The organism is Mesorhizobium sp. B2-6-2 (assembly GCF_006440615.1).
Lineage (GTDB): Bacteria > Pseudomonadota > Alphaproteobacteria > Rhizobiales > Rhizobiaceae > Mesorhizobium.
Genome location: NZ_VFUG01000022.1, coordinates 1 through 54,209 on the forward strand (window position 1 = coordinate 1; position 54,209 = coordinate 54,209).

A 54,209-nucleotide genomic window follows, 5' to 3' on the forward strand; every position below is an offset into this window, starting at 1 on the left:
GTGGTCGGCAGCGTCGGGTTCACATTGGTGCCGCCGCGCAACATGATCGAGCGTCCCCAGGCGATGATCGCAACCGCCAGTACTGCCAGCACTATGCCGAGCACGATGGTCAGCGGGCGGCCGCCGATCGCCAGCGGCCAGACATAGCGCAGCGCCAGCATCGCGATCAGCGCCACGAGAAAGAGCAGCGGCGGGAACACCGCCACGCCCGGATTGTCCGCTTTGTCATCCATAGCCATCTTCATCGACCAGGCGCCATTGCCGCCACTATGCACGGACACGCGTCGTCAGCAATTCGTGACTTGATCCTGCCTAGGCGATGTGCAACCCGGCATATCGGGAACACAACCGTAGCGCGCGCGTTCACTATCGCCGATCAATAGGATTTCGCGGATGAGCAAGACAGCTGTTTGGGTGGCGCTGATCGCCATCGTTCTCGTGGGCCTCTATTTGTTGCAGGCCAACGGCATGATCCGGTTCTGATCAGGGGCGGCGCGTCACCATTCGCGGGCTCAACAGCAGCGGCTCGCTCCGCAGCATGGCTGGCTAGCGGCCGCCTGTTCCTTCAGCCAGCGGTCGCGCGGCTTGCAGCTTGACGGCCGTGGCGTCAGCTCGACCTCGACGGTCCCGCCAACAAGGCTTGACCGAGCCGCCCGGTGCAATTCCATCGGGCGAACCCCGTCGCTGACCTCGAAGGTCAACTTCGCCGCCTGATCGAGCGCCACATGATCCGCCACCTTGCGGATGATCGCGGCGAATTTGCCGGCCGGCATATGGACCGGCCCGCCCTCGTCCACGTCCCACAGCTGGACGAAGATTTCAGACCATGATTCTGGATTCGCTTCGCAATCTAGCGCCGCGAACTGCCCCGCTTTCACCTCGGTGACATGATAGCCCGGCTTTACCGGCCGGCCGCCATAGCGGAACACCAGCGGCTTGTCCTTATGATCGGCCAGCGCAACCAACAGATCGCCGATGGTCAGGTCGGAGGGATCGATTGGGGCCACATTTTTCCGGTTGTCGGAAGAGAGCATGTCGGCTATTCCTCATTTCAATATTTCAAGGATTGTTGAAACGTGGATGAACGTCAAGCCCTGACCGCCTTTGGCGCGCTGTCGCAGGAAACAAGGCTGCGCTTGCTGCGGCTGCTGGTCGTTGCAGGCCCGGAAGGCATCGCCGCCGGCTCGCTCGCCGAGCAGGTCGAGGTCTCGCCGTCCAATGTCAGCTTCCACCTCAAGGAATTGGAACGGTCTGGCCTCGTGACAGCGCGGCGCGATGCCCGCTCGATCGTCTACAGCGCCGAGTTCGACGCGCTGTCCGGATTGATCCGCTTCCTGATGGAGGACTGCTGCTCCGGCCGGCCGGAAATCTGCGCGCCGGCGGCTGCGGCATCTTGCTGCCAGCCGGGCGAGGAGGCCCGGCAATGACCGTCACGCCCGTCGCAAAACCCAAGGCTAGCTAATGAACACCTTCGATCTGCCGCGCCGGTTCACGGCTGAAGCCCTCGGCACCGGTCTGCTGGTGGCGACCGTCGTTGGCTCCGGCATCATGGCCGAGACGCTGACGCATGACACCGCGCTGGCGCTGCTTGGCAACACGCTTGCAACCGGCGCCATGCTGGTGGTGTTGATCACCATCCTCGGGCCGATCTCCGGCGCGCATTTCAATCCCGCCGTTTCGCTGGTGTTCTGCCTCAACCGGTCGCTGCCTGCTCGCGATCTCCCTGCCTATCTAATCGCGCAGGTCGTCGGCGGAATCGCTGGCACGATCGCCGCGCATCTCATGTTCGCCCTGCCGGTGCTGGAGGTCGCGACGAAACTGCGTGCCGGGCCGTCGCAATGGTTCTCGGAAATGGTCGCGACATTCGGCCTTATCGCCGTCATTCTCGCTGGCCTCCGCTTCGAGCGGCGGGCCGTGCCGTGGCTGGTCGGGCTCTATATCACAGCGGCCTATTGGTTCACGGCGTCCACTTCCTTCGCCAATCCCGCCGTCGCCGTCGCGCGCTCGCTCACTAACACCTTCTCCGGCATCAGGCCGCTCGATCTGCCGGGCTTCGTCGTGGCCGAGCTGCTCGGCGCCCTGATCGCGCTCGCGTTGATGGCCTGGCTGCTCAAGCCCGAAACCGTTCAGCAATACCAGCCACTGAAAGCAGAGCCATGACGGTCACGATCTATCACAACCCCGACTGCGGCACCTCCCGCAACACGCTCGCCATGATCCGCGCCAGCGGCGAAGACCCTGTCGTGATCGAATACCTCAAGACGCCGCCGGGCCGCGAAAGGCTGCTCGAACTGATCGCCGCGATGGGGATTTCTGCGCGCGAGTTGTTGCGGGAGAAGGGCACGCCTTACGCCGAATTCGGCCTCGCCGACCCGAAATGGAGCGACGATGAGCTGGTCGATTTCATGCTCGCCCATCCGATCCTCATCAACCGGCCCATCGTCGAGACGCCGAAAGGGACAAAACTGTGCCGGCCGTCGGAAGCGGTGCTGCCGCTGCTCGACAATCCGGTGCGGGAGTTCGTCAAGGAGGATGGCGAGAAGGTCGCCTATCCGCCAGGGCAAGCCTGATTGGAAGCCACCGCGCCCATCGCACACAACCGCCGCGTCCTCGTTACGGCTCTTGGCATCACGCAGATTCTCGCCTGGGGATCGTCCTACTACCTGCCCGCGGTGCTTGCCGCGCCGATTGCTAGGGATACCGGTTGGTCGCTGGCCTCGGTCGTTGCCGGGCTATCCTGCGGGCTCCTGCTTGCCGGGCTGGTGTCCCCCGTCACCGGGTGGCTGATCCAGCGCCACGGTGGCCGGCCTGTGCTTGCCGCCAGCTCGCTGCTACTGGCGGCCGCGCATTCGCTGCTGGCGACAGCGACCGACTATCCTTTCTATCTGGTTGCATGGCTGCTCATGGGACTGGGCATGTCGAGCGGCCTCTACGATGCCGGCTTCGCCACACTCGGCCGCCTTTATGGACAGGGCGCGCGCGGCGCCATCACCAACCTGACGCTTTTCGGCGGCTTTGCCAGTACCGTCTGCTGGCCGATTAGCGCCTTCCTTGTCGAGCATGGCGGTTGGCGCATCGCCTGCCTTGCCTATGCCGCGATCCATTTGGCAATCTGCTTGCCGCTCCATCTGTGGATAATACCGTCGCCTCCGGCCGCCGCGGCTGCGCCGGTCAAAGACAGGTCGAAAGAGGCATCGGCCACGGGCAGGATGCGGGCGCGCTTCACTCTGCTGGCCTCCATTCAGACCTTGGCGGCACTGGTCGCGTCCATGCTCTCCGTCCATCTGCTGACGCTGCTGCAATTGCGCGGCGCGAGCCTGGCAGCCGCCGTCGGACTTGGCGCGCTGGTCGGCCCTTCACAAGTCGGCGCTAGGGTGGCGGAGCTGCTGATCGGCCGCAACCGGCAGCATCCGATCTGGACGATGCTGACATCCGTAACGCTGCTCGCCGCCGGAATCTGGCTGCTGCTGACGAGCCAGACTTTCGTTGCTCTCGCCTTGATCCTTTATGGCGCGGGTAACGGCATCCATACGATCGCGCGCGGCGCGCTGCCGCTGGTGCTGTTCGACCCGCAGCAATATGCGGTGCTGATGGGCAAGCTCGCGACGCCCAGCCTCATCGTCCAGGCGGCGGCTCCGTCCGTTGGAGCGCTGCTTCTTGGCACGGGCGGCGCTAATTTTGTCCTGGTCACGCTGGCGCTCGCGGCAACGGTCAACGCGGGGCTGTGTATTTGCCTGCTTGCGACCGTGCGCCGCTGATCCTCGGAACGGTTCCTCGCCCCACGAAATCGCCGGCCTGTCCCGGGCTTTCTCACGGCTCCGGCGGGAACCCGCCACACATCTGTGACGCGAGGGCAATCCGCATTGACGCTCGCCAGGCGACAAACGAATTTACCGCGCCGCGCAAAAAAACCGACCCGGCAATTGCCGGGTCGGATTCTCTTGATTGATTGCCAGTCGCGAAGCGTTCCTGTCAGTCGCGATGCTCCGGCATTGCTTTCAGCTGGTCCTTCGTCCAGCTGGTGACGGCATGCACGTCACCGTCCTCGTCGCGCATGAAATCGAGCTGGCTGGCGGTGACAGCCACCGGCTTGGCGCCGATGCCAAGAAAGCCGCCGACATCGATGACGACCTGGCTGCCGTGCAGGTGGTCGACCGAGCCGATCTTCTCGTCATCCGGGCCGTAGATGGTGGCGCCTTCGAGGATGTCGGGCGTGAGCTCGGCGTTTGTCAGTCTTACGTGGCTGGTGTGGTCCATGGCGCATCTCCTGTGGTTGTACAGGGATGAACCTCTGATCGGGGCGAGGGTTCCGCCGACGGAGCGAAAAGCGAGCGCTGCTCAGCGAAGCGCTGCCCAGCCCGTCACGAGGACGAGGACAAGCGTGACCAGCGCTCCGGAGACATAGAGGATCGTCCTGACGCTGCCGCCCTTGGCGGCGTTGCCGCCGCGCAGGTAGACGATCATGTGGACGAGACGTAGCGCCAAGTGAACCCAGACGAGCAAGGCGAGCGTCACCGGCTCGACGCCGACCATCATCGCCAGCAACACTGGCACGACGAAGGGCGCGAGCGCCTCGACCGAGTTCATGTGGACGCGATCGATCCGGTAAAGGGAGTTGTCGTCGTCCGCCGGGATCACCGGCCCTGAAAGCTTGCCGGCAAAACCCTTGGACGAGCCTGAGTAGATCGCCAGCGCGACCGACAGGAGGCAGAGCGCAAGCACGCCGAGGCTGCTCAACCAATAGGCTTCCATTATTTCCAGTGCTCCTCCGATCGCCACCATGCGGGCCATGCCCCAGGGAGCGCCGCTGTCAGGCCGCCGGGGCAAAAAGCGCCTGGAACCGCTGCAGGTAGAGCGGCCAGCCCTGATCGCCGTCGACCCCGCTGCGCACGCCTTCCCAGCCTTGGCCATGCCGTTCGATGTGGCGGTGCTCGATTTCGACCCGGGTCCGGTTTTCCGCCTCGGCCGTGAAGCGGACTTCCCACTCGCTCGTCCTGGCGAGGTCGGTTTCGATCTGCCAACGCGGGCTGATGTCCCAGCTCAGAAGCAGCCGGTCGGGCGGATCGTAGGCCAGCACGCGGGCGAAGCGGCACTTTGAGCCGTCGACGCCGCGGTCGTAGACGTGGCCGCCGACGTGCGGCTCGAAGATCGTTTCCGCGATCGGCACGGCAAGCAGATTGTGCTCGCGCGGCTTGAAGCTGCCGAAATCCTCGGTGAACACTTTGAAGGCGCGCGCGATCGGCGCCTCGACGACGACGGAATGCCTTACGGGCGCAGGTGCCGGTTGCTTGATCATGTCTCGTCCTTTGTCGGTTGCTCGACGGCCAGCTTGTAGGCCGCAAGCGTCTTCACCCAGAACTGGTCGATCTCCGCGCGAAACGCCGCGAGCCCGTCCGGATCGATCCGGTAAATGCGCTCCTTGCCGGAGCGCGTATCAGCCACCAGCCCGGCATCCTTGAGCACCTTCAGATGCTGCGAGACGGCCGGCCTCGTGACCGGCAACAGATTGGCGAGCCCGCTCACCGAACTGGGTCGGTCGACCAGCAGTTCGAAGATCGTGCGTCGTGTCTGATCGCCGAGCGCAGTCCAATATTTCGCGTTAGTGGCCACTAACGCGAAATTAGGGCGAGATGATTGTGCTGTCAACCCGGTGGAGAGTGCCACCTGTGGCCGGTCCGATTGGCTGGCCAACCGCCTCTTGGGGCAAGATTTCCGTTCATTCCGGGAAATCAGCGCAAACGCCGGGGATTGGTTGAAGCCGCCCCAACCTCGTCATTCTATGGCGGAGCAAGGAGCGAAGCGACGCGCGCAGACCCTAGAATCCTGTGTGTTGGTTCTGGTGTATGGTTGAAGTGGGAAGGAGGCCGAGTGGATCTTGGTCGTCCTTTCGGACAGGCCGTGGAATTCCGTGACTAGGAAGCGACGCCACGGTGCAGAATTTTGCTCTGTTGTATTCCTGGGTGAAGGCAACGGCCTGGATTCCGGGGTCTTGGCGACGGAGCTTCGCTCCTGCTCCGCCCTGGAATGACGATCGCGATGGGCGTTTTCGGCCAATCTCCAACGCGTGCCACCCTGCCAACGCAAACAGGCCGACCGGTCAAAATCTCAGTGCAGTGCCACTAATCGACACCGCGCTTGCGTGCCTGCAGATCACGCGCCGCTTGCTCGATCGCAGCGCGGTCGTTGCCCAGCCTGTCGAGCAGCTCTTGCGCCTCGTCGCCCGAAATGCCGGTGCGCATGGCAAGCGCCTCCACCGTCAGCACATCCGCGCTGTCGATCTCGCGCGTTTCTGGCAGCGCATCGCCTGCCGTCAGTGGCAGGGCGGCCTCGCGGTCGATCTCCAACTCCGCCTGATGCCAGTGCCGTTCATGATTGCCGAGGATGCCGCCCTCGCGCTGAAAGATCTCATAGGCACGCTGCCTGATCTTCTCGGTCCGATCGTCGTCCATCGCCGTTCCTCCTTGCGTCTCACAAGAACGCAGGACAGGGCGGAACGATCCGCGTCTTCCACGAAGTGATCGCCGGTACAATTTCGGCCTCCACCGCGCAGATTTGCGCTAGTATTACCGTCCGTATATCGCCACCGCTTTGCCGAACATGTCGGGCTCCGGCTTCACGCCGAGCCCCGGCCGCTGCGGCACGGCGATGTGCCCTTGCTTGATGACGACCGGCTGCTTCTGGTCGAAATGGCCCTTGATGTATTCCTGGGCGATCCAGGCGCCCTCCATGCGGCGCGGCTCGACGGTCGCGGCCAGATGCACGCAGGCCGCCGCGATAATGTCGCCGCCCCACGCGTCGTCGCAACTGTGCGGCAGCGAGCGGATGGCGCAGAGGTCGCGCACGGCCGTCATCTTGGTGAGGCCACCCAGACGTGTCACCTTGAAGCCGAAGCCATCGGCGATGCCCAGCGAGATCGCCCGCAGCACGGCGTTCTGATCCTCGGTGCTCTCGTCCAGATAGACCGGATGTGTCATGCGGCCTTTCAGCGTCGCGATCTCGTCCATCGTGTTGCAGGGCTGCTCGAAGACGAGGGGAATTTGCTGGCAGAGCCGGTCGAGATGGATCGCTGCGGCCACCGTCAGGCCCCGGTTGCCGTCGACCGCTAGCCGAGCCTTGTAGCCGACCGCTTCCCAGACCTTGTGGACGACGGCGACGTCTTCTTCGAGATTGCACCCGCCGATCTTCACCTGCAGGCGCGGATAGCCGGCCTTCACCTTATCGGCCGCGATCCTCGCCGTCTCGTCCGGGGCGCCGACGATCAGCGAATAATAGGCCGGCACGCGGTCGGTCAGCGCGCCGCCCAGCAGCGTCGAGACCGGCACGCCGAGTTTTTGGCCGAGCAGGTCGAGGAACGCCATGTCGAAGACGGCCTTGGCATAACCGTGGCCGTTGAGCCGCTCGTCCATCTGCTTGGCCAGAAGCCTGATCGAGGCGATCTCCGAACCGATCAGCCCCGGGGCGATTTCGGCAATCGCGGCGCGGGCGCCCAGCGCATGATGCGGCTGGTAGACCGGGCCGATCGGGCAGGTCTCGCCCCATCCGGCAAAACCGTCATCGGTAACGATCTCGACCAGCGTCGAGTCCAGCGCCTCCACATCGGCGCTGGCCATCCGGTAGACGCCGCCTTTGACCGGCAATTGCGCCGAATAGACGTTGATCCGATCGATGCGCATACGGGCTTCCCTCCGAAGGACACGTCGGCAACGGGGCCTTTGCAGGCCCCGCCTACTACATCTGCGCCCTGGCCGAGGTCGGATCGTGAGGCGAATCCGCGATCACCTCGGCGACCTTCCAGTCGCCCAGGATCGCGACGTCGAGCTTGGTGCCGGGCTTCGAAAACGGGTCAGGCAGCAGCGCCAGCGCCACGTCATGCCCGAGCGCGTAGCCGTAGCCGCCCGACGTGATGCGCCCGACCAGCGCGCCGTCGCTGTAGAGCCCTTCATTGGCAAGCGTGCTGGCGCCGTCGGTGTCGATCCTGAGCGTCACGGATCGCCGCTGGTCGTTTCGCTCCCTATATTTCAGAACCGCGTCGCGCCCGACGAAGTCGCCCTTGTCGAGGCGGATGAAGCGCTCCAGCCCGCTCTCCAGCGCATTGAGCTCCGGGTTCATGTCGCGATACATGGCGCGATAGGATTTCTCGAGCCTGAGCGACTCCAGCGCGTGCAGCCCGACCAGCCGCATGCCGTGCTTCTCGCCTTCCTTGAGGATCGCGTCGAGCAATCGCCGCTGGTAGGGCAGGGAGTGATAGAGTTCCCAACCGAGCTCGCCTTCATAATTCACCCGCAGCAGCCGCACGTCGCTTGCCAAGGCGACGCTGCCGGTCTTGACGCCGAACCACGGAAAATTTTCGTTGGAAAGGTTGATCTCGGTCAGCGGCTGCAGCACCTCGCGCGCCTTGGGTCCGACGACGGTAAAGCAGCCGCGATCGTTGGTGACGTTCTTCAAGAATACGCTGCCGTCGGCGGGAAGCAGTCTGGAAAGATCGTCGAAGTTCCAGCGTTCGGCGCGCGGCGTCGAGATCAGGTAGAACAGGTCCTCGCCAAGCCGCGCCACCATATATTCCGCCTGCACGCCGCCGTTGGCCGTCAGGTGATGCGCCAGCGTCACCTTGCCGGCGGCCGGCAGGCGGTTGGCGATGATCCGGTCCAGCCAGGCGGCCGCGCTCGGACCTGACACCTCGAACTTGGTCATCGGCGTCATCTCGACCAACCCGACGGCGTTGCGTACCGCCAGCACTTCCTCGCCGACGAGGTTTCCCTTGGGCGTCCAGCGCCAGCTATATTGGTCCTTGGCCTCGACGCCGTTGCGCGCGAACCAGTTGGGCATCTCCCAGGCATTGAGCACGCCCCAGACCGCTCCCAGTTCCGTCAGCCGGTCATAGGAAGGCGCGGTCTTCTGCGGCCGGGCGGCGGGCATGTCCTGTCCCGGGTATTTCTGCTCGGCATGCGTGCCCCAGGCTTCGCGCACCTTCTCGCGCGTCCATTCCTTGTTGGCGTAGTCGCCGAAGCGGCGCGGGTCGAGGTCGGATGTATCGATACTGTTGCCGCCTTCGACGATCCGCTCCGACAAATAGTAGCCGATCGCTCCGCCCCACAGGATGCCGCCCGGCACGCCTTCGGCCAGCCAGACATGGGGCAGGCCCCAAGCCTGCCCCATCAAGGGCAGCTCGTCCGCCGTCATCTGGAACGGACCACGCACATTGGCCTTGATGCCCACGCGCCCGAGCGCCGGCACCAGTTGCAGCGCCTGCTCCCAGTTCCACGACACCGCCTCGAAATCCTCTTCCAGCAGGTCGGCGCCGAACCAGGACGGCACGCCATCCTCCGCGAAGAGTTTCAGGTGTTCGGTGCGCTCATAGGGCCCGAACATCAGCCCGTCGCCTTCCTCGCGCAGATAGCCCTCGAAACCTTCGTCGCGCAGGATCGGCATTTCGGGGCGGCCCGCGCGCTTGCGCTCCACCACTTCCGGCACCGCTTCGGTGATCCAGTACTGGTGCAGGATGGGGATCGCCGGGATCTCCAAGCCAAGCAGCGCGCCGGTCTGGCGCGCGTAATTGCCGGTGGCGCAAATCACATGCTCGCAGGTGATGTCGCCCTGGTTGGTCTCGACCAGCCATTCGCCGGAAGCGGTCCGCTTGAAGCCTGTGACCTCGGTGTTGAGATAGACTTTTGCGCCGAGATCCCGCGCGCCCTTGGCCATGGCATGCGTCACGTCGGCCGGCGCGATATGGCCGTCATCGGGATGGTAGAGCGCGCCCAGCATGTCCTTGTTGTCGAGCAGCGGCCAGAGCTTGCGCGCCTCGTCGGGGGTGAGCAATTGCGCCCGCATACCCTGCACCTCGGCCACGCTCATATAGCTCTTGAACTCGTCGAGCCGGTCTCTCGAATTGGCGATGCGCAGCTGCCCGCATTTGTGCCAGCCGACCGGCTGCCCGGTCTCCGCTTCGAGGCTCTCATAGATTTCGATCGTCTTTTTGATCATCCGCCCAACATTGATGTTGCGGGAATAGGACGGAATCAGCCCCGCCGCATGCCAGGTCGAGCCGGCTGTAAGCTGCGTGCGCTCGAGCAGCGCGACATCGGTCCAGCCGCGCTTGGCCAGGCCATAAAGAATGCCCGCGCCGACGCATCCGCCGCCAACGATCACCACCCGCGCATGTGCTTGCATCGAACCACCAAACCCAGACCATTCTCCAAACCGCGCCGTCGAAGCTACAGGCGAGGCAAGGCGGTGTAACGTTCTGAAAAACTGAGGATGACGATAAATTGGGCTTATGCAGCGATCCGCGCTTGGCGGATCGCGACCTGCCGGCATTTCACTGCACTTGCCCGCCCTGCGCCGTCTCGTCCTTGAAGTCGACTTTGGTGCCCGGCTTCACCATGGCGGCGAGGTCCTCGGCGTCCCAGTTGGTCAGCCGGATGCAGCCATGCGAGAAGGTGGTGCCGATCTTGCCCGGGTCAGGTGTGCCGTGGATGCCGTAGCTCTCGATCGAGAGATCGATCCACACCGATCCGACCGGATTGTTCGGCCCCTTGGCGATGGTGAAGGCCCGCTTGCTCTTCACGCCCTTGAAGGCGAATTTCGGATTGTAGCGATAGGTCGGATTGTGCACCACGCGCTTGACCTCGGCCGTGCCGCTCGGCGCCGGCTTTTCCTCGCTGCCGATCGAGGCAGGATAGACCGCGAGCGCCTTGCCCGACGCATCGAGCGCGCGCACTTGGCGGGCACCCTTGTCGACCTCGACGCTGGCTACGGCCGCGGGAGGATCGCCACGGCCGACATCGGGCACCACCAACGCGGTGTCGGCCTTCCTGAAACCGGCTTTGGGATTGAGCAGCCTCAGCAACTGTTCGCTGACATGGAAGCGCTCCGCCAGTTTTTCCCGCGCGTTGCGATAGCCGAGCCGCTTCAGATGCGCCATCCGCTCCATGCGAGCGGGGATGCGCCTGGTGAACGGCCCGCGCACATCCTTGGCGGCGACCTCATAGTTTATCAGCACCGGGCCGGCGAAAGTCGCCGCGAGCTTGTCCCAGGTCTCGCGGGTGAGCCTGCCGTCGGAGGGCAGTCCGTTGGCCGCCTGGTAGGCCGCGACGGCCTTGGAGAAATTGTCGGAAACGCGGCCGTCGATCAGGCCGGGGGAGAAGCGGGCGCGATCGAGAAGGATCTGCGCTCTGAGCACCATCGGATCGATGCCCTTCGGCTCGCCCTCGCTGAATTGCGCCTGGTTGACAGCGGCGAGGTCGAGCTTGGCTGCCAGCGCCCCGCCGCACGCGAGCACGAACGCCAATCCAGCGATAACAAGCAGCCTGATCATCGACGTCACTCCAGGATCGCGGCAAGAGCCTGTCTCTATGACGCGGCACGGCCGATGTGGTTCCTGTCGCGAGGAGCCGCACGAAGATCATCACGAGGGTGCGCTTTCTCCCATATACGTTTGAATTTTAAGCTGGAAACCAGTTCCCATGAACGCAGAGAACTGGCATTATGGTATCAGGGCCTGCGCATTTTCTTATTCCATGGCCCCTCGTCCTGGTAACCGGCGGCTCCCCAACACCCCCCCGCCCATGCCGTCGGTTGCCCTGTTGGGCGCTTTTCCGAGCCCGGACGGCTGCGTCAGCAGCGGTTAATCATCGGCTGGAATTAAGCTTCTGGATACGGCCCTTATCCAGCCGGAACACGCCGTCCGTACCGCCCTGGAGCTCGAAATCGGTTTGAAGCTCATCCCATGAGCCGAGATATTTGCCGCACTCGGCGCAATGGATCGCCGTTTCGGGTTGAGCATCGGCCGGAATTTGCAAACGGATGGTGCCGCAAAACGGGCATTCCAATTTGTGGTCCAGATACTCGCCAGTCATGGTTGCGCAGCATCGCGCAATCGGCGCGTCTTCGCAAGGCTGGGGATTTCGGCAAGCCTTTGCTTCAGCCCGGCTCGATTTCCGAAAACAGCCAATCGCGAAACGCCTTCACCTTGCGTTGGCGGATCGCTTCCGGCGGGTAGACCAGATAGAAGCTGGAGACCGCCTTCAGCGCATGGTCGAAGGGTCGTACCAGCCTGCCGGTTGCGAGGTCGGCGGAGACGAGCATGGTCCGTCCGAGCACTACGCCTTCGCCCTGCACGGCCGACTCCACCGCGAAAGTGGCTGAATCGAAAGTGAGCCCGCTGTTCGGGTCGACGCCTTCGACGCCGGCGCTGGCCAGCCACGCGGCCCAGTCGATGCGGTATCCGTCGCGGATCAGCGTGTGGTGCTTGAGGTCCTGCGGGTGCTTGAGCGGATGCGGCCCTTCCAGAAGCTTCGGGCTGCAGACCGGAAAGACTTCCTCGCCGGTGAGAAATTCCGACGTCAGCCCATGATAGTGGCCGGCGCCGTAGCGGATGGCGACGTCGATGCCGTCGCCGCGGAAATTGGTCAGTCGCCCGGTGGTCGAGACGCGCACGTCGATATCGCCATGCGCGCGATGAAAGCGATAGAGCCTCGGCACCAGCCATTTTCCGGCGAAGCCATCCGAGGTGCTGACGTTGAGCGTTGAGCCGGAATGGCGCGAGGTCGCGGTTTGCGTCGCCAGCGTGAGCTGATCGAGCGCCTCGCGCACGGCAACCGCATAGGGCTCGCCGACAGGAGTGAGCCGCACCGAGCGCGTCGCTCGCTCGAAAAGCTGCACACCAAGCTGATCCTCGAGATGCTTCACGGCGCGGCTGATCGCGCCATGGGTGAGGTTGAGCTCGTCGGCGGCCCGCGAAAAATTCAAATGCCGTGCAGCGGCCTCGAAGGCCGGCAAGGCGTTGAGCGGCGGCAGTCTGCGGGCCATGACGACAAAGCCATTTGTGAGTTATGGTAACAAATACTTGCCAAATTTTGGTTTGTCCGTCGAGCCTTTTCCAATCAAAAATCCTCACAGAATTTGTGATCAATACTCACTCAAGATCAAACCTGCGAGGACATCATGGCCACCGTTCATCCCTTCCTCTGGTTCAACCTCGATGCCGAAGCCGCGCGAGATTTCTATCTCTCGGTCTTCACCAACAGCCGCGCGCTGCGGACCATCGAGTTCACCGACAAGCCGCATGCGATCTTCGATTTCGAGCTCGAAGGCCAGCGCTTCACCGCGCTCAACGCCGGCGGCGTGCCGCCCTTCAACGAGCGGATTTCGCTCTACATCGAAACCAAGGACCAGGCCGAAACCGATTATTTTTGGAACGCGCTGACCGCCGGCGGCGGCTCGGAGCAGCCCTGCGGCTGGCTGAAGGACAAGTTTGGCGTCTATTGGCAGGTCATTCCCGAACCGGCGCTGCGCCTGATGGACGACCCCGACCGCGCCAAGGCCGACCGGGCGCGTCAGGCGATGTATTCGATGAAGAAGATCATCCTCGCCGATATCGAAGCAGCCCACGCTGGCCGCGCTTGATTTTGAACCCATCACGGAAAGACGGAGAAGACCCATGACCAGTCTCCCCATGACATCGCTCAATGGAAAGAAGATCATTGTCGTCGGCGGCAGCTCCGGCATCGGTTTCGGCGTCGCGGCAGCGGCGCTTGAAAGCGGCGCGGAGGTGGTGATCGCCGGCCGTTCGGCCGAAAAGCTGAAGGCCGCCGAAAAGCGGCTCGGCGGGGCAGGGCGCGTGACGGGCATCGCCGCCGACATGGCCAACGAGGCCGAGGTGTCCGGCTTGTTCGAGCAAGCCGGCGCTTTCGATCATCTGGTGGCGACGGCCGGCACGCCGCCGCCCAATTATCCGATCGGCGAGACCGACATGGATTTCGTGCGCCAATTTGTCGCCGGCAAGCTGATCGGCGCGGTGATGCTGGCCAAGCACGCCGTGCGCACGCTGAACAAGGCTGGCTGGATGATCTTCACCTCCGGCATCAACAAGGACCGTCCGCCGGTCCCCGGCGGCTCGGTCGTTTCGGCGGTCGCCGGTTCCTTCACCTATTTCGCCCGGGCCCTGGCGCTGGAACTTGCGCCAACCCGCGTCAACATCGTCTCGCCCGGGTGGGTGGATACCGAAATGTGGGACGAGATCGTCGGCGTCGCCAAATCAGGCTATTTCGAGCAGATGGGCGCCCGACTGCCGGCTGGAAAGATCGCCAGGCCCGCCGATATCGCGCCGGCCTATCTCTATCTGATGCAGAACGAGTTCATGACCGGCGAGACCATCCACATCGACGGCGGGCAAAGGCTGGTGTGAGCGGTAGAGCCGGACCTCGATTTGAAGGTTCCGGCTTCACCTATTGCCACCCAAAAGGCCGGGCGCCGCCTTCCACACTTTCGCCGGCCAATGGCGTTTCCAGCGGAACGCTAATATAGATGATGCTCGAATGAGCAGCGCCTCCGCACCGTCGAGGAACGCCATGCGAAGGGTCATCGTCACAGCCATGTGGATTGTCGCCGCGACAGGCGCAGATGCTCATGACTGGTACGAAAACAAGGTCGACCCGGTAACCAACTTCAAATGTTGCGGCGGCACGGATTGCCGCCCCATCCCCGAGTCCGCCGTGCAATCCGGGGCCGACGGCGGCTATGTCTATCTTCCCGATGGCTTCAACATCCCGCGAGACCGCGTGCAGGAATCGCCGGACGGCCGATACCATATCTGCGAGAACCATTACGTCATAACCAACCAGCCCTATCTGCGCTGCTTCTTCGCGCCGCGGCTCAAGGTCTCCCGACTGCTCCCGCGCTAGTCGCGGCCCTCGATATCTGCATGGCACCTGACACTGGTCATCGCCACCATTTGAGCTTTCATTTTCGTGCGAAGCTGAAGGTGAAATGGCTGCCGCGGTGATAGACGGCGGCATGGACGACCGGGGTTCCGGTCCCATCGAAACAGGTTTCCGTAATGAGCAGGGCTGGCCCAAAGTCGCGCAAGTCGTTGCGCTGCACGATTTCGTCGGGCAGCGTTACGGCTGCAACGGAGGCGGCCGACATACGCGGCTGATGGCGGTGCTTTTCCAGCAGGGCGAGCAGCGAGCCGCTCCATTCGATGTCGAAAAGGCGCCCCGGCAAAAGGCTGCGCGGTACGTAGTCGAGCGAATAGATGAGGGGCAGATCGTTGTGCAACCGCAGTCGTTCAAGCCGGATGACGCGCTCTCCGTCCGCTAACCGCAATTGCTGCTGGATCAATGGATCGGGCGTTTCCTCGGCGATGGAAAGAACCTTGTTGACGGTGTTGTAGCCATAGTGGCGCGACATGTCGGTCACGCTTTCGAACACCGTGATTGGACGGTCGACCTGGACGGCGGAGTTCGCGGTCACAAAGCGGCCGAGACCATGAGTGACGGAGATGATGCCGTCCTGTTCGAGAAGCTTCAGCGCTTCGCGCAGGGCAGGGCGCGAGATGCGGAAGCGCTGCGTCAGCTGGGATTCCGTTGGCAGCCGGTCGCCGGGCTTGAGGCCTTCGGTCCTTATGAGGTCGGCCATGCGGTCGCGCAGCTGAACCGCCAATGTGCGCGCGTCCCGAAGCGGCTCGTCCAAGTCCCTCTTCCCCATTGTGCCAACTCTCCTTTTGTTGTCGGACAATCGCGCTCAGGTCAAGCGGAGGCATGCCGTGGCGATCGCATGTCGTATAGGCAACGCATGCGAACCCATCCGCAAAATTTCTCTTGAAATGTGCTGCTGCAGATGTCAGTTGTCTTACAACTGAATTGATCGAGGGAACGATGCTCAATTTCGATGAAGCCCGGTTTATGCGCATCCAATCGGGGGCGGTGGCCTTGCGCGAGCGCATTGAAGCCGTTGTGGCGCAGTGCCTCGCCGCCGAGGCGCAAAACATCTTCTTTCTCGGCACCGGCGGTGCAGCGATCCTGATGCATCCGGCGGCGCAATTGCTGCAGCGCCGATCTGGCTTTCCGGCCTTCGTCGACATCACCGCCGAGCTGCAGCTTGTCCAATCCGTGCACCTGACCGACAAATCGATCGTCGTGTTGCCCTCGCTCTCCGGCACCACGAAGGAAAGCGTGGCACTGCTGTCCCGGATCAAGGACGTCGGGGCGACGGTGATCACGCTGGTCGGACATGAGGAGACGCCGCTCGGCAAGGGCGGGGACCATGTCTTCGTCAACTTCGCCGAGGACGACACGTCCTGCGAGTCCTTCTATCTCCAGTCGCTCTTCATCGCGCTTGCAGCGCTGAAGCATCGCGGCGAGCTCGCCGAATCCGAACGGATTTTCGCCGAACTGGAGCAGTTGCCGCGACTGTTGCTGGAGGTGAAGCAGAACTATGAACAGGAAGCCGCCGGCTTCGCGCAAAAACTGGCCGCCTCCGACTATCACATCATAACCGGCGCTGGGAATGTCTGGCCGCAGGCCTGGTATTACGGCATGTGCATCCTGGAGGAGATGCAGTGGATCCGGACCCGCCCCGTGCATGCTTCAGACTTTTTCCATGGCACCCTGGAGCTGGTAGACAAAGATGTCAGCGTGGTGCTCCTCAAGGGCGAGGACAGCGCGCGGCCGCTGGCCGATCGCGTCGAGAAATTCACCCCTACCTATACGGACAAGTTGACGGTGCTCGACACCGCCGATTTTGAATTGCCCGGCATTTCGCCGGATGTGCGCGCGCTGGTTTCGCCGATCGTGCTCGCGACCGCCCTCGAACGGGTCAGCGCGCATCTCGAGGTGATCCGTAACCACCCGCTGACGACGCGCCGCTACTATAAGCGCGTTGCCTATTGAGCTTAGCTCTCGGCGTCAGCTTGATCGTGCAGCGCAGGATATGAGCAGCCTTCGATTTGCCGCCGTCGGTGACAACTGCATCGACCGCCTCGGAGCGCCGATCGGCCGCTCGCTGGTCGGCGGCAACGCGCTCAACGTTGCCGTCCAGCTCGCGTGGCTTGGCCATAACAGCTTCTATTTCGGCGCGGTCGGCCGCGACGCCGGGGGCGAACGCACCCGCGCTGTGCTCGAAGCCAATCGGGTGGCGGTCAAGCACCTGCGCGTAGACCAGCGCAACACCGCCTGGACCGACATCAAAGTCTTGCCGTCGGGCGAGCGTTTGATTGCCGCCGAGGATTTCGGCGCCTGCGCCGGTTATGCGCCGAACCAGGCCGAACTGGCGATCCTGGGGACGATGGATCACGTCCATATCGGCTGGCTGGATGACGGCGGCGCTTTACGCAGGCGCCTGTCGCGGGCAGGCGTCAGCGTCTCGCAGGATATCTCGGTCAACGCCGATCCCGCCGATCTCGGTGTGGCGGGTCTGAGCATAGTTTTCTGCTCGACCGGCCAACATCGCGACGCGGCCGAAGCGATGGCCGCGGATCTCCTGTCGCGCGGCGCAGGCTGCGCCGTCGTCATGCGCGGTGCCGAGGGGTCGATGGCGCTGACGGCCCGCGAGCGCGCCGAGACCGGCATCCGCCCGGTCGAGGTCGTCGACACGACCGGCGCCGGCGACAGCTTCATCGCCGGTTTCCTGCATGCCTGGCTGGCGAGGAAGCCGCTCTTGCTGTGCCTCGAAAGCGGCCGCGATCATGCCGCTCTGGCCTGCTGCCATCTCGGCGGCTTTCCCCAGGAGGGGATGCCGCATTGAAGCTCAGCGTTTGAGCGAGCGGCCGAACCGTTCCTCGATGCGGGACTGCAGGAATTCGAGCCCGATGGACAAAATCCAATAGATCATCGAGGCGGTGATCAGCATCTCGATATGCCGGAACTCGGTCTGGCCCTGCGTGCGCGCCAGATACATGATCTCCCAGACCCCGACCACCGAGACCAGGGAGGAATCCTTCAGCATCGCGATGAACTGATTGCCCGTCGGCGGCACGATGACGCGCATCGCCTGCGGCAGGATCACCAGGAACATCGTCTGGTTGGGGCTGAGCCCAAGTGCGGTAGCTCCCTCCGTCTGGCCGCGCGGAATGCTTTCGATGCCGGCCCGGAAAATCTCGGTCATATAGGCGCCGTAGCAAAGCGACAGCGCCATGATCCCGGCGGGCACGGCCCCGATCACATAACCGACCTGCGGCAGGCCGAGATAGATGATGTAGATCTGCATCAGCAGCGGCAAACCGCGAAACAGCGAGGTGTAGAACGTGGCCAGGCCATAGACGATGCCGTTCTTGGAGAGCTTGGCTATGGCACCGATGAAGGCAATAACCGTCGCGATGGCGATCGAAATGGCGGAGATGTAGAGCGTGGTCACCACGCCCTGCGAGATGAGGAAACCGATCTTCCGGGCGATGAAAGAAAAGGACAGGTCAAAGGAATAGAAGAACAGCATCAGCAGCACGAACAGCTCGATCCATACCGCCACGATCTGCTGCTTGCGCCCGAGTTGCTGCAGCGCCTTCCAGTTGGCGGCCACGATCAGCGCGATCAGCACCGCCGAGACGGCTCGCGCCACCACGGGATTGGCCGCAAGCCATTCGATCGAGCTCGGGATCAGCTTGCCGATCCAGTCTGCCTTGATGCCGAGACCGTAGAGGCCCGCGGCGAAAGCGGCGAGCGCCAGGCACACGCCGATGCGGCGCGTGGCGTCCGGATAGTTGAGCAGCAGTCTGCCGATCACCTGTCGATATCCCTTCTGGTTAGCGGGGGCGTTCGCGCCACCAATCTTGCGCCTGCAGCTTCCAATAGGTGAGTTGCGCCGCGGCAAGCCCCACCGGTCCGCCTGCCCAGGCCAGTCCGAACGGCGCGAACAGAAGGTGGCGGTCCGACTGGCCGAGTACCGCCTCGGCGACCACCTTGCCGGCTATGGCCGTCGTGTTGATGCCGTGCCCGCCAAACGCGGTGAGATACCAGGCGCCTGGCTGCAGCTGCCCGATCTGGGGCATCAGATGGCGGGCGTAGGCCATCAGCCCCGACCAGGCGAGTTCGGTCTTGAGCGCAGCGAGCTGAGGGTAGGTTCCAGCCATCTCCCGGCGCAATTCCCTGGCCAGCGCCGCCGGCGAAGCGGCCCGCGTAGTGATGCGCCCGCCCCAGAGCAGCCGCTTTCCATCCTCCACGACGCGGTAGTAGTCGCCGGCCCGGCGGTTGTCGCCGACGGCATCCGTCGTCGCGATAGCGCCGGCGATGAGATCCGGGGCTTCCTCGCTCAGCATCACATAGGTCGCGATCGGCAACATGGCCCGCTTCAGCCGACCGACCAGCGGTCCTGTATAGCCGCCGGTGGCAAACACCGCTTGCCGCGCGCGTACTTCGCCGCTTGCGGTGCGTAGGGTCTTGTGCGCGCCATCGAGTTTAGCCTCGATCGCGCTGGAGCCCTCGTGAATCCTGCCGCCCAGCCGCTCGATCTCCGCCCCGATGGCGCGCAGATAGTTCAGCGGATGCATGTGGAAGGCGTTGCCATCGCGTAGGCCTTGGTAGTAGCGCTCGGAACGCAGCACAGCGCGCACCTGGTCGCGCTCGAGATATTCGAGCGGATAGTCAAAATCCCGCGCCAGTTTCTCTGCATGAGCCTTCAGTTCGGCGCCGCCGTCATGGCGCAGCACGCCCATGATTCCGGAGCGAGGCTTCGCTGCCGTGATGTCGAGATCCTTGATCGTCTGCCGCACGAAATCGACGCCTTCGATCGACAGCCGATGCAGGTCTCGTGCCGCCGCCGCGCCGGCCATCGCGGCGATCTTGTCGCTGCCGGTCGCGAAGCCGGGGCTGACGAAGCCGCCGTTGCGGCCCGAGGCGCCGAAGCCGATGCTCTCGGCTTCGAGCAGCATGACCTGCTGCCCGGCGCGCGCCAGCTGCAGCGCCGTCGTGAGACCGGCCAGTCCGCCGCCGACAATGACCGTGTCGCATTCGGCCGGACCCGCGAGCGGCGGTCTGGCCTTCTCGTCGGCAAGTGTACGGCGATAATAGGTATCGGGATAAGTCATGATAGGTTCTGACGGAAGCAGGCGGCCTTGAGGGGCCGCCCGCGATGAGCGTCAATCGGCGCTGTAGTTCTTGCCGTACCACTTGGTGGTCAGCGTGGCGAGCGTGCCGTCTTTCTTCATCTGGTCGATGATGCCGCCGATCTTGGTGGTCCACTCGGCATCGCCCTTGTCGGCGATCACCACCAGCGGCTCCCGGAAGGCGTAGTCGCCCTCGAGGATGCGCAGCGGATAACCGTTCTTGATGGCGTTTTGAGCGGTCTGCTCGGGCGCGATGACCGCGTTGAGCCGCACGCCGTCCCCAAGTCTCAAATCGTCGAAGGGCAGCATGGAATCGGCGAAAGTCCGGATTTCGCCAGGCTTCAGCTTGTATTCGATTGGCGGAAGGCCGGGAGCGTCGATCTCCAATTGGCGGCGGATGAAATCTTCCGAAGTGGTGGCGGTCTCGACGCCGATCACCTTGCCGTTCAGATCGTTCACCGATTTTGCCTTGCTGTCCTTGTGGACCACATAGACATAAGGGCTGTAATAATAGATGCCGGCGAAATCGATCACCCTGGCCCGGGCCTTGGTCGGCGTCACCGAGCCGACGCCAAGATCATAGCGGCCCTGCCAGTGGCCGCCGGTCATGGTCGCCCAATCGGGCGTCTCGAAGCTGACCTCGACGCCGAGGCGCTTGGCGATCTCTTTCGAGACGTCGATGTCGAAGCCGACCAACTGGTTGCTCTCGTCGAGAAAGCTCTGCGGTGGCCAGCCGCTGTTGGTCGCGACCACCATGGCCTTCTTGGTTGTGACGCGATCCAGGGTTTCTCCCGCCCACGCTGCCGACGCAAATGCGAGCGCGCCGGCAGCCAGCGCGAAACAAGCGATAAATCTCCTCACGAAACCTCCCTCTCGTATGTAAGATGTCTGACAACGCAACTTGTCCGTAAGGGGGAGGGTGAGTCAAGCGTCTTTATCGGCGCATCGTCGAGTTTGGCCCGCGATACGCGTTCCCGGCGTTGGCTGGATCGGCATTGCTCGAATTTCCTGAACTTTTATGCGATCGGCCGCGGCAGTCGGCTGTTGTGCGAATTCGCGGATCAGTCGGCCGCCACCAGTTCTCGGCGCTCGCTGCCGCCGGCGCTTTGACCTTGAGGCAGGGTGGCTGGAATGAAAGGCTCCGTTGTCAGGCCGGCAGCCCGAGCTGCTTTCGCAGGCTCTTGTCGAATGCGGATGCGGGGACGAAACGGCGCAGGAAACTGACTTGGCGCGCCGTCTTTCCCGCCGCATAGCGCCGCTTCGGAGCGGGATCGGTCGCGGCCGCCAAAACGGTGTTGGCCACCACTTCGGGCGTATCGCCTTTTTCCATCGCCTTCCGCACGGCTGTGGTCATGCCGGCGCGCGCGGCGTCATAGACATCGAGCACCTGGTCCGGCCTGGCCAGATTGTCTTCGAACAAAGTCCGGGTATAGGCCGGCTCGACCAACGCGACTCGAATTCCAAACGGCCGCACTTCGTGGTCAAGCGATTCGGAATAGCCTTCAACGGCATGTTTGGTCGACGAATAAAGCGCGAAATAGGGGGCGGGGATGAAACCTTGCACTGAGCTCAAGTTGACGATCCTGCCCTTTCCTTGACGTCGCATCATCGGCAGAACCGCGGTAATCATCCGGATGACACCGAAGACGTTCACGTCGAACAGAGCCTGGGCCTGTGCAGTCGAGGATTCCTCCGCGCCGCCGAGCAGGCCGATGCCGGCATTGTTGACCAGCACGTCAATGCGCCCGGCATCGGCCAGCACCTCATCGACCAGCTTCGCCACGGACGCGTCATCGGTCACGTCGCAGGTCAGCATGGTAATGCCGTCGGTTTTCTTGGAGACCGCGCGACGGCTCGTTCCGAACACGCGAAAGCCGGCGCTCTGCAGCGCCTTGGCCGTTGCGTGCCCGATTCCGCTGGATGCCCCTGTGACGATGGCGACACCAGGATTGGTCCTGTTCATGGAGATCACTTTCTTTGGGTTGGACTGGAAAAGCAGGAAAGGCTGGAGCAAAGAGCGTCAGTCACGAGTGGCTCGACCCGTTCACGCCGTGCCCGTCCCAGCGCCGGAACAGCACGCTGGCATTGACGCCGCCGAAGCCGAAGCCGTTGGTGATCGCGTAGTCCATCTCCATCGGCCGGGCCCGGTTTGCGACGAAGTCTATTCCGTCGCCGGCCGGATCGGGGGCGCTCAAATTGAGGGTCGGCGGCGCCACCTGGTCCCTCAGCGCCAGGATGGTGAAGATGGCGCCAATCCCGCCGGCGGCTCCGAGCAGATGTCCGGTCGCCGACTTCGTTCCGCTGACGGCTATGGAGAAATCCGTGCCGAAGACGGTTTTGATCGCCTCGATTTCTCCCAGATCGCCCACCGGCGTGGAGGTCGCGTGCGCGTTGAGATGGCGGATCTCGCGCGGCGAAATGCCGGCTTGGGCGATCGCGATCTCCATGGCGCGGCGCGCGCCATCCCCATCCTCGGGACCGGACGTGACGTGATGGGCATCCGCCGTCGTGCCGTAGCCGACGACCTCGGCGAGGGGTTTCGCGCCGCGCGCCAGCGCATGGCCCAATTCCTCGATGACCAGGATGCCCGCGCCTTCGCCCATGACGAAACCATCCCGTGTCATGTCGAACGGGCGCGAGGCCTGATCGGGACGGTGATTGAAGGAGGTTGAAAGCGAGCGTGCCGCGGCGAAGCCGCCCAGGCTGACGACGTTCATGCAGGCTTCCGTGCCGCCGCACAAGGCGATGTCGGCTTCATCGGCGCGGATGATCCGCGCCGCGTCCCCGATCGCCTGGATGCCGGCGGCGCACGCCGTCACCGGCGCGCCGATGTGGCCCTTGAAGCCGTAACGGATCGTGATGTGGCCGGCGGCGAGGTTCACCAGGAAAGACGGCACCGTGAACGGCGAAAGACGCCGAACGCCGCGCTGGTCGACGGTCCGTACCGCCTCGGTTATGGCGGGGAACCCTCCGATACCTGAAGCAATGATCGTCGCGGTGCGAAGCCGATCCCTTTCCGACTCCGGCTTCCATCCCGCCTGGGCAAGCGCCTCTTCCGCCGCCGCCAGCGCGAAAAGAATGAAGCGATCGATCTTGCGCTGATCCTTCGGCGCCAGGAAGGCATTGGCATCGAGGCCGGCTTCGGGATCCTCCTCCAGGGAAAGAACCGTTCCGCCGATCTTTGTCGGCAGGGCTTCCACCATGTCCTCAGGAAGCCTTCGAATGCCCGAGCGGCCGGCCAGGAGACGCGACCACGACGTCTCGATATTTGCGGCAAGGGGCGTGACCGCGCCCATGCCCGTGACAACAATCCGTCGCATCTATTCTCCTATCGATCTGAGTGACCAGCCCGCGCCGGTCAAACGGTGACGGTGTCGCGAACCTGTTCGGCCGCTGCATCCAGAAAGGCCTGGGCGAGGGCGGGATCATTGACGATGCGCGAGAGAACCACCGCACCGACCATCGTCGAGAGGACGGCCATGGCTTTTTCACCGGTCTCCTCGATCTCAGTCCTGGCAATCATCCTGCCGAGCACTTCAAGGTATGCTTTGATCCCCACTTCGAACGACGCTTTCACCTCGGTCCCCTGTCTGGCCGCATCCGACCCGAGCGCCGCGACCGGGCAGCCGTCCATCCTTTCCTCGCGATGGCCCATGCTGAGGTAGAACTCGATCACCGCCCCAAGCGGATCGCTGGGATTCGCTGCGGTCGCCGCCGTCCATCTGTCGGCAGCGCTCTCCATCGCACGCCTGGAAGCTTGCGCCGCAAGGTCCTCCTTTGATGCGAACTGCTTGTAGAAAGCGCCCTGGGTCAGCCCGGCACCCTTCATCAGATCCTTAAGGCCGATACCGTCAAAGCCGTGCTCCCGAAAAAGCCGGCTTGCGACATCGATCACGGTTTGCCGGTTCTGCTCAGCCTGAATGCGGCTCACGCGCATCGTCGATCTCCATTTAGATTACGCACGACATCTATACGTCAGTTAGAAGCCGAACGCAATCTATCAATGGGCGACGCGCCACGTGGCGGTTTGCTACGGGCTGAATGTGCCTGCGGCAGGCCCAGATCAGCTTCGATGCCGAAGCGCCGCGACGATCACCGCCATTGCCGGCGAGAGCTGGCGCCGGCTCGGGTAGTAGAGGTGGTAGCCCGGGAAGGGCAGGCTCCAATCGTCGAGCACGAGTCTCAGCCGGCCCTCGGCTACATGCTGGCTGACGAGGTCTTCCGGGACATAGGCTATGCCGTATCCGTTCAGCGCGGCATCGACCATGGGGATGGTCGTGTTGAAGGTAAGTTGGCCCTCCACCCGGACCCTGAGCTCGCGCCCCTTTTTCTCGAACTCCCAGGCATAGAGCCCGCCGAACGTCGTCTGCCGCAGGCAGATACAGTCATGCGCGACCAAGTCCTGCGGTGTCCTCGGGATGGGGCGGCGCGAAAAATAGTCCGGCGAAGCGACGGCTACCAGCCGCCAGTCGGGGCCGATGCGCACCGCGATCATGTCCTTGTCGACGCTCTCGCCGAGCCGCACGCCGGCGTCGAAGCGCTCCTCGACGATGTTGCGCATGCCGTTGTCGCTGTAGAGCTCGACGCGCATGTCGGGATAGTCGCGCAGCATCGGCCGCAGCTTCGGCCAGACGATCATCCGCAGCGCATGGTCGGACAGCGTGATGCGCACCGTGCCCGCGGGCCTGTCGCGGAAGGCCACCAGGCTCGACAGGTCGGACTCGATGCCTTCGAACCGCGGGACGAGCGACTGGTAGAGCCGCTCACCGGCTTCCGTAGGCGCCACGCTGCGCGTCGTGCGGGTGAGCAAACGCACGCCGAGCCGTGCCTCCAATTGGTTGATGGTATGGCTGAGCGTCGATTGCGACGTGCCTAACTCGGCCGCCGCCCTGGTGAAGCTGCGCTCCCTGGCCACCGTCAGGAACCACAGCAAATCCTTCAGATCCTCGCGCTGCATGGGTTCCATCCTGGCTCAGCCGCTCGCTCAAGCCGCGGCGTCTCAAGGCCACCATTCGTCAATTCATATCAAGAATGGATAAGTCCATGCAGATTGCAACGGCTAATCCGGATAGTGCCGGTGATTTATATAGCCGCCAGCGAAATGACTGGAGGGCTCGACGACGAGCCGCAGCCCATGGATACGACCTACGACAGCCAATTGGCGAAAGCCCAACTGGTGAAGGAACCGAGCGCCTGGGGGGCGGTGGCGTGTCTGTCTCTGCTGACCTTCGTGCTGGTGGCGTCGGAGTTCATGCCGGTCAGCCTGCTGACTCCCATCGCCAATGAGCTCGCCATTTCCGAGGGGCAGGCCGGCCAGGCGATCTCCGTCTCCGGCATCTTCGCGGTCCTCACCAGCCTGTTCGGCAATGCGCTGCTGTCGCGGCTGGACCGGCGGACCGTCATTGTCCTCTACACGGCCGTCCTCGTGGTCTCCGGCCTGGCGGTCACCTTTGCGCCGAACTACGTGGTCTTCATGCTCGGCAGAGCACTGATCGGCGTTTCGATCGGCGGCTTCTGGTCTCTGTCGACCGCTGTCCTGGCGCGCATCGTGCCTGGCGCCGACCTGCCCAGGGCGATCGCCATGCTGCAGGGCGGAACCGCCTTCGCCTCGGTGATCGCTGCGCCGCTCGGAAGCTTTCTCGGGGGCCTGGTCGGCTGGCGCGGCGCCTTCTTCGTCGTCGTTCCGATCGGCCTCTTCGCGATCGTCTGGCAGCTTGCCGTCCTGCCCAAGATGCCCGCCAATGAGCAGGCGTCGGTCGGCAAAATGTTTGGCCTGCTCGGCAATCGTATGTTCGCCGTAGGCATGGCCGCCACCACGCTCGCCTTCATGGGACAGTTCGCGCTTTCCACCTATCTGCGCCCGTTCCTCGAAGGCGTCACCGGCCTCGACGTGAACACGTTGTCGATGCTCCTGCTCGGTCTGGGACTTGCAGGCCTGGTCGGCACCTCGCTCGTCGGCTTCATTCTTCGCACGCATCTCGGCGCGGTGCTGATCGGCCTGCCGACGGTCCTGGCGATCATCGCGCTTTCGTTGATCGCGCTCGGTCCGTTCGCCATCGCGACTGCGTCCCTGCTGGTCGTCTGGGGCCTGTTCAGCACGCCGGTCCCCGTCGCCTGGAACACCTGGATGACCAAAACGATCCCCAACGATCTTGAAGCGGGCGGAGGACTGCAGGTCGCGCTGATCCAGTTCGCCATCACCTTCGGCGCGTTCGCCGGCGGACTGCTGTTCGACAGCGCCGGCTGGTGGAGCCCCTTCGCGCTCGGCGCATTCCTTCTTCTCGGCTCGGCGCTCTTGGCCTTCGCGGCGACGAAAAGCGGGGGCCGCCATTGACCAAGCGACGACCGATCAGCCGACGAACGCTGCTTTGTGCCGCGCTTGCAACCATTGTCCCGCCGGGAGCGGCCAACAGTCAACAGGGCAGGGACCCGGCCAACCAGGAGCCGACCGACATGCGGATCAGGATGGCCTTCGACGGCCGTATCATGACGGCCACGCTCTACAACAACCCGTCGGCGCGGGATTTCTTTTCCATGCTGCCGCTCCATCTCATCGTCAGCGACTACGCCCACAACGAGAAGATCGCTTATCTGCCGCGCAAGCTGACCGAGGAGGGCAGCGGTCCGTTCGGCAACGAGCAGCCTTACGACCTCTGCTACTTCATGCCCTGGGGCAATCTGGCGATGTTTTACGCCGATTATCGCCATCCCGGGCTGATCAGGCTCGGCCGCTTCGACGAGGGCGAACAGGCGCTGCATGTGCGCGGCGAGTTCCCGCTTCACATAGAGCGCATCTGACGACGCAAAGGAGATCACCATGAACATTCTTCGCGCAGGCTCTCGGCCTTCCGGCAAGGGCCCCTCCGACTGGTTCACCGGCACGGTGCGGATCGACCCGCTCTTCAATCCCTTCGATGCCGCCCGGGTGCAGGGGGCGCAGGTGACTTTCGAGCCCGGCGCCCGCACCGCCTGGCACACGCATCCACTGGGGCAGACGCTGATCGTCATCTCCGGCCTCGGCCGCGTGCAGCGCGAGGGTGGCCCGGTCGAGGAGATCCGGCCCGGCGACGTCATCTGGTTCGCGCCCGGGGAAAAACACTGGCACGGCGCATCCCCCGAGACCGCCATGACCCACTTCGCCCTCCAGGAGGTCAAGGACGGCAAGGTCGTGGATTGGCTGGAACATGTCGGCGACGCCGACTACGGCGCCTGATCCCATCGACGAAAGGAAAGCAAAAATGCTCGCAACCATTCTACACAAGCCCGGCGACATCCGCTGCGAGGACATCGCCGACCCGAAAATCCTGCGTCCGACGGACGCCATCATCAAGCTGTCGGCGAGCTGCATCTGCGGCTCGGACCTCTGGCCCTATCGCGGGCTGCAGCCGGTCGACGGGCCGCAGCACATGGGTCATGAGTATTGCGGCATCGTGGTCGAGGTGGGGGCGGAGGTGCGCAATGTCCGCCCCGGACAGTTCGTCGTCGGCTCCTTCTGCCTCTCCGACAACACCTGCCCGCATTGCCGCTTCGGCTTCCAGTCGTCCTGCGAGCAGCGTGAGTTCATGAGCGGTGCTCAGGCGCCTTACGCCCGCGTGCCGCTGGCCGATGGGACGCTGGTGGCGACGTCCGAGGTTCCGCCGGCCGAGCTTATTCCCGACCTGTTGGCGGTGTCGGACGTTCTCGGCACCGGATGGTACGCCGCCGATGCCGCCGAGGTTCGCGAAGGCTCGACGGTCGTGGTCGTCGGCGACGGCGCCGTCGGCCTGATGGGCGTGCTTGCGGCCAAGGAGATGGGCGCCGCGCGCATCATCGCCATGAGCCGCCACCCGAGCCGCCAGAAACTCGCACACGAGTTCGGCGCGACCGACATCGTGGCCGAACGCGGTGAGGAAGGCGTTGCGCGCATTAAGGAGCTCACCAAGGGGGTGGGTGCGGATTCGGTGCTGGAATGCGTCGGGACGGCGGAATCCTTCGAGCAGGCGCTGGCCTGCTCGCGGCCCGGCGGCACGATCGGCTATGTCGGCGTGCCGCATGGCGTAAGCTTCGATGGCCAGAAACTCTTCTTCGGCCAGAAGCGCATGCTCGGCGGCCCCGCGCCGGTACGCCGCTTCTTGCCCGACCTCATGGGGCGCGTGCTGCAAGGCCGCATCAAGCCAGGCAAGGTCTTCGACCTCAAGCTGCCGCTGGCCGAGGTGGCCGAAGGCTACCGCGCCATGGACGAGCGCCGCTCCATCAAGGTCATGCTCGAGGTCTAGAGCATGATGCCGAAAAGTGTGGAGCGGTTTTCGGACGACATCATGCTCTATCTCTTTGATTTAGAGCCGGATGATTTCAGGTCGACTCGACCTGAAATCATCCGGCCCTAGGCGCCGGTCGGGCGCTGAACCGTCTCAGCGCTCCGGAACCACCGCCCACAATTTTTTGGCGAAGCCGCGCTTGTCGAGGACCCATGGCTGGCCGGTGATCACCGCTTTGCCATCCACGCATTTGTAGGCGTAGACGGCGTCGTGTCCCGTCGCGAAAGCCGGCACGACGTCGTCATTAGGGTTGGTCCTGCAGAACTCGTCCGCGCCGGGATTGTCGCGCGCGGCGTTCATCTTCGCGCAGGGCAGGTTGGCGCCGACGAAGCAGGCCAGCAGCTCGCCGTTCATGCAGCGATAGTTGGCTTGCGTCGCAAGCTCCGATTCCTGCGGCGCACTCTTGGCCTGCGGAAACAGCTTGTTGAACGCCTTGACGGTGCCGGCGTGAAGCGCATGCGAATAGGGGCGGACGGTGTCGTCGTTTTTCACCTGGCGGCATAGCTTGTGGAGGTCCTGCGCAGGCGCCGCGATTGCGGTCGCAGGCGCCGCCTTGGCGTTGCCGGCGGCTACGGCGGTAAAGGCAAGTGCCGATGCAAAAAGGCCGATTGCCGAAAGACGAAATGCAGCCATTGTGACCTCCTCAGACTGGCCGGAGCAAAACCCGCGGGAAACCGTTAGGTCCGATTAAGATCATGCAGGAAACCGCAAGGATGGCACAATCTGTCAACAAACAGGAACCGCTCGCCTTCCGCTTCACCGATGACGGCCTGGTGCCCAACCATCCGCGCTGGCCCATGCTCGTCTATCCCGGCGCCGTGCAGCTGCCGGACGAGGGCGATCCGGCTGCTGTCCTCGAGGGTATTTTCGGCGCCAATGGCTGGGGCGACAGCTGGCGCAACGGCATCTACGGCTTCGTCCACTATCATTCGCGCATTCACGAGGTGCTGGGCATCGCGCGCGGCACCGCCGAGGTCCGCTTCGGCGGCGACAAGGGCAAGGTGCTGGAGGTGAAGGCGGGCGACGTGGCGGTTCTGCCGGCCGGCACCGGCCATCAGCGCCTGTCCGGCTCGGCCGATCTTCTGGTCGTCGGCGCCTATCCGCCCTTCGGCACCTATGATTTATGCCGGAGCCCCGAACAGCACGCCGAGGCGCTGCGCACGATCCCGAAGGTCGGCCGGCCCGACAACGATCCGCTCTTCGGCGGCGACGGGCCGCTGCTGAAAGCCTGGAACGAAGGCTGAAATGGCAAGCATCGTCGCCATCGAGCACGTGACGCTGGACGGCGTCTTCCAGGCGCCGGGGCGCGCCGACGAGGACACTCGCAATGGTTTTGCGCACGGCGGTTGGGGCAATCCAGGCAGCGACCCGAAGATGCAGGAAGTCATTGGCCGCGCCATGGCCGGCGGCTGGTCGTTGCTCGCCGGCCGCACGACCTATGAGGATCTTCACGAAGCCTGGGCTGTTCGTCAGCCGGCCAGCCCGATGACCAGGGCGCTGACCGGCGCACGGAAGTTCGTCGCCTCGCATGACGCCAGCTATCAGCCGCGCTGGGAGAATTCGGCGCTGCTTGCCGGCGATGCCGGGGAGACGGTGCGCGCGCTCAAGCAAGGTCACGACAAGGCGCTGATTGTGTTCGGCAGCGGCAAGCTGCTGCGCGCGCTGATGCGGCACGGGCTTGTCGATGAGATGGTGCTGATGGTCCACCCTCTGGTGCTGGGCGCAGGCTCGCGCCTTTTCGAGCCGGGTCAGGCGCCCTCAACGCTGAAGCTGTCCGGCCAGATCGCGACCGCGACGGGTGTGGCGATCCTCACTTATGCATTCGACGGCAAGGCCGCGGCGGAGCGGCCAGAATAACCGGAACCCGAGGTCCTTCCTCTATGGATAATGCGTTTTTTTCGGCGCGTAGCTTGCCGGATCGAAATCGAGTTCCTTCGGCAGCGGCTGGCTCGAGCATTGCAGGTGCATCTGGCGGGCAAGAAGCCGTCGCTGCTGGTGCTCATGCTCCTTGACCGCCGCCACCATCGCCATGCTGTAAGGGCCAAGAAGCACACCGAACCCCCAGCCGGGATGGTCCTTCTCGCGCTGGGCATAGTCCGATGCCGCGGCGCAGGCCTGCCGGCATTCCGGCGATGCCCATTTCGGATCCTGCTGCGACAGCGAAGCGCCATTATCGGCGGCAGAGGACACGCATCCCGCCGCTGCCGCGCTGAGCGCCACGACCACCGCAATCCTCATCGTTTGAGTCCCTGCTAATTCAAGGCGGAGAGAACACAGAAGGCTCCTTCGCACAACCGAGATAGCGGCGAAAAGCAACGGGCAGGGCGGGACAGCCGCCATCGTCGACCTTCGGCGCTCCCGAGATTTTTTTCAACGTCCCGTTCCGTTTGCCCCCACCATTTCGTCCTTGGTTCCGTTCCAACGAAGAAGGAGAACCGCAATGGCTGGAATGGTCGTCATCTACAAGCAGCCGGCTGATGCCAAGGCGTTCGATAAGCACTATTTCGAGACGCACATACCGCTGGCCAAGAAGATCCCGGGTCTGAGGAAATACGAGGTCAGCCAGGGGCCGATCACGGTGGTGGCCGGACCATCCGATGTCTACCTGATCGGGACGCTTTATTTTGACGATCTCGAAGCGATGAAAAAGGCGTTCGCAAGCCCGCAGGGAAAGGCGGCCGGGGCGGACCGCCGGCGTTACGCGCCCGATGAATCGGGCATCCAGATGTTCCTCTTCGACAGCAGGGAAGTTTGAGCCCGCGGCCGAGACAGGACGATCGGTCCGCCGAGACCCGCGGCCGCATCGCTGCTCATGTCGACTTTGCCCGCTCGATGTCGATGCGTTTTTGCTCCGCGGCGGCAATCGCGGTTTCCATCACGGCATCCAGATCGGCCATCGCTTCCAGATGGCCGTGATCGACGATCGACTTGCGCAGCATGCGCATGGCCAGCAACGCGTCGTCCAATGCCTGTTCGACATTTTTGACCATGGCCGGGTCAGCCTTTGCGCCGGCTGCGCTTCTTCGGCGCCGGATCGTCGGCGGCCGGCCTGTCCGGACGATTTGCCAGGGCCTTGCGCGCCAGCGCCTCGGCCGCCGACCGGTCCGGATGGCCGGCCGGTATCGTGACCGCGCCGGGCATCGCAGCACCCGGCTGTTCGCCCAAGCCGTTGTCCTCGCGCTCGATTTCCTCGCAAGCCTGACGCCAGTGCTCCTCGTCCTGGCCATTCGCTTCGCCGCCGCGTTGCCAGATCTCGTAGGCGCGGCGCTTGATGCGTTCGTATTTGTCGGTCGCCATTGTCCGATCCTCCGTCATCTGTCTTCAAACGCGCGCTGGCCGCGAATGATCCGTGACGGGGACAGGGAATGGATAAGGTTGCGGCTCAGAACCTGCGGCTGAGATAGGCCGATCCGCCGAGGCCAAATCGCCACTCGGCTTCCACGCCCTTGGTGAGGCCGATCCGGCGACCGGCGAGGATCGCGGCCGGGTCGGCCTCGGAACGGGCGAACTCGAACGGTGGCGCGGTAAGCGAGAGCCGGTTATGCGAACCGTCGATGCCCAGCGCCTGGCAGAGCTTGCCGGGACCGGAGCAGAGCAGCCGGTCGTCATCCGTTCCGCGCCGCTCGCGCATCGCGGCGATGCCGGATTGCGGCTGGATGGCGCGGATCAGCACCGCGCTGCCCGGCAGGCACACCGCGTTCAGGCACCAATGCAGCCCGTAGGAACGATAGACATAGGCGGTGCCAGGCGCGCCATACATCGGACCATTGCGCGGCGTGCGGCCGCGAAAGCTGTGCGATGCGGGGTCGTCGGGCCGGTAAGCCTCGGTCTCGACAATGATCCCGCCGGCGCCGGCGAGCCCAAGCCTGGCGCCGATCAGGGCGCGCGCGACGACAACCGCGTCGCGGGCAAAGAAATCGGACCCGACACTAGGCGGCATGGCGATCGGCGTCGTTCGGACAGGTCATCGTCGGCGTCCGCTCAGCCCAAAAGATTGCGCGCCGCGCGCATGAAGATCCGCGAGCCGATCGGGATAAGATCATCCGGGAAATCATAGTCGGGGTTGTGCAGGGAAGGGTGCCTTTCGCCGGCGCCGAGGAAGAACATCGCCGACCTCGCATTGTGGCCGAAAATGCCGAAATCCTCCGAGGCGCGCATCGGCAGCGCCGCTTCGCTGCGCGCAATGCCTTCCTCGTCGAGCGCGCGGTTGAGATGCTCGACCGCGTCCGGCGCATTGACGCTGGCGAGGAAGATTTCGTGATAGTCGAAACGCACGGCAAGGCCGTGCCTGGCGGCGATTTTTGCCGCGAGCGCCTCCGCCGCGGCGACCTGCTCGGCCATGCGCTCGTCGCGGCGGGTGCGCAGCGTCGCCCACACTTCGGCATAGCCTGGCGCGATGCCGAACACGGCTTCGCCCATCGCGCAATGGGTGACGGTCACCATGCCGAAATCCTCGTCGGTGAAGGTCCCGCGCCCGAGCGCGGGCAGCGCCGGCATCAGCTCGCTTATCGCCGGCATCGGCGAGGCGCCGGTCTCCGGCATTGAGGAATGCGCCGTCTTGCCCTCGAGCACGATGCGCATGCCGCGCGAGGCGCAGTTGACGGTGCCGGCCTTCAGCCGCACCTCGCCGAAGGGCACGCCCGGCAGGTTGTGCAGCGAAAACGCGAAGTCCGGCTGGATCTCGCCAAAGCGCGGGTCGGCAACGACCCCGGCCGCGCCATTGCCGGTTTCCTCGGCCGGCTGGAACATCAAGACGACGCGGCCGCGCGCCGGCCTCTCGCGTCCGAACTGGCGGCCGAGCGCGGCCAGGATCGCGGTGTGCCCGTCATGGCCGCACATATGCGACTTGCCCGGCACCTGCGAGGCATGGGCGACACCCGAAAGCTCCTCGATCGGCAGCGCATCGAGCTCCGAGCGGAACAGCACCGTCGGGCCGGCCTGCCCGCTGTCATAGACCGCCGCCACGCCATGGCCGCCGAGCCCGGTCAGCACCTTGTCCGGCCCGGTATCGGCGAGGAAATTCACCACCTCTTTCGCGGTCCTTTCCTCCTCGTTCGAGATTTCCGGCTGGCGGTGCAGCTTGCGCCGCCATTCGGTGAGCTCGACGATGTCTCGATTGGTCAGGGTCATGGGTTGGCGCTCCGATCGGCTTGCGGGTCACACCAAACACGATAGGGTTTTTCTCGCGCCGTGCCATGCCGATCAATTCAAATGGTCCATCGACGAATTCCCGAACCTATGTCTCGGGCGCCGCCGGGAAGACCGCAGGTTTCCTTGCCCCCGAGAGGTGGTTCGGCGGAGCCGAGACTGAGAGGGGGCAGCGCCGCCTTAGCCGATTGCCGGCACGCGTGAAACCTTTTGATTTTTGGGCCGTTGTGGCGCGATGTCCCCGGCCAAGCACAAACCGAAACCGGCCGACAGCGCCACGCAGCGCGGTGCAAGCAAGCCGCGTTCGGCGCCGCCGCGCCAGGACAAGCCGCGCCAGTCGGAACCGCGCGGCGCCCCGAAGCCGCGCGCCGAGAGGCCGCGGGAAGACACACGGCACGAAGACCGGCTGAAAGACGATAAGGCACAGCAACGCAAGCCGCAGGCCGGCGAGGCCGAAGAAAAGGCATCCGCCGACGCCGCGCCGGAAGCCATCGGCCATGCCGGGTCGCCGCCGCCCGAGGCGATCGAGCCGGATCCCGAGCTTTCGCCCGAGGAGGCCGTGCGGGCGCGCAAGAGATATCTGCTGCGGCGCTTCTGGATCAGCGGGCGCGGCTATTGGGGTTTGCGCGGCGACAGGCTGGCCTGGCCGCTGACGATCGGGCTGCTCACGCTGATCTGCGTCAATGTCGGCTTTCAATACGGCATCAACCGCTGGAACCGTGCGATCTTCGATGCCATCGAGCTGCGCGACGCGCATACCGTCTACTGGTTGAGCGCCGTCTTCCTGCCGCTGGTCGCCGGCAGCATCAGCCTGGTGGTCGCGCAAGTGTACCTGCGCATGACAATGCAGCGCCGCTGGCGCTCCTGGCTGACCACGGCCGTCATCCAGCGCTGGCTGGCCAGCGGCCGCTACTACCAGCTCAACCTCGTCAAGGGCGACCATGCCAACCCGGAGGCCCGGCTGACCGAGGACCTGCGCATCGCCACCGAATCGCCGGTCGACTTCATCGCCGGCGTCCTCAACGCCTTCCTGTCGGCCTCGACCTTCATCGTCGTGCTGTGGACGATCGGCGGCGCGCTGAGCTTTTCGCTGGGCGGTTCCACCATCACCGTGCCCGGCTTCCTCGTCGTCACCGCGGTCATCTACGCAGCGATCACCTCGACCTCGATGTTCGCCATCGGCCGCCGCTTCGTCCAGCTTTCCGAGGACAAGAACCAGGCCGAGGCCGAGTTCCGCTACGTGCTGACGCGCGTGCGCGAGAATGGCGAGAGCATCGCGCTGCTGGGCGGCGAGGAGGAGGAGAATGCCGGCATCGACCGCACCTTCGCCGGCGTGCTCGGCCGCTGGGCGCGGCTCACCGGCCAGCACATGCGCACGGCACTGGTCTCGCAAGGCTCCAGCCTGTTCGCGCCGGTGGTGCCGGTGCTTCTGTGCGCGCCGAAATTCCTCGACGGCTCGATGACGCTGGGCCAGGTGATGCAGGCGGCCTCCGCCTTCGCCATCGTGCAGGGCGCCTTCGGCTGGCTGGTCGACAATTATCCGCGCCTGGCCGACTGGAACGCCTCGGCCCACCGCATCGCCTCGCTGATGATGTCGCTGGACGGGCTGGAGCGCGCCGAGGAGAACGACAAGCTCGGCCGCATCCAGCGCGGCGAGACCGCGGACGGCGCGATGCTCAGCCTCAACAATGTTTCCGTGACGCTCGACGACGGCACCGCCGTGGTCAAGGAAACCGAGGTGGAGATCGAGCCCGGCGAGCGCGTGCTGGTCTCGGGCGAATCCGGCTCGGGCAAGTCGACGCTGGTGCGCGCCATCGCCGGCCTCTGGCCCTGGGGCAGCGGCAGCGTCGATTTCCACCCGGGCAAGCGCCTCTTCATGCTGCCGCAGCGCCCCTACATCCCGTCCGGCACACTGCGCCGCGCCACCGCCTATCCCGCCGCCGCCGAGAACTGGAAGACGAAAGAGATCAATGCGGCCCTCGACAAGGTCGGCCTGAACTATCTGAAGAGCCGGCTGGAGGAAGAGGCGCCCTGGGACCAGACGCTGTCGGGCGGCGAGAAGCAGCGTCTCGCCTTTGCTCGCCTCTTGCTGCACGCGCCGGACATCGTTGTGCTCGACGAGGCGACCTCGGCGCTGGACGAGAAGAGCCAGGACAAGATGATGCAGACGGTGATCAAGGTGCTGCCCCAGGTCACCATCATCAGCGTCGCCCACCGGGCCGAGCTGGAAGCCTTCCACACGCGAAAGATCACGCTGGAGAGACGTGAGGGCGGGGCGCGGCTGGTGAGCGATGTCGAGCTTGCGCCGAGGAAGCGCGCGCCGGGCCTGCTGCAGCGCGCGCTGTGGGGCAGCGGTGGCGATAAGGGATAGGGCACTCTGACGTTGTGCGTAATCGCCAGCGGCGCTTCCCCGCTCCGCCAATCGCCAAGCGCGGCCTTCGCAAGCCTGGGTTCCTCGCCCCACAAAATGGGCTACGCTATGCACATCTTCTGTGACTGGCGCGCCTGATCAGGCCGAGGCTTGATTGCCAGCTCCCAATCCGTCGCTGCTTCGCAGCGCCACCTTTCCCCCCTCCGGAGGGAAAGGAAGGGAGCGTTGCTGGACGAGCGTTGACGCAAAAAGCTTGGCGCCTTTCCTCTATCCCGTCGATCGGGGGAGCTCGGCGAAGCCGAGACGGAGTGGGGGTCGACCAGCGCTCCATAAGACAATGCATGCGCCAAGCTTCCATGCACGCTATCGCCAAAGGCCAGCCGCTTGGAAATGTGGATCGGCGAAGCCGAGACGGGGCGGGGCCAGCGTCTGCGATTACGGCCAAACGCGCCCGCACTGAACAGTCTGTAGAGCGGCTCGCCGTTTCCATGAACCGAAGAACCGCCTAGAGTTCCGCACGACAGACTGGGACCATCGAGGGGAGCATCGCGATGAACCAAGCCAGGCCGCACGATCCGAGACCGCTTTCGGAAATCGCCAGCTATCACGCCCACATCTATTACGGCGATGAGGCGCAGCGCCGGCACGCCGAATGGCTGCGCCAGCGCATCGGCGAGCGTTTTCGCGTGCGCCTCGGCAACTGGCGCGACGAGCCGGTCGGCCCGCACGAGCAGGCCATGTACCAGGTCTCCTTCGCCACCGAGATCTTCGCCACGCTCGTCCCCTGGCTGATGCTGAACCACGGCGGCCTCAGCATCCTCATCCACCCCAACACCACCAACCCCAAGCGCGACCACCTGATCGACCCGATCTGGATAGGGCAGGCGTTGCCGGTGAAGGGCGAGGTGCTTGGCGAGGAGGACAAGGCGGAAGAGGCGCTGGAGGTGAATACGCAACCGACGCTGGGGGTGTGAGGGGTGGTGATGAGCGAGGCAGGTCGGTAGACCGCCAGAGGACTGGGCAATGGTCATATTGGCATTTGGGTGACCGGGAAACCCGAGTTCCCCGTAAATGTGGCGGCACTGTGCATATCATGATGAGGCGAAACTATGCCATGAAGAGGGGCATGGGCGTTGCCGCGGCTGAACAGAACATTTGCAAAAACACTCAGGGATTGCATGAGCCGTCCCTTGGCTAAGGAAGTTATGATGCACGGTCCGGCGCCTGCATTACGCGTCGTCGGCTGGCCAATTACCTGTGGTCGGTTGTTGCTATGGATAGTCGGCCCAACCGATCCCGACTTGATCTCAAATTTCGTCCGGGCAATACTTCAGAATTTCAATAACTTGTGATCAAACTAAATCTGAGACGAAACAGATTCGGGGTTCGTGGTGGCTAAAACGATACATCCATTTCCTGCCCGCATGGCACCTGAACTAGCCTTGCATGGCCTTTCGGGATTGAGTCACGGGCACGTGGTGCTCGATCCAATGACTGGGTCGGGGACAGTCTGTCGGCAGGCATCGGACAACGGGCTACGAGCGATTGGTTTGGACATGGATCCTTTGGCCGTATTGATGACCCGCACCTGGACGTCACCGCAGGCGAACGATGTGTCAAGAGCATTGGTCACAGAAGTGATTACTGAAGCACGCACTCTTTCAGAGGACGTTTGTCTGGACTGGATCGATGCTGACGCCGAAACGGAAGCCTTTACCCGGTTTTGGTTCGCAGATCGGCAGAGATGTCATCTGCGAAAAATAGCTGCGGTCCTTCATCATTATCGCGAGCAGAGGCTCAGCGGAAATGATGCAGCAGCATTGGATATAGCCAGCCTAGCGCTCAGCCGTATCATTGTGACGAAGGACAACGGTGCCTCCCTTGCCCGGGACGTTTCTCATAGTCGTCCGCACAAGGTCTCCGAGACATCCGGCTTCGATGTCTGGCGTGGTTTTGAACTTGCCGCAAACTCGATCACCAAGAAACTCGAGGCTGAGCCACCGAAGGGTGGTGTCGATGTGTCTCGCGGAGACGCTCGATCGATGGCCGCTGTGGGCGACCAGACGGTCGACGCGGTATTTACCTCACCGCCATATTTAAATGCCATTGACTACCTGCGCGGCCACCGGTTGGCCCTCGTTTGGCTGGGACATTCGCTGCCGGAATTGCGAGGCATCCGGTCTAACAGCATCGGTGCAGAGCGTCGTCCGGATCAATCGGACAGCGCAGAGGAATTCATGAGCATCCGCGCAGCAATTGGAACGACCGAGCAGTTGCCTTCCCGCTTCAGCAACATGATAGATCGGTATGTTCAGGACCTACGTCGCCTGATGGCCGAGGTTGCGCGTGTGCTGAAACCGGGCGGGCAGGCGACATTCGTCATTGGTAATTCATGCCTGCGTGGTGTCTACATCGACAACGCAGGCGCCGTGATGAAGGCTGGGAAGCAATCCGGATTGTTGGTTGAGAGCCGTTTGGAGCGAGACCTACCAGACGCAAACCGATATTTGCCACTGACTTCTGATCAGCTTGGGAAGCGTATGAGGCGAGAGGTCATCTTGATTTTTCACAAGCAGCACCTTAACTAATTGTCGATCTGTATGGAGCATTGCCGACGTATGCTGCCGCAATGAAATATAACTAGAAACTTGGATCAATCTATCAATAAGTGATTCGGGGTTTAATTGGGGATTTTTGTGGACAGAGAAATATTCGACCTAGGGGCAATTACTGACGCCGCATCCCTCAAAAACCGCTATGAAAACCAATTGCAGATCATGCGGGACAAAGGCCTTGAGACAAAATTTGTCCAAGCTGCGGTAGAGGATGCTCTAAAAAAACTTGCTAGCGGCGGAAAGACCGCGTTTGTAATCTATGGGGATCCGCAAAGCGGCAAAACCGAGATGATGATCTGCCTAACAGCAAAGCTGCTAGACACCGGCCATAAGATCATAGTCCATCTTATGAACGACAGCGTTGACCTCCTTGCTCAAAATCTTGAGCGCTTTGGATCGTCTGGGCTTTCCCCGGCTCCCATGAACTCGGTCGAGGCAATCAAGAAGGGCGTGTTCGATAGCGAAGCCATCATCTTCTGCAAGAAAAATGGTCGCAATCTAGCCAAATTGCTCGAGGCCATCGACGACGCCCGCGAAAACGGTCAGAGTGTACAGTCGCTTGTGATTATTGACGACGAGGCCGATTTTGCCTCACCAAACTCCAAGATTAACAGCGGTGGTAGAACACCGATCAACGAATACATCGATACGCTGATTGGCCAGAACGGTATCTATATCGGTGTAACGGCGACGCCCGCGCGCCTGAATCTGAACCACACATTCGACAACAAGCCAGAGCACTGGGTCCGATTCCCAGCCCACTCCCATTATACCGGGCAAGACACCTTTTTCCCTGAGAATTTGCAGGCGCCAGTCGGATACCGCAGGGTATGGCTTGCAAATGGCGGCGTAGAGTCGGAGGCGCGCACGGCCATAATTCGGTTTTGCGTAACGGTAGCCCATCTCAACCTGGGCGATACCCAAGGCAACTATTCAATGTTGTTCCACACCAGTGGTAAGAAGGCGCAACATGAAGTGGATACGGCGACAATCGAAAGGCTAATACAGGATCTCCGTGCTAACAGCGGGCCGATTTTCCAAGCGCTGGCAAAGGAAGCGTTCGACGTCGCTCGAGAACTCTATCCGCAAGATTCTGCAAACGCTTTGGCCAAGTACGTGGTCACTAACATTTCGCGCTCTCGGCTTTTCGTCCTCAATAGTACTAGGGATAGAAACGCCTTGACTGGTAGTGCGACAAAGCCAAGTTCACCCTTTACGTTTTACGTGGGCGGGAACGTTGTTTCGCGGGGAGTGACATTTGACAATCTGCTAGCGATGTTCTTTACACGGGACGTGGCAAACAAGCTTCAGCAGGACACATACATCCAGCGCGCTAGAATGTTTGGCGCCAGAAACAAATATCTTGAACATTTTGAGCTATCTATTCCCCAAAATCTCTACAACGATTGGCAGCGTTGCTTTGTCTTCCATAGGCTCTCATTGAAATCGATTGAGAACAGGATGGAGGCACCGGCGTGGGTGGGCGACCGGCGCATCGCCGTAGCAGCGCCTTCTAGCATAGACCAAACCACGGTTCAGGTGGACAAGGGTGAAATGTCGTTTTCCATGTTCGATTGGGACGTCACCCTTGATTCACTGGCTAACGCGGCACCCCACTCTGTCGCGACACTGCTTCTCATTCAAAAGATTGTTGGGGAATCCGCCCTTCCGACCTATTTGATCGATTATCTCGGTCGCTACGATGGCAAAGACACTCTGGTTATTCATGAGTCGATGCTCATCACGAGGTATAGACAGGAAATCTTGGACAAGATCGAGCGCCGGCAGGGCTTTCTCGGCAACAATCAGCTAGAGCCCGCGCTTTTTCCGAATGGCCAGCACCACGTACGCATAGTCCGAAACCCAACCAACAAGGCGCGTGTCTTTTTTAAGATCAAAGACTCTACGTTCACCCGAAAAGTTGTCTAGCAGTTCTACGGGCAGTTCTGTCCGACGCAAGTATAGACCTTTCTTGCGCCTCGGCGCGGTGACATCGGGATGTGGATCATGCGCACGTCCACCGGGTTCGACACCGAGTTGGCGATCCCCGGCAGCGGCGGTACGATCGGGGGCCTCGTCGTATAGTGAATGTCTGCTACAAATGCATCGGAGATAGCTATCTCAGCGACGAGATTCGTACTGAAGCCAAACGCGCACTCTGCGAATTTTGCGGCAAGAGGCGCCAGGCGTGCACCCTCGATGCACTCTCTCAACGTGTTCGCGATGTCCTTGAGAGCCACTACAGTCCGCACCAAGACGAATATGGTGCAGACGATGGACAGCCTGTCGTTGACCTGATCCTCAATCTCCTCGACTGTGAGGAATCAATTGCCGAAGCCGTTCGAGCACACATCTCGCAGACGACGGCATGGGCAGCGCATGACGGCGGCTATTCCGACCCGTTCGGGAGCGAGACCTGCTATATCGAGCGGCCGGCCGATATTTATAATTTCCAAGAAACTTGGGGTTTCTTCCGGAGTGAGATTCGAAGCCGGTCGCGCTATTTCAGCGAAACAGCACGCCATGCTCTCCAAGAGATCTTCGGCGATCTAACGACCCTGACCAATTGGTCGCGCGAGCCCGTCATCCAAACTATTGGCACCGGTACCAAAATGACCGCGTCTACCGCGGGCGTATCGCCTTCTCCGAGGCCGAGCTCGAAACAATTCTCAAAGAGCCAGTTGCGCAACTCGGCCCGCCGCCGACAGCTGTGGCCCGCGCCGGACGCATGAACGCCAAAGGCATCTCCGTACTCTACGGAGCGCTCGAGGACGAAACCTGCCTAGCCGAAGTCCGCGCGCCAGTTGGCAGTCAGGTAGTCATTGGCCGGTTTCAAATGCTGCGCGAATTCCGCGTGCTGGACCTTAATCGCCTCGCTAGTATCTATACATCCGTCAGCGAGTTTGATCCGCGCTTTGACTTAATGGTGGGGCGAGCTCGGTTCTTTGAACGGCTCGTCCAGGAAATCAGTAGACCCGTTATGCCGCGCGACGAGGAGGACGAATATCTCGTGACGCAAGCTGTCGCCGAGTTCCTTGCCTCCAGTGTAAAGCCGCAACTGGATGGAATCCTGTTCGACTCGGCGCAAAAGCCGAACGGCCATAACTTGGTACTTTTTCATCGAGCGGCGAATGTTGAGCCGTATGATCTTCCAGCGGGTACAACAGTCCAAGTTCATCTGGGTTGGTCCACTGACGACGATTTCGACGATGGGATTTCTGTGTGGGAGACAACGCAGCGGCCGCCACTGAAGACAGCCATTCCGAAGCCCCAGCCAAAGGCACAAAGCCACCTTCCCGATTTCGCGGCTTTAATCGCCTCGCCAAGTGCCGGTGATGAGACGGGTTTCTTCCCATATATGGCGCCTGATCTTCGTTTGGACGTCAACTCGATGATCGTCCACCGCATCGCCTCGGTCCAGTACGACGCGCCGACACGGACGTTGCATAGATATCGTGAACAGGAGGGCGAGATGGATGAGATGATGGGCGATCCCGCCACTTTCGTCTATTTCGCATATGGGTCGAACATGTCCTCGGAACGACTCCGATTCCGTGTTTCCAGTTGCCGACCGCTTGGCGTTGCAACTCTGGTCGGCCACGCACTTCGGTTTCACAAGGTCAGTATCGATAAGTCTTCCAAGTGCAACGCGTACGCTACCGGGAATGCTGATGATGTCGTTGTGGGCGTGCTGTATAGCATACGCCGCTCACAGAAGACCGACCTCGATACTGCCGAGGGTCTCGGAAAAGGCTATGACGACGCGATGATAAACGTCATTTCTTTGGATAGCTCCGTCGTAGAGGCCGTGACCTACTTTGCGACAGAAGATGCCATCGACGAAAAACTTAGCCCGTACACTTGGTACAAGGACTTCGTCGAGGAAGGCGCCGCCGAGCACCATTTGCCGCAGTCTTATGTCAACAAATACATTGCTCCAATCGTCGCCGTGACTGACTCGGATGTAAAGCGCGAGAAGAGGCGACGCGCAGAACGGGCATCGTCGCCGAAATTCGAATTCTGACGTCGCCTATTTCTCTCGAAGCTTCTTGACGGCGGCCTCCTTCCCCCATAACCCCCGCCAACCTCGGCAGCAGAAAAATCTCCGCCCGGGCGGCAACTCCTCCCCCACGTATCCCGATTAATCGTCCCATAGATCGCGACCGCAATCCCGCGATCGGTCCACGGCTCGTCCCGGGATGTCCCTGCCCTCGATCTCGTGCTTGGCCTTGCCGCCGGCGCCGAACGAGCCCCAGAGGATGACTTCCGCCAGCTTGGACCGAGCCCTGTGACGCCCTCAACCTTCCTCCTCCACCACAAACGAAAGCGCGATCAGGTCGTCGACGTCGATGCCGCCATGGCCATTGTCCAGCACGTCCGCGACCTTTTGAAAGGCCAGCATGTCATCCATGCTGAGCTTGGCTTCCCTCAGCCTGTCTTGCAAGCCCGCCACCTTGGTTTCCAGGATCCTGGAAGTCTCGATCATGCTTGCCTCCGTTGCTGTCCAACGCCGCGTTCCACACGCTCAGCATCAGGCACGTGAACACGACCGGCCCGATGAAAAGGCTGATGCCCACGGCCGCCGCAATGCCCATCCGCTCCGCTTTCGCGGCGATCCTTGCAAGGCCGTCATCGGCCGGGACGAGATTGGAAAGATCGCGGTGATGGAGCGCGCTGTTGTCGTTTACGGCCGTCGGGGGCATCTCCCACCGCTCTCGGAAAGGAAACTGCTGCTCGCCAAAAGGTTCGCGGGAACTCATCCGCATAGGTCACACACCCCCCGAAAACGCCGCCTTGCCGTGGCGTTCGAAAAGCGCCAGCTTGGCCGAATAGCCAAGCCTGAGCTTGGTCTTGCAGGCATCGCACCGGAAGGTGCTCACCGACTTGAACCATGAACCGTTCCTGATGATCGGCCGGCGGCAATTGGGGCATTCATAGCGAAGACTCACGTCCCGCAACTCCTCCGAAATCGACATTGTCCACCTCTGTCCCCAGCCCCTGTTCTTTCTTCGGATGCCCACCACCTGGGAGCAGGTGGCGGGCGATCCAGCCAACTGACGATGAAGGGACTGATTGCTCGTCAGCGCAGCCCTAATGAGATCGCAGGGCTTATGTTTCACGCGACGGACCAATGCGCTGGCGAATGGGACCTCAGTCGGAGAGAGGGCCTCATCAGCGGAACCTAATGTTGGCCGCGCGCTTATGGCCACATGAGCAGGCGAGGTCTCGACTTCTTCGACCGATGGATCGCGGAGCATCTGCCAAACGTGATGACGGATGACCCCGTCGCAGTTGCCGATCTGGCCGACGAAATGATCAAGGCGGCCGAGTGCGAAGGCATCGCGGCCAGCGAGATCAACGAAGAAATCGACAGCGTTTTCGAGGTGATCTTCGAGGCGTTGCAGCATCGCGAAGGCAGTTTGGGGGAGAGCGACCAAGCTGTCTTCGAACTGCTTGCAGGACGCCTGGCAAGGGAAACCGGCATCACCCAGGAGCAGGCCGGCGAGCTGATCGAGACAATCGGAACCGACTGGGGGTCGCTCCTTCGCGAAGCTCATTTTCTGAAAGAGCAGGGCAAATGAGCGAGCGTGGCGCGGAGTTCTTCGGCAGATGGATCACCGATAATGTGATGCGCGGCAATGTGGGCGCGGACGTCGTCTCGGTTGCCGAGCTGACGACCAAGCTGTTCGCCGATGCCAGGGCGGCAGGTATCGCCGAGGAGGAGATTGAAGAGGAAGTCGGAAGCGCATACGAGGCGATCCTGGAGGCGATAGTCGGCTCCAAGCACAGCGGCAAACCGTAACGATCGGATGGCCGTCTATGGGAACATTAGCGTGCCCTAAAAGTTCTCTCAGCAAGGATCACACACTCAGGTGGAATCATGGCCGAGTTGGCATTTGCTTTTGTGTATTATTCGGGCCTGACCGGCCACGACATGGTCGGCGCCATTGTGTCTTTGACCGCGGGGCTTCTTCTCTACAACGTTGTGCGCGAAGACCGGCCAAACCGATAGCCGCCCGATAATCATGAGCGGCCCAGCTCGAAAGCGGGGGGGTGCCCACGAGCCGGGCCTGACCGGCGGGGGGACGGACTAGACGCAGGGCGCCGGCTGACATTGTTATATCAGCTTACGCTAAATTATAGCCATCCGAACGGAGGACGCTTTGGTCTCCCGCGCGCAGGGCCTATGGGGACGCGCGTCCCCATCACCCTCCAGCCAGCCGCGGCAGCAAAAATATCTCCGCCCCCTCCGGCAGTTCCTTGCTCCACGTATCACGGTAGATCGTCCCATCGATCGCCACCGCGATCCCGCGGTCGATCCAGGGCTCGATCCCGGGATACTGTTCCGCCAGCTTGCGGAACAGCTCCCTGATGTCCTTGGCCTCGATCTCGTGCTTGGCCTTGCCGCCGGCGACGGCGCTGAGCGAGCCCCAGAGGGTGACTTCGACCATTAGGCCCGGCTCCTCATCGGGCGGGGATGTGAGCCGAAAACCGCTTCACGCTTTTCGGCATCAGCCCTCTCGTTCCGCCTCCAGCGCCGCGAGAATGCGCGGCGGCGACATCGGGATATGGGTCATGCGCACGCCGACCGCGTTCGACACAGCGTTGGCGATCGCCGCCAGCGGCGGCACGATCGAGGTTTCGCCCACGCCGCGCACGCCATAGGGGTGGTTGGGGTTGGGGATTTCCAGGATCTGCGTATCGATCATCGGCAGGTCGGAGCAGACCGGGATGCGGTAATCGAGGAAGCCGGCGTTCTGCAGCCGCCCGTCCTTGCCGTAGATATACTCCTCGTTGAGCGCCCAGCCGATGCCTTGCGCGGCACCGCCCTGGTACTGGCCCTCGACATAGGTCGGGTGCACCGCCTTGCCGGCGTCCTGCACCACCGTGTAGCGGATCACCCTGGTCGCGCCGGTCTCGGGGTCGACCTCGATGTCGCAGATATGGGTGGCGAAGGAGACGCCGGCGCCGTCGGCGACGAGCTCGCTATGGCCGGCGATCGGGCCGCCGGTCGTGCCCGACTTGGCCGCGATATCCTTCAGCGACAGCGGCGACAGGTTGCCGTATTTCTCACCCTTGGCGATGGCGTGGCCCTTTTCCCAGGTCACGTCCTCCACCGGGATGTCCCACATCTGCGCGGCGCGATCCTTGAGGATCTTGATCGCGTTGCGGGCGGCCGAGATCGTCGCCATCGAGGAGGAGAAGGTGCCGCGGCTGCCGTCGGTCATGTCGTTGTAGCCCAGCGAGGACGTGTCGGCGACGATCGCCTTGACATTGCCGTAGTCGATGCCGAGCTCCTCCGCCGCCACCAGCGACAGCGAGGCGCGGGACCCGCCGACATCGACGGTGCCGACGGCCAGCGAGACCGTGCCGTCCATGCCGATGTTCAGATCCGTACAGGTCTGGCCGCCGAAATTGAACCAGAAGCCGCAGGCCATGCCGCGCCCCTGGTTGGCTTTCAACGGCGCCTTCATATGCGGGTGGCTCTTCACCGCCTCCAGCGTCGGCCCGATGCCGATCGGCCCGTAGACCGGGCCGTAGGACGAGCGCGTGCCTTCCTGCGCGGCGTTCTTGATGCGGAAGTCCACCGCATCCATGCCGAGCTCCTTGGCGAGCTCGTCCACCGCGCTTTCCACCGCGAAGGCCGCCATCGGCGCGGAGGGCGCGCGATAGGCCGCGGTCTTGGGCCGGTTGACCAGCACCTCGTAGCCGACCGTCTTGACGTTCTCGAGCTTGTAGCAGGCGAACGCCGTCATCGCGCCGATCTCGGCCCAGGAGCCGGCATAGGGGCCGCAGCTATAGCGCAGCGTCGCTTCCGCCGCGGTGATCGTGCCGTCCTTCCTCGCGCCTATTCTGACGTCGATCGAAGTGGCGCTGGTCGGGCCCGACGCGCGAAAAACCTCGTCGCGGGTCATCACCAGCTTTACGGGGCGGCCGGCCTTGCGCGACAAGGCAAGCGCCACCGGCTCGGCCCAGACATGGGTCTTGCCGCCGAAACCGCCGCCGATCTCCGACGAGGTGACGCGCAGCTTCGAGGCTTCGAGCCCAAGCAGCTGGGCGCAATGCTGGCGGTAGACGAAATGGCCCTGCGTGCACACCCATAGCTCCGCCGTGCCGTCCGGGTTGACGCTCGCCACGCAGGCATGCGGCTCGATATAGCCCTGATGCGTCTGCTCGGTCTTGAAGGAGCGCTCGACGATGAAATCGGCCTCGGCGAAACCCTTGTGGACATCGCCATGGCCGAACTGCGTGCGCTTGGTGACGTTGGAGGGCTTTGCCGGCTTTTCCTCCAGCCCCTCGGTGAAGACCTGGTCGTTGATCAGCGGCGCGTGGTGGTGCGCGGCCTCGTCGACATCGGTCACATGCGGCAGCACCTCATAATCGACCTCGATCAGCTTCAGCGCCTGGCGAGCAATGCGGGCGTCGATCGCCGCCACCGCGGCCACCGCATGGCCGTCATAGAGCGCCTTCTTGCGCGCCATCGAATTGTCGAGGATGTCGTACATGGCGGCATCGCCGTCGGTGAGGTCCGGCAGGTCCTTGGCCGTGATCACCGCCTTCACGCCGGCGAGCTTTTCCGCCTTCGAGGTGTCGATGCTTTTGATCACCGCATGCGCGTGCGGGCTGCGCAGGATCCGGCCGACCAGCTGTCCGGCCATGTTGAAGTCGGCGCCGTAGCGGGCGCGTCCCGTCACCTTGTCGACGCCGTCGGGGCGGATCGGGCGCGTGCCGACGGAAGAGAAATTGCGTCCGGAGTAGCGCGGATCGAAGTTCATGGATTACGCTCCCTTCATCACGTTTGCCGCATCCTGGACGGCGCGCACGATCTTGTCATAGCCGGTGCAGCGGCAGAGATTGCCGGCGAGCCCGAAGCGGATTTCCTCCTCGGTGGGCGAGGGGTTCTTCTCCAGCAGGTCCTTGGCCGCGATCAGGAAGCCCGGCGTGCAGATGCCGCATTGCAAGGCCGCGTGCTCCAAAAACTTCTGCTGCAGCGGATGCAGTTGGTCGCCATGCGCCATGCCTTCGATGGTCTCGACCTTGCGGCCCTCGGCTTCCGCGCCCAGCACCAGGCAGGAGCAGACCAGCCTGCCGTCGACGATGACGCTGCAGGCGCCACAGTCGCCGGTGCCGCAGCCTTCCTTGGCGCCGGTCAGCCCCAGCCGGTCGCGCAGCACGTCCAGCAGCGTCTCGTCGGGCTGGCACAGATATTCGACGGCGTCGCCGTTGATCGTGGTTGATACAGCTATACCGGCCATTATTTGCCTCCCGCACGCTTGTAGGCGGTCGTTGCGGCTCTCTGCGCCAGCACGCCCGCGACTTTCCGTCTGAATTCGATGGTGCCGCGCTTGTCGTCGATCGGGCGGCAGGCGCCGGAGCAGATCTTCGCCAGCCGCTCCAGCGTCTCTTCGTCGAGCTTCGAGCCGACCAGCACTTGCCCGGCTTCCTCGACCAGCAGCACCGTGGGCGCCGCGGCGCCCAGCGCCACGCGGGCGGTCTTGATCGCGCCCTTCTCGTCCAGCGTCAGGTTGACGCCGGCGCTCACCACCGCGATGTCCATCTCGGTGCGCGGAATGAAGCGCAGATAGGCGTCGCCCGCATGCTCAGGCCGCTTGTCGAGCAGGATCGCCTCGATCATCTCGCCCTTGGCCAGAGACGTGCGGCCGGGTCCGGTCGGCACGGTTTCCACGGCAATCGTGCGCTTGCCCGAAGGGCCGGCGACGACTGCTTGTGCCGCGGCCGCGACCAGCGCCGGCACGCTGTCGGCGGCGGGCGAGGCGTTGCACAGATTGCCGGTGATGGTGCAGCGTCCCTGCACCTGCTTGGAGCCGATCAGGTTGGCCGCCTCGACCACGCCGGGCCATGCCTGCTTGAGAGCCTTGTTCTCGCCCAGCACCGCGCAGGGCACCGCGGCGCCGATCCGGAAACCGTCGGCCGTCTCGGCGATATTGGCCAGGCCGCCGATTGCCTTGATGTCGACGATCAGCTCGGGCTCGATGAAGCCGCCCTTCATCCTCACCAAAAGGTCGCTGCCCCCGGCCAGGATCGCGGCCGGGCCTACTGCCTTGGCGAGCTCGCCAACGGCATCTTCGATTGAAAGCGGACGTATGTAACGCATCGTCTCCCCTTGGTGGTCATAATCGGATCGCCCGTTATAAAGCGTCTGGTTATAATGGCCATCCCGTTCGTGCATTGCACCATCCAAGTCAGGCAGGTTGGCCCTAATTCCTGGCCCAATCTTCCAGACCTGGGCCGAAACCACTCGCCTGCGTTGAGCCGGGCGTCCGCGCCACCATAGAGGAGCTTCAAATTCAGTGACCAGCACCGGTCAAGCCAGCAGCGAGGATCTGGTTCGCCGCGCCGTGGCCGCCTTCAATTCCGGCGACCACGCCCAGGCGATGGACCTGTGCGAGCTTGGCCTGAAGCGGCATCCGGGTGATTCCGCGCTTTGCCACCTTCTGGCGGCTGTATTGTTCGCCAGGGCGGACCTGCCGGCAGCCCGGGCACGCATCGAGGCGAGCCTCGCCACGCGTCCGGACAATGTTCCCGCCCTGATCCTGGCAGGCAGGATCGCCCGGGCCGAGGGACGGTTCGATGCTGCGTTGCAGTTCCTGGATCGCGCCGCGAGGCGGTCGTCCCAGGCGGAAATCCTTCTCGAGCGGGCACGCACCCTCGATCAGGCGGGCGATGCTTCCGCCGCGGGCGCGGCCTGGACAAAGGTCCTGCAAAGCGATCCGAAATCCGTGGAGGCGATGGCGCGCCTCGGACGCCTGGCCAGGCAACGCGGCGTGCCTGCCGAGGCGGAAGGCTTCCTCGAACGCGCCGTCGCCGGCGGCGGGCATCCGGCGCAATGGTTCGACCTAGGGCTGGTGCGCCAGGACATGCGCAAGTTCGACGCCGCCGCCGAGGCCTACCGGCATGTGCTGGAGATGAGCCCGGATGCCGCGGAAGCCGCGGTCAATCTCGGCGTCGTCCTGCAGGAAACGGGCGACCTCGACGGGGCGATGGCGGCCTATTCGCGAGCCTATCGTCTCGCCCCGTCCACCTTCGGCGTCATCGCCATGGCGCTCACCTCCGCGCCATGCGGCCGGCTCTGGCTCGACGAGGATGCGCTGCGTCATTCACTCGCTGGTGGAGTGCCCGCGCCTGGCGCGGAACCGCTTGCGGTAGACGCCCGGCGTTGACAGGACATCCGCGACCGTCCGTTCATAGGCGGCCTGGCGTTTTTCGTCGAACACTTCGTATTCCAGCCGCGGCGCGGCCCGCGGAACCGCGAAGCATTGCGCGACCGGAGTTCCTTTGCTGAGCACGCCGCAGAATTCGGGCTCCTTCCAGATCGCCGGGAAATTGATGCCGCCATCGCTGAACCGGTCCGAATCCACCAGGCCGGTCACCAGCCTGAAGGGAAGGTCCTCGCGATTGACCGGGTGCGTCGCATAGAGCGACCAGCCATCCTCGACCTCGATGGTCCAGAAGCTGTTGAATTTGAGCGCGGCCTGGCCAGGCGCGGCGAACGGGCTGCCGGCGAGCTGCCCCGGCGTGTGGAAGCTCAGCGGCGCTCGCGGGTGGTTTCCGGTGGCGGGTTCCGGAACCTTCCAGTCCCACGAAAACTTGCCCTGGTCGACCATGACGTCGCACGGCAGCAGGATCATGAAGCCGTAAGTCATCGCGTCGACCACCGGCGGGCATTGCTTGAGCGTGCGGATATCGCGGCCGTGGATCGCCGAATAGGCGGTGGCGGGCATCGTGCGCAGCCAGTCCGGCAGCACGCCGCGCGCCGGCACCGGGCGCGGCAAATGCTCCGCCAGCATCGGATCACATCGGAAAATCACACGCATCGCCGCCTCCCGGCATTGCGATACCATGCCTGCCCGCCGCGCTCCAAGCGGCGCTCGGTCAGTCAAGTGTCAACCTGCCGTGACCGAAGTCCATACGGGCTTGAACGATACCATGCGCAGTCCTGCCTTGCGCACCCGCTCGACGAACATGTCGTCGACAAAGACCGGGGAAGCCCGCATCGGCAGCTTGAACACTTCCGCCCCGCCAATCTTCTCCGCGTCGAGAGCGTAGCGCTCGATCGCCAATATGTCGCCGTCCTCGAACCGCACGATCTGCGACCGCGCCTCATCCAGCGCGTCGATCACATGCGTGACATTGAGCAGCCAGACCTTCTCGCCGCGCAGCGGGACCAACTCGCCGTAGGGGCGAAGCGCCGCCGCCAGCGCGTCTACGGCCGGCCGGCGCAAAAGCGGGGCATGCTCGCCGAGCCACCGGAAATCGGAATAGAGCCGTTCGCCTTCCTCGACACGCCGCATCACCGGCGGCTCCCAGCCTTCCAGCGAGCGTCCATCGAGGCCGAAGAACTCCTCGTAAAAACTGTCGTCGACGGGCAGCACCCATTCCTGCCCTTCCGACACAGTGAATTGATGGATGGTCGTCATCGCCCGATGGCTCCGCCGTTTTCGATGAAGGTCCTGCGAAGACGGCGCCGTGCCGGATTGCGACGCCCGGCGGTCTCCGAAAACGCGCGCAAGGAATCATCCAACGGTCAGAATCGATATTCAAGCAAGGTCCAGCCTATTCGCGCCGCTGGCCAAGCTGGTTCAGGCTTTCGTAGGCGATGATTGTCCGCCGAACGTGCAGCTGCGACGAAAGGATATCGGTGGATATCGTCGCCTGCTCGCTCGGCTAAGCCTCCTAAGCACTTCCAGCAACACCTTCAAACCCGTCAGTGGCAAGTTCCCGACCTATCGGCCGTGCTTGAGCAGCGTGAAACGTCCGAGAAAGCCATTCCTGGGCAAGAGCAGGGATGCAGTGTCGGCCCGACTAAAAAGCACGACGATGAAATTTCGCTCAACCTCCGCAAGGGCGGATGCCTCTGGCCAAAGCATCTTGTTCGGAGGTGGTCCCCTGTTTGAAACCATTGCTCCACAGGCTAACTGTCGAGCTATCTCCTGATTTCGTGTAGCAGAGACTATTCGGTTCGATCTTGCTCAGGACAGCCGGTTTGAGAGCCGTACGACTTTTCAAGCTCGACGCAGCGTGATGCATCAGCTCTGCAATCTCGTCTTCGTGAAGCGTCGGCAGATCGAGATCCGCTATGATGCGTTTGATGTCACGCCCCGGCTTCGCGGCGCCCGTTGTCGCCGGAGACTTCTTTGCCTTCGATGATTTAGGCTTTGGGGGAGATTTCGTTGCTTTTGGCGGTTTCATTGGCCCCTCCTTATTGTGTTGCCAAACTGGTGCGATAGCCCGCACGTATCAGTGCATTTTGATGATATGCCTCTGCAACCGTCGACAGTTCCTTCTTGGTCTCGCTCAGCTCGCCAAACGTGAAAACGATTTGGTGAGTGCGCTCTCGCCCCGCGCTCAAGAATGTGCCGGAGGAGTTGACCGCTCCCGTCGTGAATTTCCACGATGGGCTAATATCGCCGGAGATTTCCTCTTTGATGGAAACCGTCTTTGTCAGAACGTTCTTGCCATCCGCTAAGAGCACATTTCTCGTCGGTGGCCCGGCCAGATGCAATTCGATGGGGTGTAGTTTGGACTCCAACAGCGGCAATAACTGGAGATCGATGTCGACCAGCGGCGAGCCTTCCTTGTTATGGGTCGGGTCTCGACACGGCCGCTCGGTGCTGCCCTGCCGGAACAGTTCGGGATGGTATAGATCGGACACCGCGAAAAACATGTTTTGGGCATCCTCGCCGGTTGCCGTCGATCCGACGTTTACTCCTCCTGCGAGGGTAAGAAGTGCCGAAACGGGGGTTTTGGGGCCCCACTCTGCCGTCGGATTGATCTTCGTGTTTTCCGATACGGTTAGGTCGGTCGCCACCTCTACGCCCCAATTCAGCATGAAATCGGCGTAGGTCTTACGATTCGGCCTTTTCCTCGCCTGATCGAGGTCATTTCCGAGGGCGAGCGTTACGGCATAGCTCAACTCACAGACGATGCTGCGCACGAGTGTGGTGTTCATGGCCGCCACTTCTTCCGTGCTTGTGTGAGGCCAGTCACGTTGACCTGGGATATACTTCCCACACGAACTAAGTGCAAAACAAGATGCCGCTGTAACAGTAAAGCGTGTTAGCCTCATAGAAACAGCCTCCCCTCTGTCTCGTCGGGCGTCAACGATCGATCGCGGGCCGCATAACGGTCGCGTTCATCTGCTTGGCAGGAATCTATTATGTCCCCAATCGGTACATTAGTAGAGTGTAAACTCATTGTCTATTGTTTTTTTGAAGCGCATGTGAAGATCACAGTATTGAGCTTTCTAGACCGCCCGAACGTCGGGTGTGGACAAAATTGAAGTGTTTCATCATAAGTATTTGAATTATCTAGGTGCGTGCAGATGGCGAAACTATTGGAGCCGCGAAGTTATAGGTTAAATCGTGGTTAGAAATATGGAGGGAGAATCGGGAAGTATTTATTTAAAGATATTTGATGCGAAAAAAGGAGAATCTATTAAGTTGAATTATAGATTGCGTCGTTCCGCCTCGACTACTCGTCTCCGCCTCCTGGTGTCCAAATTGCTGGATCCGCGCCAAATCGGTCGCATCCGCGATAGTGCCTCGCCACGCAACCCGGGTAACGGTTCCCAGCATGGCCAAGAAGTTCGCATTTCTTTTGGTGCGCGATTTCACTTTATCGCCGCTGTCGCTGTTCATCGACACGCTGAGGCTCGCCGGCGACGAGGGCGACCGCAGCCGCAGGATCGAGTTCGACTGGGAGATCGTCGGCGAGCGCGGCCTGCCGATCCGCGCCAGCTGCGGCGTCGAATTGCTGCCGACCAGGGCGATGGGCAATCCCGAGGATTTCGACAATGTCGTGGTGGTCGGCGGCCTGCTCGACACCAGCCGCAAGCTGAGTTCGGAAAAGGAGGCGTTCCTGTTGCGCGCCGCGCAGAAGGGCGTGCCGCTCACCGCGCTCTGCACCGGCAGCTTCGTGCTGGCGCGCTACGGCCTGCTCGACGGCTACAGCGCCGCGGTCAGCTGGTTCCATATCAAGGATTTTCGCGCCGAGTTCCCCGATGTGAACGCCCACGCCGACAGCCTCTATTCCGTCGACCGCGGCCGCGCCACTTGCGCCGGCGGCACGGGCGCAGCCGACCTCGCCGGCTATTTCGTTTCGCAGTTCATCGGCCGGAAGGCAGCGGAGAAGGCGGCCAAGATACTGGTGCTCGACCGCATCCGCTCCAGCCGCGACGTGCAGCCGGTCGGCGACCTTTTTCCATCGGCCGCAAGCCGCGCGGTGAAGCGGGCGCTGCTCCTGATGGAAAGCAATCTTCAGGAGCCGATCCCGATCGGCGAGATCGCCGCCAGGCAGAACTGCTCGCGCCGCCAGCTCGAGCGCCTGTTCGGCGCCGAGCTCGGCATCGGCCCGATGGCCGCCTATCTGGCGCTCAGGGTTCACTATGCCAGATCGCTGCTGGAAGGCAGCGACCTCGCGATCGGCGAGATCGCCTATCGCTGCGGCTTTGCCAATGCCGGCCATTTCAGCCGCGTCTTCCGCCAGCAGGCCGGCATCACGCCGACCCATCTGAGGCATCCGAACCGGGCGGCGGCGAGTGACGTTGCCAGATAGCGGTCCCTGCGCACGACCTCGGCAAGCTGGCTTCTATGTCACCGCGACGACCTTCCCCGTCGCACCAAGGCGACACAGAACTTTCGCTTGTCGCACTTGGATGCCGCCTGGAAGCGCATAGTTTATTCGCACCTCGATCGGCGCCGCCAGACCGGCTCTGCGTTGGCGCATCGGACCGGCACTGACCGCGTATACGCGCACAGCACCAAGCGGCGCCGCGGCCGACATGATCGCCGCGCGGCAAGCGCTCACGACTTTGGGCGGCGTGCCTGGCTTCGCTTTCAGCGATACAAGGGGCGCAAAAGGATAGCCCGCTCTAAATCGCCCGAACTCCCCGCCACGTGCGCTGGAAGGTTTGAGGATGGATGGCAGGCTGATCGCGGTTG

General features: G+C 63.0%; 64 protein-coding genes (1 of these 64 running past the window's edge). 27 read left to right on the forward strand and 37 right to left on the reverse strand.

Features of this window, described 5'->3' with window-relative positions:
* Positions 1-233, reverse strand: a 233-nt coding sequence (locus tag FJ419_RS26970; RefSeq protein ID WP_210241678.1) for a hypothetical protein, incomplete at its 3' end; no start/stop codon positions are given.
* Positions 234-512: 279 nt separating this feature from the next.
* Positions 513-1,034: a DUF6428 family protein gene (locus tag FJ419_RS26975; protein WP_140700331.1), complete on the reverse strand. Its 522-nt coding sequence runs from the start codon at positions 1,032-1,034 to the stop codon at positions 513-515.
* Between the two features lie 42 nt (positions 1,035-1,076).
* Here FJ419_RS26975 and FJ419_RS26980 point away from each other — a divergent pair, with 42 nt between their 5' ends.
* The 4 genes from FJ419_RS26980 to FJ419_RS26995 are packed head-to-tail and all read left to right on the forward strand — an operon-like array spanning position 1,077 to position 3,758.
* Complete coding sequence (locus tag FJ419_RS26980; protein ID WP_140700332.1) at positions 1,077-1,427, forward strand: metalloregulator ArsR/SmtB family transcription factor; 351 nt, start codon at positions 1,077-1,079, stop codon at positions 1,425-1,427.
* A gap of 34 nt (positions 1,428-1,461) precedes the next feature.
* Positions 1,462-2,160: an MIP/aquaporin family protein gene (locus FJ419_RS26985; RefSeq protein ID WP_140700333.1), complete on the forward strand. Its 699-nt coding sequence runs from the start codon at positions 1,462-1,464 to the stop codon at positions 2,158-2,160.
* Positions 2,157-2,570, forward strand: a complete 414-nt coding sequence (gene arsC / locus FJ419_RS26990; RefSeq protein WP_140700334.1) for an arsenate reductase (glutaredoxin) — start codon at positions 2,157-2,159, stop codon at positions 2,568-2,570. The genes FJ419_RS26985 and arsC overlap by 4 nt, the downstream gene beginning before the upstream one ends.
* On the forward strand, positions 2,571-3,758 hold the full coding sequence (locus FJ419_RS26995) for an MFS transporter (RefSeq protein ID WP_246679405.1): 1,188 nt from the start codon (positions 2,571-2,573) through the stop codon (positions 3,756-3,758).
* Positions 3,759-3,972: 214 nt separating this feature from the next.
* Here FJ419_RS26995 and FJ419_RS27000 read toward each other — a convergent pair whose 3' ends face one another.
* The 10 genes from FJ419_RS27000 to FJ419_RS27045 form a co-directional block, all read right to left on the reverse strand.
* Positions 3,973-4,257, reverse strand: coding sequence for a hypothetical protein (locus tag FJ419_RS27000; RefSeq protein ID WP_040980340.1), 285 nt, complete (start codon positions 4,255-4,257; stop codon positions 3,973-3,975).
* Between the two features lie 81 nt (positions 4,258-4,338).
* Complete coding sequence (locus FJ419_RS27005; RefSeq protein WP_140700335.1) at positions 4,339-4,752, reverse strand: MAPEG family protein; 414 nt, start codon at positions 4,750-4,752, stop codon at positions 4,339-4,341.
* A 58-nt stretch (positions 4,753-4,810) separates the two neighbouring features.
* Positions 4,811-5,296 (reverse strand): SRPBCC family protein, encoded by a 486-nt coding sequence (locus tag FJ419_RS27010; protein ID WP_140700336.1) that lies wholly within the window; start codon positions 5,294-5,296, stop codon positions 4,811-4,813.
* The gene (locus FJ419_RS27015; RefSeq protein WP_224709939.1) at positions 5,293-5,610 is read right to left on the reverse strand and encodes a metalloregulator ArsR/SmtB family transcription factor; all 318 of its coding nucleotides are present in this window, start codon (positions 5,608-5,610) and stop codon (positions 5,293-5,295) included. Before FJ419_RS27015 ends, FJ419_RS27010 begins: the two co-directional genes overlap by 4 nt.
* Before the next feature lie 509 nt (positions 5,611-6,119).
* Entirely contained in the window at positions 6,120-6,449 is a 330-nt protein-coding gene (locus FJ419_RS27020) for a DUF2934 domain-containing protein (RefSeq protein WP_140700337.1), read from the reverse strand.
* Between the two features lie 114 nt (positions 6,450-6,563).
* A complete protein-coding gene (locus tag FJ419_RS27025; protein WP_140700338.1) occupies positions 6,564-7,673 on the reverse strand; it encodes a mandelate racemase/muconate lactonizing enzyme family protein in 1,110 nt (369 codons plus the stop codon).
* Positions 7,674-7,728: 55 nt separating this feature from the next.
* A complete protein-coding gene (locus FJ419_RS27030) occupies positions 7,729-10,167 on the reverse strand; it encodes an FAD-dependent oxidoreductase (RefSeq protein WP_140700339.1) in 2,439 nt (812 codons plus the stop codon).
* A 148-nt stretch (positions 10,168-10,315) separates the two neighbouring features.
* A complete protein-coding gene (locus tag FJ419_RS27035; RefSeq protein WP_140700340.1) occupies positions 10,316-11,314 on the reverse strand; it encodes a L,D-transpeptidase in 999 nt (332 codons plus the stop codon).
* Between the two features lie 313 nt (positions 11,315-11,627).
* Positions 11,628-11,855 carry a hypothetical protein gene (locus FJ419_RS27040; protein ID WP_140631945.1) on the reverse strand — a complete coding sequence of 76 codons (228 nt, stop codon included), beginning with the start codon at positions 11,853-11,855 and terminating at the stop codon, positions 11,628-11,630.
* A gap of 64 nt (positions 11,856-11,919) precedes the next feature.
* Complete coding sequence (locus FJ419_RS27045) at positions 11,920-12,807, reverse strand: transcriptional regulator GcvA (protein ID WP_140700341.1); 888 nt, start codon at positions 12,805-12,807, stop codon at positions 11,920-11,922.
* Positions 12,808-12,942: 135 nt separating this feature from the next.
* Between FJ419_RS27045 and FJ419_RS27050 the strand changes: the two genes are divergently transcribed.
* The 3 genes from FJ419_RS27050 to FJ419_RS27060 all read left to right on the forward strand — a co-directional run bounded on the left by FJ419_RS27050 (position 12,943) and on the right by FJ419_RS27060 (position 14,681).
* Complete coding sequence (locus tag FJ419_RS27050) at positions 12,943-13,404, forward strand: VOC family protein (protein WP_140700342.1); 462 nt, start codon at positions 12,943-12,945, stop codon at positions 13,402-13,404.
* Between the two features lie 34 nt (positions 13,405-13,438).
* Positions 13,439-14,185 (forward strand): SDR family oxidoreductase, encoded by a 747-nt coding sequence (locus tag FJ419_RS27055; RefSeq protein ID WP_140700343.1) that lies wholly within the window; start codon positions 13,439-13,441, stop codon positions 14,183-14,185.
* A 130-nt stretch (positions 14,186-14,315) separates the two neighbouring features.
* Positions 14,316-14,681: a hypothetical protein gene (locus tag FJ419_RS27060; RefSeq protein WP_140541729.1), complete on the forward strand. Its 366-nt coding sequence runs from the start codon at positions 14,316-14,318 to the stop codon at positions 14,679-14,681.
* A gap of 58 nt (positions 14,682-14,739) precedes the next feature.
* Here FJ419_RS27060 and FJ419_RS27065 read toward each other — a convergent pair whose 3' ends face one another.
* Entirely contained in the window at positions 14,740-15,471 is a 732-nt protein-coding gene (locus FJ419_RS27065) for a GntR family transcriptional regulator (RefSeq protein WP_140700344.1), read from the reverse strand.
* Between the two features lie 185 nt (positions 15,472-15,656).
* Here FJ419_RS27065 and FJ419_RS27070 point away from each other — a divergent pair, with 185 nt between their 5' ends.
* Together FJ419_RS27070 and FJ419_RS27075 are read left to right on the forward strand one after the other, a co-directional pair.
* Positions 15,657-16,670, forward strand: a complete 1,014-nt coding sequence (locus FJ419_RS27070; protein WP_140700345.1) for an SIS domain-containing protein — start codon at positions 15,657-15,659, stop codon at positions 16,668-16,670.
* A 40-nt stretch (positions 16,671-16,710) separates the two neighbouring features.
* Positions 16,711-17,523 carry a PfkB family carbohydrate kinase gene (locus FJ419_RS27075; RefSeq protein ID WP_140700346.1) on the forward strand — a complete coding sequence of 271 codons (813 nt, stop codon included), beginning with the start codon at positions 16,711-16,713 and terminating at the stop codon, positions 17,521-17,523.
* A gap of 3 nt (positions 17,524-17,526) precedes the next feature.
* On the opposite strand, the gene FJ419_RS27080 is transcribed toward FJ419_RS27075, so the two are convergent.
* From FJ419_RS27080 to FJ419_RS27110, 7 genes are all read right to left on the reverse strand, one after another.
* Complete coding sequence (locus FJ419_RS27080) at positions 17,527-18,498, reverse strand: amino acid ABC transporter permease (RefSeq protein WP_140700347.1); 972 nt, start codon at positions 18,496-18,498, stop codon at positions 17,527-17,529.
* Between the two features lie 19 nt (positions 18,499-18,517).
* A complete protein-coding gene (locus tag FJ419_RS27085; protein WP_140700348.1) occupies positions 18,518-19,798 on the reverse strand; it encodes an FAD-binding oxidoreductase in 1,281 nt (426 codons plus the stop codon).
* Positions 19,799-19,849: 51 nt separating this feature from the next.
* Positions 19,850-20,677 carry a transporter substrate-binding domain-containing protein gene (locus FJ419_RS27090; protein ID WP_140700349.1) on the reverse strand — a complete coding sequence of 276 codons (828 nt, stop codon included), beginning with the start codon at positions 20,675-20,677 and terminating at the stop codon, positions 19,850-19,852.
* 286 nt (positions 20,678-20,963) lie between these two features.
* Positions 20,964-21,779: an oxidoreductase gene (locus tag FJ419_RS27095; RefSeq protein ID WP_140700350.1), complete on the reverse strand. Its 816-nt coding sequence runs from the start codon at positions 21,777-21,779 to the stop codon at positions 20,964-20,966.
* A gap of 61 nt (positions 21,780-21,840) precedes the next feature.
* Positions 21,841-23,136, reverse strand: a complete 1,296-nt coding sequence (gene fabF / locus FJ419_RS27100) for a beta-ketoacyl-ACP synthase II (protein WP_140700351.1) — start codon at positions 23,134-23,136, stop codon at positions 21,841-21,843.
* 38 nt (positions 23,137-23,174) lie between these two features.
* Positions 23,175-23,753 carry a TetR/AcrR family transcriptional regulator gene (locus FJ419_RS27105; protein ID WP_140700352.1) on the reverse strand — a complete coding sequence of 193 codons (579 nt, stop codon included), beginning with the start codon at positions 23,751-23,753 and terminating at the stop codon, positions 23,175-23,177.
* A gap of 126 nt (positions 23,754-23,879) precedes the next feature.
* The gene (locus tag FJ419_RS27110) at positions 23,880-24,773 is read right to left on the reverse strand and encodes a LysR family transcriptional regulator (protein ID WP_140700353.1); all 894 of its coding nucleotides are present in this window, start codon (positions 24,771-24,773) and stop codon (positions 23,880-23,882) included.
* Positions 24,774-24,950: 177 nt separating this feature from the next.
* On the opposite strand from FJ419_RS27110, the gene FJ419_RS27115 reads away from it, so the two are divergent.
* The 4 genes from FJ419_RS27115 to FJ419_RS27130 are packed head-to-tail and all read left to right on the forward strand — an operon-like array spanning position 24,951 to position 28,071.
* Complete coding sequence (locus FJ419_RS27115; protein ID WP_140700398.1) at positions 24,951-26,150, forward strand: MFS transporter; 1,200 nt, start codon at positions 24,951-24,953, stop codon at positions 26,148-26,150.
* A 29-nt stretch (positions 26,151-26,179) separates the two neighbouring features.
* Positions 26,180-26,614, forward strand: a complete 435-nt coding sequence (locus FJ419_RS27120) for a cyclophilin-like fold protein (RefSeq protein WP_246679409.1) — start codon at positions 26,180-26,182, stop codon at positions 26,612-26,614.
* Between the two features lie 19 nt (positions 26,615-26,633).
* On the forward strand, positions 26,634-27,029 hold the full coding sequence (locus FJ419_RS27125) for a cupin domain-containing protein (protein ID WP_140700355.1): 396 nt from the start codon (positions 26,634-26,636) through the stop codon (positions 27,027-27,029).
* Between the two features lie 25 nt (positions 27,030-27,054).
* Positions 27,055-28,071 carry a zinc-dependent alcohol dehydrogenase family protein gene (locus FJ419_RS27130; protein WP_140700356.1) on the forward strand — a complete coding sequence of 339 codons (1,017 nt, stop codon included), beginning with the start codon at positions 27,055-27,057 and terminating at the stop codon, positions 28,069-28,071.
* A gap of 135 nt (positions 28,072-28,206) precedes the next feature.
* Here FJ419_RS27130 and FJ419_RS27135 read toward each other — a convergent pair whose 3' ends face one another.
* Positions 28,207-28,746 (reverse strand): hypothetical protein, encoded by a 540-nt coding sequence (locus tag FJ419_RS27135; protein WP_140700357.1) that lies wholly within the window; start codon positions 28,744-28,746, stop codon positions 28,207-28,209.
* A gap of 80 nt (positions 28,747-28,826) precedes the next feature.
* On the opposite strand from FJ419_RS27135, the gene FJ419_RS27140 reads away from it, so the two are divergent.
* Positions 28,827-29,357 carry a cupin gene (locus FJ419_RS27140; protein WP_140700358.1) on the forward strand — a complete coding sequence of 177 codons (531 nt, stop codon included), beginning with the start codon at positions 28,827-28,829 and terminating at the stop codon, positions 29,355-29,357.
* Between the two features lies 1 nt (position 29,358).
* Positions 29,359-29,970, forward strand: a complete 612-nt coding sequence (locus FJ419_RS27145; protein WP_140700359.1) for a dihydrofolate reductase family protein — start codon at positions 29,359-29,361, stop codon at positions 29,968-29,970.
* A 21-nt stretch (positions 29,971-29,991) separates the two neighbouring features.
* Here the strand turns inward: FJ419_RS27145 and FJ419_RS27150 are convergent, their stop codons facing one another.
* Positions 29,992-30,351, reverse strand: a complete 360-nt coding sequence (locus FJ419_RS27150; protein ID WP_140541712.1) for a hypothetical protein — start codon at positions 30,349-30,351, stop codon at positions 29,992-29,994.
* Between the two features lie 211 nt (positions 30,352-30,562).
* On the opposite strand from FJ419_RS27150, the gene FJ419_RS27155 reads away from it, so the two are divergent.
* Positions 30,563-30,868, forward strand: coding sequence for an EthD family reductase (locus tag FJ419_RS27155; protein ID WP_348642830.1), 306 nt, complete (start codon positions 30,563-30,565; stop codon positions 30,866-30,868).
* A gap of 55 nt (positions 30,869-30,923) precedes the next feature.
* Here FJ419_RS27155 and FJ419_RS27160 read toward each other — a convergent pair whose 3' ends face one another.
* The 4 genes from FJ419_RS27160 to FJ419_RS27175 form a co-directional block, all read right to left on the reverse strand.
* Entirely contained in the window at positions 30,924-31,103 is a 180-nt protein-coding gene (locus FJ419_RS27160; RefSeq protein ID WP_140631886.1) for a hypothetical protein, read from the reverse strand.
* A gap of 7 nt (positions 31,104-31,110) precedes the next feature.
* Positions 31,111-31,410: a DUF2934 domain-containing protein gene (locus FJ419_RS27165; protein ID WP_181170824.1), complete on the reverse strand. Its 300-nt coding sequence runs from the start codon at positions 31,408-31,410 to the stop codon at positions 31,111-31,113.
* A gap of 85 nt (positions 31,411-31,495) precedes the next feature.
* Positions 31,496-32,053: a DNA-3-methyladenine glycosylase gene (locus FJ419_RS27170; RefSeq protein ID WP_140700362.1), complete on the reverse strand. Its 558-nt coding sequence runs from the start codon at positions 32,051-32,053 to the stop codon at positions 31,496-31,498.
* 41 nt (positions 32,054-32,094) lie between these two features.
* A complete protein-coding gene (locus tag FJ419_RS27175; protein ID WP_140700363.1) occupies positions 32,095-33,243 on the reverse strand; it encodes an amidohydrolase in 1,149 nt (382 codons plus the stop codon).
* A gap of 253 nt (positions 33,244-33,496) precedes the next feature.
* Between FJ419_RS27175 and FJ419_RS27180 the strand changes: the two genes are divergently transcribed.
* From FJ419_RS27180 to FJ419_RS27205, 6 genes are all read left to right on the forward strand, one after another.
* Positions 33,497-35,632: an ABC transporter ATP-binding protein/permease gene (locus FJ419_RS27180; RefSeq protein WP_140700364.1), complete on the forward strand. Its 2,136-nt coding sequence runs from the start codon at positions 33,497-33,499 to the stop codon at positions 35,630-35,632.
* Between the two features lie 551 nt (positions 35,633-36,183).
* Positions 36,184-36,606, forward strand: coding sequence for a DOPA 4,5-dioxygenase family protein (locus FJ419_RS27185; RefSeq protein WP_140700365.1), 423 nt, complete (start codon positions 36,184-36,186; stop codon positions 36,604-36,606).
* A 603-nt stretch (positions 36,607-37,209) separates the two neighbouring features.
* A complete protein-coding gene (locus FJ419_RS27190; protein ID WP_246679406.1) occupies positions 37,210-38,220 on the forward strand; it encodes a class I SAM-dependent methyltransferase in 1,011 nt (336 codons plus the stop codon).
* 108 nt (positions 38,221-38,328) lie between these two features.
* Positions 38,329-40,176 carry a Z1 domain-containing protein gene (locus FJ419_RS27195; protein WP_246679407.1) on the forward strand — a complete coding sequence of 616 codons (1,848 nt, stop codon included), beginning with the start codon at positions 38,329-38,331 and terminating at the stop codon, positions 40,174-40,176.
* A gap of 155 nt (positions 40,177-40,331) precedes the next feature.
* Complete coding sequence (locus tag FJ419_RS27200) at positions 40,332-40,979, forward strand: HEPN-associated N-terminal domain-containing protein (protein WP_140700367.1); 648 nt, start codon at positions 40,332-40,334, stop codon at positions 40,977-40,979.
* Entirely contained in the window at positions 40,976-42,271 is a 1,296-nt protein-coding gene (locus tag FJ419_RS27205) for an RES domain-containing protein (RefSeq protein ID WP_140700368.1), read from the forward strand. The genes FJ419_RS27200 and FJ419_RS27205 overlap by 4 nt, the downstream gene beginning before the upstream one ends.
* 273 nt (positions 42,272-42,544) lie before the next feature.
* Here FJ419_RS27205 and FJ419_RS27215 read toward each other — a convergent pair whose 3' ends face one another.
* Both FJ419_RS27215 and FJ419_RS27220 read right to left on the reverse strand, forming a co-directional pair.
* A complete protein-coding gene (locus FJ419_RS27215; RefSeq protein WP_140631864.1) occupies positions 42,545-42,733 on the reverse strand; it encodes a hypothetical protein in 189 nt (62 codons plus the stop codon).
* Positions 42,734-43,016: 283 nt separating this feature from the next.
* Positions 43,017-43,196, reverse strand: coding sequence for a hypothetical protein (locus FJ419_RS27220; RefSeq protein WP_246676305.1), 180 nt, complete (start codon positions 43,194-43,196; stop codon positions 43,017-43,019).
* Between the two features lie 318 nt (positions 43,197-43,514).
* Between FJ419_RS27220 and FJ419_RS31320 the strand changes: the two genes are divergently transcribed.
* From FJ419_RS31320 to FJ419_RS31505, 3 genes are all read left to right on the forward strand, one after another.
* Positions 43,515-43,829 (forward strand): hypothetical protein, encoded by a 315-nt coding sequence (locus FJ419_RS31320; protein ID WP_246679408.1) that lies wholly within the window; start codon positions 43,515-43,517, stop codon positions 43,827-43,829.
* Entirely contained in the window at positions 43,826-44,050 is a 225-nt protein-coding gene (locus FJ419_RS27230; RefSeq protein WP_140700369.1) for a DUF768 domain-containing protein, read from the forward strand. Before FJ419_RS31320 ends, FJ419_RS27230 begins: the two co-directional genes overlap by 4 nt.
* A gap of 78 nt (positions 44,051-44,128) precedes the next feature.
* A complete protein-coding gene (locus FJ419_RS31505; RefSeq protein ID WP_281405771.1) occupies positions 44,129-44,260 on the forward strand; it encodes a hypothetical protein in 132 nt (43 codons plus the stop codon).
* Between the two features lie 193 nt (positions 44,261-44,453).
* Here FJ419_RS31505 and FJ419_RS27235 read toward each other — a convergent pair whose 3' ends face one another.
* The 4 genes from FJ419_RS27235 to FJ419_RS27250 are packed head-to-tail and all read right to left on the reverse strand — an operon-like array spanning position 44,454 to position 48,364.
* Complete coding sequence (locus tag FJ419_RS27235) at positions 44,454-44,699, reverse strand: MoaD/ThiS family protein (RefSeq protein ID WP_095768248.1); 246 nt, start codon at positions 44,697-44,699, stop codon at positions 44,454-44,456.
* A 60-nt stretch (positions 44,700-44,759) separates the two neighbouring features.
* On the reverse strand, positions 44,760-47,024 hold the full coding sequence (locus FJ419_RS27240) for a xanthine dehydrogenase family protein molybdopterin-binding subunit (RefSeq protein ID WP_140700370.1): 2,265 nt from the start codon (positions 47,022-47,024) through the stop codon (positions 44,760-44,762).
* A gap of 3 nt (positions 47,025-47,027) precedes the next feature.
* Entirely contained in the window at positions 47,028-47,504 is a 477-nt protein-coding gene (locus tag FJ419_RS27245; RefSeq protein ID WP_095768250.1) for a (2Fe-2S)-binding protein, read from the reverse strand.
* Positions 47,504-48,364 carry a xanthine dehydrogenase family protein subunit M gene (locus FJ419_RS27250; RefSeq protein ID WP_140700371.1) on the reverse strand — a complete coding sequence of 287 codons (861 nt, stop codon included), beginning with the start codon at positions 48,362-48,364 and terminating at the stop codon, positions 47,504-47,506. The genes FJ419_RS27245 and FJ419_RS27250 overlap by 1 nt, the downstream gene beginning before the upstream one ends.
* 196 nt (positions 48,365-48,560) lie before the next feature.
* On the opposite strand from FJ419_RS27250, the gene FJ419_RS27255 reads away from it, so the two are divergent.
* Positions 48,561-49,430, forward strand: a complete 870-nt coding sequence (locus FJ419_RS27255; RefSeq protein ID WP_140700372.1) for a tetratricopeptide repeat protein — start codon at positions 48,561-48,563, stop codon at positions 49,428-49,430.
* On the opposite strand, the gene FJ419_RS27260 is transcribed toward FJ419_RS27255, so the two are convergent.
* From FJ419_RS27260 to FJ419_RS27275, 4 genes are all read right to left on the reverse strand, one after another.
* On the reverse strand, positions 49,368-50,084 hold the full coding sequence (locus FJ419_RS27260) for a hypothetical protein (protein ID WP_140700373.1): 717 nt from the start codon (positions 50,082-50,084) through the stop codon (positions 49,368-49,370). The genes FJ419_RS27255 and FJ419_RS27260 overlap by 63 nt on opposite strands.
* 69 nt (positions 50,085-50,153) lie before the next feature.
* A complete protein-coding gene (locus tag FJ419_RS27265; protein ID WP_140700374.1) occupies positions 50,154-50,687 on the reverse strand; it encodes a DUF1629 domain-containing protein in 534 nt (177 codons plus the stop codon).
* 412 nt (positions 50,688-51,099) lie between these two features.
* A complete protein-coding gene (locus FJ419_RS27270; RefSeq protein ID WP_140700375.1) occupies positions 51,100-51,459 on the reverse strand; it encodes a hypothetical protein in 360 nt (119 codons plus the stop codon).
* 10 nt (positions 51,460-51,469) lie between these two features.
* Positions 51,470-52,219, reverse strand: coding sequence for a hypothetical protein (locus tag FJ419_RS27275; protein WP_140700376.1), 750 nt, complete (start codon positions 52,217-52,219; stop codon positions 51,470-51,472).
* 623 nt (positions 52,220-52,842) lie between these two features.
* Between FJ419_RS27275 and FJ419_RS27280 the strand changes: the two genes are divergently transcribed.
* Positions 52,843-53,823: a GlxA family transcriptional regulator gene (locus FJ419_RS27280; RefSeq protein WP_140700377.1), complete on the forward strand. Its 981-nt coding sequence runs from the start codon at positions 52,843-52,845 to the stop codon at positions 53,821-53,823.
* Between the two features lie 33 nt (positions 53,824-53,856).
* Here FJ419_RS27280 and FJ419_RS27285 read toward each other — a convergent pair whose 3' ends face one another.
* Positions 53,857-54,209: the 3' portion of a hypothetical protein gene (locus FJ419_RS27285; RefSeq protein WP_140700378.1), read on the reverse strand. The gene runs 418 nt beyond the window's last position; 353 of the gene's 771 nt are visible here — the last part of the coding sequence; its start codon lies off the right edge, out of view; its stop codon occupies positions 53,857-53,859.

Excerpts from the sequence above, each read along its gene's own strand:
- FJ419_RS26975 (WP_140700331.1), bottom strand. The coding sequence starts at position 1,034 with ATGCTCTCTTCCGACAACCGGAAAAATGTGGCCCCAATCGATCCCTCC.
- FJ419_RS26985 (WP_140700333.1), top strand. The coding sequence starts at position 1,462 with ATGAACACCTTCGATCTGCCGCGCCGGTTCACGGCTGAAGCCCTCGGC.
- arsC (WP_140700334.1), top strand. The coding sequence starts at position 2,157 with ATGACGGTCACGATCTATCACAACCCCGACTGCGGCACCTCCCGCAAC.
- FJ419_RS27000 (WP_040980340.1), bottom strand. The coding sequence starts at position 4,257 with ATGGACCACACCAGCCACGTAAGACTGACAAACGCCGAGCTCACGCCC.
- FJ419_RS27005 (WP_140700335.1), bottom strand. The coding sequence starts at position 4,752 with ATGGAAGCCTATTGGTTGAGCAGCCTCGGCGTGCTTGCGCTCTGCCTC.
- FJ419_RS27010 (WP_140700336.1), bottom strand. The coding sequence starts at position 5,296 with ATGATCAAGCAACCGGCACCTGCGCCCGTAAGGCATTCCGTCGTCGTC.
- FJ419_RS27020 (WP_140700337.1), bottom strand. The coding sequence starts at position 6,449 with ATGGACGACGATCGGACCGAGAAGATCAGGCAGCGTGCCTATGAGATC.
- FJ419_RS27025 (WP_140700338.1), bottom strand. The coding sequence starts at position 7,673 with ATGCGCATCGATCGGATCAACGTCTATTCGGCGCAATTGCCGGTCAAA.
- FJ419_RS27030 (WP_140700339.1), bottom strand. The coding sequence starts at position 10,167 with ATGCAAGCACATGCGCGGGTGGTGATCGTTGGCGGCGGATGCGTCGGC.
- FJ419_RS27035 (WP_140700340.1), bottom strand. The coding sequence starts at position 11,314 with ATGATCAGGCTGCTTGTTATCGCTGGATTGGCGTTCGTGCTCGCGTGC.
- FJ419_RS27040 (WP_140631945.1), bottom strand. The coding sequence starts at position 11,855 with ATGACTGGCGAGTATCTGGACCACAAATTGGAATGCCCGTTTTGCGGC.
- FJ419_RS27045 (WP_140700341.1), bottom strand. The coding sequence starts at position 12,807 with ATGGCCCGCAGACTGCCGCCGCTCAACGCCTTGCCGGCCTTCGAGGCC.
- FJ419_RS27050 (WP_140700342.1), top strand. The coding sequence starts at position 12,943 with ATGGCCACCGTTCATCCCTTCCTCTGGTTCAACCTCGATGCCGAAGCC.
- FJ419_RS27055 (WP_140700343.1), top strand. The coding sequence starts at position 13,439 with ATGACCAGTCTCCCCATGACATCGCTCAATGGAAAGAAGATCATTGTC.
- FJ419_RS27060 (WP_140541729.1), top strand. The coding sequence starts at position 14,316 with ATGAGCAGCGCCTCCGCACCGTCGAGGAACGCCATGCGAAGGGTCATC.
- FJ419_RS27070 (WP_140700345.1), top strand. The coding sequence starts at position 15,657 with ATGCTCAATTTCGATGAAGCCCGGTTTATGCGCATCCAATCGGGGGCG.
- FJ419_RS27075 (WP_140700346.1), top strand. The coding sequence starts at position 16,711 with ATGAGCAGCCTTCGATTTGCCGCCGTCGGTGACAACTGCATCGACCGC.
- FJ419_RS27085 (WP_140700348.1), bottom strand. The coding sequence starts at position 19,798 with ATGACTTATCCCGATACCTATTATCGCCGTACACTTGCCGACGAGAAG.
- FJ419_RS27095 (WP_140700350.1), bottom strand. The coding sequence starts at position 21,779 with ATGAACAGGACCAATCCTGGTGTCGCCATCGTCACAGGGGCATCCAGC.
- fabF (WP_140700351.1), bottom strand. The coding sequence starts at position 23,136 with ATGCGACGGATTGTTGTCACGGGCATGGGCGCGGTCACGCCCCTTGCC.
- FJ419_RS27105 (WP_140700352.1), bottom strand. The coding sequence starts at position 23,753 with ATGCGCGTGAGCCGCATTCAGGCTGAGCAGAACCGGCAAACCGTGATC.
- FJ419_RS27110 (WP_140700353.1), bottom strand. The coding sequence starts at position 24,773 with ATGCAGCGCGAGGATCTGAAGGATTTGCTGTGGTTCCTGACGGTGGCC.
- FJ419_RS27115 (WP_140700398.1), top strand. The coding sequence starts at position 24,951 with ATGGATACGACCTACGACAGCCAATTGGCGAAAGCCCAACTGGTGAAG.
- FJ419_RS27125 (WP_140700355.1), top strand. The coding sequence starts at position 26,634 with ATGAACATTCTTCGCGCAGGCTCTCGGCCTTCCGGCAAGGGCCCCTCC.
- FJ419_RS27130 (WP_140700356.1), top strand. The coding sequence starts at position 27,055 with ATGCTCGCAACCATTCTACACAAGCCCGGCGACATCCGCTGCGAGGAC.
- FJ419_RS27135 (WP_140700357.1), bottom strand. The coding sequence starts at position 28,746 with ATGGCTGCATTTCGTCTTTCGGCAATCGGCCTTTTTGCATCGGCACTT.
- FJ419_RS27140 (WP_140700358.1), top strand. The coding sequence starts at position 28,827 with ATGGCACAATCTGTCAACAAACAGGAACCGCTCGCCTTCCGCTTCACC.
- FJ419_RS27145 (WP_140700359.1), top strand. The coding sequence starts at position 29,359 with ATGGCAAGCATCGTCGCCATCGAGCACGTGACGCTGGACGGCGTCTTC.
- FJ419_RS27150 (WP_140541712.1), bottom strand. The coding sequence starts at position 30,351 with ATGAGGATTGCGGTGGTCGTGGCGCTCAGCGCGGCAGCGGCGGGATGC.
- FJ419_RS27155 (WP_348642830.1), top strand. The coding sequence starts at position 30,563 with ATGGTCGTCATCTACAAGCAGCCGGCTGATGCCAAGGCGTTCGATAAG.
- FJ419_RS27160 (WP_140631886.1), bottom strand. The coding sequence starts at position 31,103 with ATGGTCAAAAATGTCGAACAGGCATTGGACGACGCGTTGCTGGCCATG.
- FJ419_RS27165 (WP_181170824.1), bottom strand. The coding sequence starts at position 31,410 with ATGGCGACCGACAAATACGAACGCATCAAGCGCCGCGCCTACGAGATC.
- FJ419_RS27170 (WP_140700362.1), bottom strand. The coding sequence starts at position 32,053 with ATGCCGCCTAGTGTCGGGTCCGATTTCTTTGCCCGCGACGCGGTTGTC.
- FJ419_RS27175 (WP_140700363.1), bottom strand. The coding sequence starts at position 33,243 with ATGACCCTGACCAATCGAGACATCGTCGAGCTCACCGAATGGCGGCGC.
- FJ419_RS27180 (WP_140700364.1), top strand. The coding sequence starts at position 33,497 with ATGTCCCCGGCCAAGCACAAACCGAAACCGGCCGACAGCGCCACGCAG.
- FJ419_RS27185 (WP_140700365.1), top strand. The coding sequence starts at position 36,184 with ATGAACCAAGCCAGGCCGCACGATCCGAGACCGCTTTCGGAAATCGCC.
- FJ419_RS27190 (WP_246679406.1), top strand. The coding sequence starts at position 37,210 with ATGACCCGCACCTGGACGTCACCGCAGGCGAACGATGTGTCAAGAGCA.
- FJ419_RS27205 (WP_140700368.1), top strand. The coding sequence starts at position 40,976 with ATGAACGCCAAAGGCATCTCCGTACTCTACGGAGCGCTCGAGGACGAA.
- FJ419_RS27215 (WP_140631864.1), bottom strand. The coding sequence starts at position 42,733 with ATGATCGAGACTTCCAGGATCCTGGAAACCAAGGTGGCGGGCTTGCAA.
- FJ419_RS27230 (WP_140700369.1), top strand. The coding sequence starts at position 43,826 with ATGAGCGAGCGTGGCGCGGAGTTCTTCGGCAGATGGATCACCGATAAT.
- FJ419_RS31505 (WP_281405771.1), top strand. The coding sequence starts at position 44,129 with ATGGCCGAGTTGGCATTTGCTTTTGTGTATTATTCGGGCCTGACCGGC.
- FJ419_RS27235 (WP_095768248.1), bottom strand. The coding sequence starts at position 44,699 with ATGGTCGAAGTCACCCTCTGGGGCTCGCTCAGCGCCGTCGCCGGCGGC.
- FJ419_RS27240 (WP_140700370.1), bottom strand. The coding sequence starts at position 47,024 with ATGAACTTCGATCCGCGCTACTCCGGACGCAATTTCTCTTCCGTCGGC.
- FJ419_RS27245 (WP_095768250.1), bottom strand. The coding sequence starts at position 47,504 with ATGGCCGGTATAGCTGTATCAACCACGATCAACGGCGACGCCGTCGAA.
- FJ419_RS27250 (WP_140700371.1), bottom strand. The coding sequence starts at position 48,364 with ATGCGTTACATACGTCCGCTTTCAATCGAAGATGCCGTTGGCGAGCTC.
- FJ419_RS27260 (WP_140700373.1), bottom strand. The coding sequence starts at position 50,084 with ATGCGTGTGATTTTCCGATGTGATCCGATGCTGGCGGAGCATTTGCCG.
- FJ419_RS27265 (WP_140700374.1), bottom strand. The coding sequence starts at position 50,687 with ATGACGACCATCCATCAATTCACTGTGTCGGAAGGGCAGGAATGGGTG.
- FJ419_RS27270 (WP_140700375.1), bottom strand. The coding sequence starts at position 51,459 with ATGAAACCGCCAAAAGCAACGAAATCTCCCCCAAAGCCTAAATCATCG.
- FJ419_RS27275 (WP_140700376.1), bottom strand. The coding sequence starts at position 52,219 with ATGAACACCACACTCGTGCGCAGCATCGTCTGTGAGTTGAGCTATGCC.
- FJ419_RS27280 (WP_140700377.1), top strand. The coding sequence starts at position 52,843 with ATGGCCAAGAAGTTCGCATTTCTTTTGGTGCGCGATTTCACTTTATCG.